Genomic DNA, 57,167 nt, shown 5'->3' with positions numbered 1-57,167 from the left:
CCGCACCCACGTGCTCCGGAGGACCCGATGACCCTCGCCACCCACGACGACTGGCTGCGCCGGGCCGAGGCGCTGGAACCGGCCGTCACGCACCTGATCGACGGCGCCGACGAACCCGGCGACGGCGCGTTCCCCGTGGTGTCGCCCCGCGACGGCCGGGTGCTGGCCGAGGCCGCCGACGCCGGCCCGGCCGAGGTCGACGCGGCCGTCGCCGCCGCCCGCCGCGCCTTCGACCACGGCCCCTGGCCGCGGCTCTCCCCGGCCGACCGCGGACGGATCCTGCTGAGGTTCGCCGACCTCCTGGAGGAGCGGCGGACCGAACTGGCGCTCACCATCAGTCTGGAGATGGGCAAACCGGTCACCGACGCCCACGACATCGAACTGCGGGCCGTCATCACCACCTTCCGCTGGTACGGCGGGCTCGCCGACAAGCTCACCGACGAGTCCCCGCACACCGCGCCTGACGCCCTCGCCCTCGTCACCCGGGAGCCCGCCGGGGTCGTCGGCGCGGTCGTCCCGTGGAACTTCCCGCTCACCCTGGCCGGCTGGAAGATCGCCCCGGCCCTGGCCGCCGGCTGCACGGTCGTTCTCAAGCCCTCGGAGCACTCCCCGCTGTCCGCCCTGCTGCTCGGACGGATCGGCCTCGCGGCCGGGCTGCCGCCGGGCGTGCTCAACGTCGTGGCCGGCGACGGACCGGTGGCCGGCCGCGCCCTCGGCCTCCACCCCGACGTGGACGTCCTCGCCTTCACCGGCTCCACCGCCGTCGGCCGCCACTTCCTGCGCTACTCCGCCGACTCCAACCTCAAGCGGGTCTGGCTGGAGCTGGGCGGCAAGTCGCCCAACATCGTCCTGCCCGACGCCCCCGACCTGGAGCGGGCCGCGGCCACCGCCGCCTGGGGCATCTTCTTCAACCAGGGCGAGATGTGCACCGCGCCCTCCCGGCTGCTGGTCCACCGCTCCGTCGCCGAGCAGGTCACCGAGGCCGTCGTGGCGCGCGCCCGCGCCCTGCGGGTGGGCGACCCCCTCGACCCGGCCACCGAGATGGGCGCCCTGGTCGGCGAGCACCACCTCGACCGGGTGCTCGGCCACGTCCGCACCGCCCTCGACGACGGCGCCCGCCTGCGCACGGGCGGCGGGCGCACCCTGACCGGCACCGGCGGCTCCTACCTCGAACCGACCGTCTTCGACCGGGTCGCCCCCGACAGCAGGCTGGCCCGCGAGGAGGTCTTCGGCCCGGTGCTCTCCGTCCTCGCCTTCGACGACCTCGACGAGGCCGTCGCCCTCGCCAACGCCACCGAGTACGGCCTCGCGGCCGGCCTGTGGACCTCCGACCTGTCCACCGCCCACCGGGTCTCCCGCGCCCTCAGGGCCGGTACGGTCTGGGTCAACTGCTACGAGGAGGGCGACCTCACCGTGCCCTTCGGCGGCATGAAGCAGTCCGGCAACGGACGCGACAAGTCCGCCCACGCGCTGGAGAAGTACACCGAACTCAAGACCACCTGGATCCAGCTGTGATCCGTCGCCCGCCCACGGCCCGTCGCCCGCTGATCGCGGTGCCGGCCCGCTTCGCCGCCACCACCTCCGCGCTGCGGTACGCCGCGGAGGTCAACGCCCGCGCGCTGGTCGAGGCCGTCTGGCGGGCCGGCGGCGAGCCCGCCACCCTGCACCCGCACGCGCCCGGCGGCACCGCCGACCCCGAGGAGGTCGCCGCCCGGCTCTCCCGCTTCGACGCGCTGCTGCTCCCCGGCGGCGGCGACCTGGCACCCCACCGCTACGGGGCGCCCGACGCCCACGAGGCCGTCTACGACGTGGACGAGGAGCAGGACGCGTTCGACCTGGAACTCGCCCGGCGGGCCCTCGCGAGCGGACTGCCGCTGCTGGCCGTCTGCCGCGGACTCCAGGTGGTCAACACGGTGCTGGGCGGCACCCTGCACCAGGACATGGGCGGCCCCGGACGGGACCACCGCCACCTGCGGCACCCCGTCCCGCTCGCGCCCGGCTCCGCGCTGGCCCGGATCACCGGCGCCGGGGAGGTCCGGGTGTCCTGCTACCACCACCAGCACGTGGACCGCCTCGGGGAGGGCCTGGCCGTCACCGCCCGGGCCGCCGACGGGACCGTCGAAGCCGTCGAACTCCCCGACTACGAGGGCTGGTTCGCCGCCGTGCAGTGGCACCCCGAGGACACCGCCCACGAGGACCCGGCCCAGCAGCGCCTCTTCGACGCCCTGGTGCGGGCCGCCGACTGAGTCCTACCGGCGGGCGCGCCGGCCGCTGCGGCGCGGGGCGGGCTCCTCGCCGTTCAGCAGCGCGCGGCGCCGCTCCTCGCCCGACTCCTCGACCTGGAGCACCACGCGCCGCAGCCCGTCGGCGAGGCCGACGCACTCCGCGTCGCTCAGCCGGCCGGTGACGAAGGACTCCTCCTCGTTGAACGCGGGGAACACCTCGCGCATGAACTCCTCGCCCTCCTCGGTGAGCGCGAGCAGCACCAGCCGTCCGTCGGTGGGGTGGTCGGTGCGCCGCAGCAGCCCGCGCGACTCCAGCGTGCGGGACACCCCGGTCAGCGTCCCCTTGGAGATCCCCGCCTCCTCGGCGACGTGCCGGGTCTCGGACTCGCCCCAGACCCACACCACCCACAGCACGACGAAGGCGGTCCAGGTCAGGTCCGAGCCGCGCAGCACGGAGTTCTCCAGGTGCTGCCGGACGGCGGACGCGGCCCGGTAGATGTTGGCCACCGCGGCCATCCGCTCCCGGCGGATCGGAATGCCGCCGAGCTTCGCCTGGACGAGCCGCTCCGCCTCGTTGATGGACCGCTGGCTGGGCACCGGTGCTCCCTCGTCTCGCCGTCACCGCTTCGGACATGGCCTGCGCCGCCGGCACGGAGGTTTGGGCCCGTACCAGTGACTCAGGCATCTTAGATGGCCGGATCCGCCCACCCGCGGCGCGACCGCCCGGGCGGGGCGGCGGGGCGGGGGTCAGGCGCGAGCGGCGGGGGCGGAGGCGTGGGCGAGGTCGTCCACGAGGGTGGGGGAGGGCTGGGGGATCTCGCCGTGGTCCTCGTCGTCGGTGGCGACGGGCAGCTGGTGGACGACGGCGGCCACGCGCGGTGGCAGGCGCAGGGTCAGGCCGTCGTGGCAGGCGGCGAGGGTGTCGGCCCACACGGCGGGGGGGAGCGGCCGGCCGGGCCAGGGCGCGGGCGGCGCGGCCGGGTTACGGGCTTCGGCGGCGAGCTGGTCGGCCTGGTTGCGCCAGTAGTCGGCGTCGCGGAACTCGCCGCGGGCGGCGTGCAGGAAGGAGAGGCAGCTGGCGGCGGTCGTGCTGCCGCCGCCGGCGGCGAACTGCAGCCAGAACTGGCAGCCGTCGTCGTGTCCGGCGAGGTGGAGCAGCGCGGCCAGGACGAGCGCGCCGCCGGGGTGGATGCGGCGCCGGTTGTTGGTGAGGGCCTCCAGGGAGTCGGCGGCCTCGGGCTGGGCGATGATCAGGGTCGCGGCGAGGTCGAGTTCGTGGCGGGCCTGGAGGTGCTCGGCGCCCAGGGGGGCGCGGGCGCGGACGAGTCGGCGCAGGTCGGGACCGGACACGCCGTCGGGCAGCTCGACCGGTCCGTCGGGTCCGTCGCCGTTCCCGTCGTACCGGTTCCGGGCGGTGGCTGCCCGGCGGTCGTGTCCCCGTGTCACTGCATGTCCCCCATGGTGGTGTCGGTGCCGAGGAGGCGGCGGAGCTTGGCCAGGCCGTGGCTGGTGGTGGTGCGGGCGTTGGTCTCGGTGATGCCGAGGTAGGTGGCGATCGTCGGGTAGTCGATGTCCAGCATGTAGCGGAGCACGATCATGTCGTACTGGCGCTCCGGCAGCCGCAGGATCGCCTTGTAGAGCTCCTCGTAGTCGTTGTCGAGGTTCTCCAGGCTGACGCGGGCCAGGGCGTGGGCGCCTCGGATGGCGACGATCCAGTCCGGGACGACCGCGCTGGGCGGGGCCTGGCCGGCGCTCATCTCCCGGTCGGCGATGCACCGCTTGGCGATCATCCAGGCGTGGGCCTCGATGTCGGGCTGGCTCAGCGCGCCGAGCCAGTCCTGCCCCAGTTCCCGGCGGGTGCTGCGGACCGCCTGGTCGACGAGTTCCTGGTCGTGCAACCGGGCCCAGGCGACTCCGCGCCAGGTCTCTTCGCGGCTGTCGCAGAAAGCCTGGTAGGACAGCCGATGAGTGGGGCGCACGGCTGCCCACTCGTCGTCGCTGGTCAAATGATCCTCCTCGTCGCCCGTGCGGACGACGTTCGGCCGACCCGGGGGTCGGGAACGGTGGAGTCAGGTGGAGAACGGCCGTCCTCCGTACGGACATCCAATCGTCCTGAAAAGCCTGATGTGAAGGGGATCCCAAAAAGGTTTGTATGAACTGGCATGTGATGACTTGTCAGATGGTGATCAGTCACATGCGATCAGATATCGTCACGTTGAGCTGAACGATGGCCCGCGCAAGGGTTCGCCACGCTGCGCCACGGGTTGTGGCGCGCCGGCCTGCGGGCACGACATGACGCCGACGCAGGGGGACAACGCACCATGGCAGCAGAGCAGCACGACGACATCGCCACTCCGCCGGGCGCCGAGGTCAACCTCGCCATCCACCGCCCGCACTCGGCGCGGATCTACGACTACTTCCTCGACGGCACGACCAACTTCCCCGCCGACCGGGAGGCCGCCGGGCACGCCCTCGCGGTCTTCCCCCAGGCCCGGTCGGCGGCCCGCGCCAACCGGACGTTCATGCACCGCGCCACCCGCGCGCTCGCCCGCGGCGGCGTGACCCAGTTCCTCGACATCGGCACCGGCATCCCGACCTCGCCCAACCTCCACGAGATCGCCCAGGGCATCGAACCGCGGGCCAGGATCGTCTACGCGGACAACGACCCCATCGTCCTCACCCACGCCCAGGCGCTCCTGCGCAGCAGCCCCGAAGGGCGGACCGCCTACGTCCAGGCCGACGTCCGGGACCCCGACGCCCTCCTGGACGCGGTCCGCGCGACCGGCGTCCTCGACTTCACCCGGCCGATCGCCCTGAGCCTCGTCGCCCTGCTCCACTTCGTCCCCGAGGGCGCCCACGAGATCGCCGAGACGCTCGGGAACGCGCTGCCGACCCGCGGTTCCGCCCTGGTGATCAGCCACTTCACCCCCGACTACGCCCCCCAGGACGCGGCCCGCATCGAGCAGGTCTACCGCGACAACGGCAACCCGGTCCGCGCCCGGGCCGCCGACGAGTTCGCCCGGTTCTTCACCGGCTGGGACATCCTCGCCCCCGGCATCACCTCCACCCCCCGCTGGCGCCCCGAACCGGACGCCCCGCACGTCAGCGACGCCGAGGCGTCCTGCCTCGCCGCCGTGGCCATCCGCCCCTGACCGGCCCCCGGCACCAGTCTGGCAGTCCGCCGCCCGCGATGTGAAAGCCCGTCACGACGAATCGGCCCCGCTCACCGCGCGACCGCCCGTCGGGGAGGAGCGGTACGGCGGCGGCCCGGCCGCCGCCGTACCGCTCCGGTGTCCCTACGTCCCCGGGGCGACCGGGCTGATGGTGTCGCCGATGTCGCCCAGGAGGAGGGTCGCCCGGTCCTCCGGGTCCACCGAGTAGAACCTCTCGTCGAGGACGCCCGACAGGTGGCCGACGTGGAGCGTCAACGCGACCTCCCGCCGCTCCGCGTACCGGGCCAGCGCGAGCGCCCCCTCGGCGGTCGCGTGGCAGGTGAAGACGTCGACGGCGGCGCCCGGCCGGGCCGTCAGGTGCATCACCGCCATGAGGGTCACTCCGCTGGCCACGACGCCGTCGACGACCACCAGCCGGTCGCTCCGGGCGGGAAGCCGGTGGTCGACGCCGACGAGCAGGCCGCCGGCCGCGGGCATGCGCTTGGCCTGCGGTGTCCAGCCCTGGTGGCGGGGCAGCACGCCGAGCAGTTCGGCCAGGATCCGCCCCTCGCGTTCCGGCGCGACGACGACCGCCCCTGGCACGGACGCGGCGTCCGCCACCCGGGCGGGCAGCATGCCGTAGATGTCGAGCAGGGCGCGGAGGTAGCGGCGGCGGTGCGCCGCCTGCTGCTCGGGGAGGTTGGCGACCGCCGTCACCACCGCCATCCGCTCGACCACGCCGGGGTGCTGGTCGGAGGCGACCCGTACGCTGTCCGGCAGTTCGCCCGGGGCGTGCAGGGACTCCAGCACCTGGGGGTCGAACCGCAACAGGTGGGTGAAGCGAGTGCCGTGGTTCCGCTCGTACGTCTCCACCGTGCGCCGGGCGTCGGGGAGGAGAGCGTCTCTTCGGACGGTACGGGGCACTGGTGACCGGCCTCCTCGGATCGGCTTCCGCTAGTGGTTGTCGAGGCTCGGGACGAACGCCACCGGGAGCGAGTCGAACCCCCAGAGGAGGTTCGAGCGCAGGCGACGGACCGGGCCGGTGACCTCCACCGTCCGGACCCGCCGGGTGAGTTCCTGGAACAGCACGGTCAGTTCGAGCCTGGCGAGCGCCGCGCCGATGCAGTAGTGGTTGCCCACGATGAAACCCAGGTGGCGGTTGGGGGAGCGCTCGATGTCGAAGCGCTCCGGGTCGGCGAAGACCTCCTCGTCGCGGTTGGCCGACGGCAGCCAGGCCACGACGTGGTCGCCGGCGCGGACGGGCCGCCCGCCGAGTTCCACGTCCTCCCTGGCCGTGCGGAGGGAGTGCATGACCGGGGACGTGTAGCGGATGATCTCCTGGATCGCGGAGGGCATCAGGCCGGGGTCCGCCCGGAGCATCCGCCACTGCTCCGGGTCGCGGGCGAGGGCCAGCAGCCCGCCCACGGTGGCGTGCCGGGTCGTCTCGTTCCCGCCGGATATCAGGGCGTCGCAGTTGTAGAAGACCTCCTGGTCGGTCAGCGGCACCCCGTCGATCTCGCCGCACACCAGGGCGCTCAGGAGGTCGTCCCGCGGTTTCTTCCTCCGCTCCTCGGCCAGCTCCTGGAAGTAGCAGAGGATCTCGGTGTGGGCCTGGACCTTCCTGGCCTCCTCCGCCGCGTCGAGCGCGGTGGAGCTCCAGGCGAAGCGGGTCCGGTCGACCATGAACTCCCAGTCGGCCTCCGGGACCCCCATCAGGTCGCAGATGACCGAGACCGGCAGCGTCTGTGCGACGCGGGTGAACTCGCAGCCGCCCTCGGCCACCGCCTCCTCGATGGCGCGCGCGGCCGTCCGCCGCATGGTGGCTTCCAGCCGGTCGACCGTCCTGGGCGTGAACGCCGAGCTGACGACCTTGCGGATCCTGTCGTGCCGGGGAGGGTCGGTGACGTTGAGCATCCGGCCCGCCGCCGCGGCCAGCACCCGCGGGTCGGAGTCCAGCCGCATGCCGTTCTCGGAGCTGAACACCCGGGGGTCCGTCAGCACGTCCGTGCACAGGCGGTGCGTCATGACCGCCCAGAAGAACTCGCCGTTGGCCCGCTCGTTCCGGTACACCGGCTGCTCGGCGCGCAGTCGCGCCCACACCGGCTCCGGATCCGAGGTCTGGTAGAGCAGCGGATCCGACAGGTCGATGGTCATCCATGGCTCCGGATGTCGGTGAAGGTGGAAGTGGAGGTGGAGGTGGAGGTGGGGTGTGAACGGTCGGCGGGAGCGCGGTCAGAGCAGGGCGTCCGACACGGCCGCGGCGAGCCCCTCGATGGTCGGGGACTCGAACAGCACGCGGACCGGAAGGCTGACGTTCAGCCGCGCACGGATCCGGGTGATCAGGCCGGCGGCGAGCAGGGAGTGGCCGCCGAGCTGGAAGAAGTCGGCGTCCACGCTGATGTCGCGCCGGTCGAGGAGCTCTTCCCAGATGGCCGCCAGCGCGGCCTCGACCGGTGTGCGCGGAGCGGTGTACGAGGCGCCGGTGTCGGCGGAGCCGGTGTCCGCGGGGGAGGTGAGGGCGGCGCGGTCGATCTTCCCGTGCGGTGTCAGGGGCAGTTCCGTGAGGAAGCGGACGCCGGGGGGAACCATGTACCACGGCAGTCTCCGGCGGAGGAATCCGATCAACTCCCGCTCCGTCAGGGCCATGTGCGCGTTCACGACCGCGTGAAGGCGCAGGGCCGGGTTGTCCGGGTCGCTGTCGTCCAGCACCACGGCGCACGCCCGGACGGCGGGGTGTTCGCCGGCCACCGCCTCGATCTCGCCCGGCTCGACCCGGTAGCCGCGGATCTTCACCTGGTGGTCCCGGCGGCCGACGAACTCGATGCAGCCGTCGGCGTCCGACCGTGCCAGGTCCCCGGTGCGGTAGAGGCGGCCTCCCGGCGCTCCGGGGAACGGGTCCGCCACGAAGCGCTCCGCGGTCAGGGCCGGCGCGTCGAGGTAGCCGATGGCCAGGCCCGCGCCGCCCAGGTACAGCTCGCCCACCGTGCCCGCCGGGACGGGGGCCAGGGACTCGTCGAGGATGTGGCACCGCACGTTCGCGACGGGGTGGCCGATGGGGACGGAGGAGAAGCGGTCCGGGCTCCAGTCGGCCCCCGGTTCGAAGACGGTCGAGGTGATGGTCGCCTCGGTCGGGCCGTAGACGTTGCACCAGCGGATCCGCTCGCCGACCCGTTCCCGCCAGGTCAGCAGGGCCCGGCGCGACGCCTGCTCGCCCGCCACGACCAGCAGACGGAGCGACGACTCCTCGGCCAGCCGGACCAGGCAGTCCTCCTCCCGCACCCAGCCGTGCCAGAAGGCGGTGGGGACACTGAGGAAGGTGGTCCCGGTGTCGATCACCTGCCGGGTGAGGGCGCGGTACGTCTGCCGGAGCGGGTCGCCGTCGAGGACCAGGGCGGCGCCGTGCAGGAGCGGCGGGAAGATCTCCTCGGCGGCGGCGTCGAAGCCGAGGGGCCGGCACTGCAGGACCCGGTCGCCCGGCCCGAACCGGAAGTGACGGTTCACCGCGGAGCTGTGGTTCGCGAGCGAGCGGTGACCGACCAGGACGCCTTTGGGCCTGCCGGTGGAGCCGGAGCTGTAGATGACGTAGGCGGGGTCCGCTCCGGAGCCGGCTGAAGTGGAGCCGGCCGGTGGTTCGGTGGGCAGCGTGTCGAGGTGGGGCCGGACGTCGTCGAGGTCGACGATCCCGCCCCGGTAGTCGGCGAAGAGCGGGGTGAGGCCCTTCCGCGTCAGCAGGGTGGTGGCGCCGCTGTGCTCCAGGACGTACCGCAACCGCTCGACGGGGTAGTCGGGGTCGAGCGGGACGTAGGCGGCGCCGGCCCGGAGGATGCCGAACAGCGCGCTGATCAGGTGCGGCCCCCGCTCCAGGCAGATCCCGACGCGGTCCCCCGCGCCGGTCCCGCGGGCGAGCAGGAACCGGGCGAGCTGGTGGGACCTGTCGAGGAGCCGGCGGTAGGAGATCCGCCGGCCCTGCCAGAGCAGGGCCGGCGCCTCCGGTGTGCGCGCCACCTGTTCGGCGAACAGCCGGTGGAGGCGCGCCCCGGCGTCGGCCCGGGTCCCGGCGTCGGCCCGTGCTCCGTCGAGGTCGTGCGGGGAACCGCTCACGGCGCTACGGCCGTTCCGTTGCTGCCCGGACGATGTCGATCATCAGCCGGGTGTCCAGGAGCGCCTCGTGCGCGTTGGTGAGGGGCTGCGCTCCCGGCGCGCCGACGCACTCGTGGAAGTGCGCGAGCTGGGCCTTGAACGCCTCCTCGTAGGACCCCGTGACGGTCTCCTCCACGGCGGCCCCCCTGGCGGCGCCCGGCCCCGCCGGTGCCTCGTCACGCCAGATCCGTACGGTCGACGGCGCGTTGGGCAGGAAGGGGTTGGAGATGTCCAGCATCACCGTGCGGTCCTCGCCCCAGACGGTGAGGCTCTCCTCGAACCGGCGGACCGAGGTGGACGAGCCCTGGAAGACGCACTGGAACCCGTCGGAGTACAGGAGCGAGGCGGTGAGCGTCGTGCCGTCCGGCGAGCAGTGCGCCTTGATGGAGGCCGGCGGCGCGGGGAAGGCGGCCCGGTAGACGTTCACGTCGTGGCTCCACACCCCGAACATGTCCATGTACGCTTCCAGCGCTTCGGGCGAGGCGGCGCCGAACTCCCGGGCGACCCGGCCGCGCCGCTCGTCCGGCCCCGCCGCCCCGTCGGGATCGCCGGGGCGGGTGATCCGGGACAGCTCGGGGATGATCCAGTTCCCGTACTCGGGGCCCACCACGATGTGGATCCTCGCCATGACGGGCCGGGTGATCCGCGCGATCTCCTCCAGTCCCCGCCGGACGCCGCTGTCGTACCGCTTCATGTAGCCCACCATGACCTTGGAGCCGGTGCGGTCGGCGGCGGCGATCACCTCCTCGGTCTCCGCGATCGTGTGGCCGAGGGGCTTCTCGGTGAACACGTGCTTGCCGTGCTCCAGGGCGGTGAGCACCGGTTCCCGGTGGTCGGTGGTGAGGACGAGGACCGCGTCCAGTTCGGGTGTCTTCGCCAGCATGTCCTCGACGGCCGCGTAGGCGTTCGGGACGTGGAAGCGCTCGGCCACCGACCGGGCCAGGTCGTAGGACCGGTCGCAGAGCGCCACGATGTCGAAGCGGTCGCGCAGCGCCGCCAGATACGGGAGGTGCACCAGCTGCGCGATCATCCCGCAGCCCACGACCCCCACACGGACACGTACCATATCGGCCTCCTCAGAAACGGGCTGGTCCTGGTGCCGGCGGCTGTCGTCGGAGCACGTGCCCCAGGACGTCGACGACCCCCTCCAGGTCGGCCGCCGGCGAGACGTACCAGGCCGCGTCCCGTACGTGCCGGGGCACGGCGGGGTCCGCCACGAACGCGCACCTGACGCCCGGCACCCCGGGGACCCAGTCGGCGGGCGAGTTCCCGACGAGGAGGGTGCTCCTCGGGTCGCGCGCGGCCAGTCCGGCCAGGGCCACGCGCTTTCCGGACTCCGTGCGCGGATAGGGGTGGATCCCGGCGTACGAGCCGCCCGGACCGAGCTCGACGGAGACGGCGACGCGGCTCCCGGTGCTCCAGCCGGTCAGCCGGTGCCGTACGTCGTGGATGAAGTCCGGGGGCCCGAAGACGCTGGCGGACGCCAGGCGGTTCGCCCCGAAGGCCCAGGTGCGGCCGGTCGGCGGCCGGCCCCCGAACTCGGGGGCCACCGCGTCGCCGACCCGGGTCAGTCCGTGGGTGGCGGCCGCCTCCGCCACCTCGGCGCGAAGGCTCCGCAGCGCCGGGAACGGGGTGGTGACGCGCACGGTCCCGTCGACCGCGACCACGTTGCCGTTCTCGGCGATCACCGGGAACCCGGGCGCCGTGCCCAGGCCGATCCGGGTGCCGAACTCCCGCAGTTGCCGGAGCGGCGAGTCCGAGCAGAGGCCCACGGCGACGCCCGCGGAGGTCAGGTGCCGCACCAGCCGCCGGAAGCGCTGCAGGGCGAGGGCGTCCGGAGGGCCGCTGGGGACCGAGGGCACCAGGGTGCCGTTGACGTCGAGGAGCACCACGGCGAAGGGCTCGTGGCCGGGCCCGGTCACCGGGCGGCCGATCCGGCCGGCACGTCCGTGCCCCGCTCCTCGACCTCCGCGATCAGTTCGGACCAACTCTCCATCCCCGTCTGGAGTTTGCGAAGGACGGACCGGACCGGCTCGCCCGGCTCCGCCATCCCCAGCGACAACAGCGGCCGGCGCGCGTCGGGTCGCAGGTCGGCCACCCGGAGGGTGCGCCGCAGCAGGTGGTCGACGCGGGCGACGAAGCGCGCGTTGGCCTCCAGCATGAGGACGGCGAACTCCCGGTCGGCCCCGACGGGGCTGCCGAGCCGGGCCGAGGTCCGGACGAAGGGGAGCCAGTACGGTGTGCGGCCCCACGTTCCGTCCGGCAGCCGGACGACGAGCCCCGAGAGGCCGAGCAGGAAGTTCCTCGGGTCGAGCAGTTCCAGGGCGGGCCCGTCCGGCCCGGTGGCGGCGGTCCGGTAGTGGAGCACGGGGTCGACGGCGGCGCCCAGGATGGGGGAATGTGCCGAACCGCCCAGCCGGATACCGGGGATGACGTGCCGGACCCGCCGTCCCGTGTCCTGGAACAGGCGGATGACGGCGGCGACGGTCCCGCCGGTGGCGATGTCGTCCTCGATGAGGGTGTAGCCCCGCCCGGCCGGGTCCGGTGGCAGCGAGGCGATCTGGTCGCGGATGGGGGCGGCGCCGGGCCGCGGCACCAGCCCGACCTGCCGACGGCCGCCGAGCAGGAAGCCCCGGGACACCCGCAGCGGCCGGACCGCCCGGTCGAGGAGCGGATCGAGGCTCACCGGCGGCCCGCCGGTGACCCGGCGGCGGACCGCCAGTTCGAGCCGGTGCGCGTCGACCAGGTGGAACCGGAGGCCGCCCGGCCGTGGCACTACCGTGCGCAGCGCGTCCCTCAGGTCCCGCTGGAAGGCGCGGTAGGCCTCCGCGACGGCGGGAGCCGAGCCGCCCGGCGACACGGTGCCGCCCCCGGCCGGTGCGCGGCCCAGGGTCCGTACGCAGTAGGAGGTGTCGTCGCGCATGACGATGGTGAACGCGCCCGTGGCGGGGGCCTCGATGCGGGTCGTGACGTCGGAGCCCGGGTCGGGGCGTACGAGGTGGTGGTCGGGGTGCGCGAGGTGGTGGCCGGGGACGGCGCGGATCACCGCGGGCTCCGCTCGCGGCCCAGGACGTACCTGCCGCGGGCGACCTCCCGTTCCCCGTCGAGCACCACCTCCAGCGGCATGGGGTGGCAGTGGAACAGGGCCAGCCCCGCGTGCAGGCCGTAGGCGCCGACGTTCGGCACCGTCAGCAGGTCTCCGACGGCCACGTCCGGAAGGCGCGCGTCCCTGGTCCAGACGTCCAGCGGGTGGCAGAGCGGACCGGCGACGATGGTCCCGTCGGGGACGGCGGACGCGTGGGGATCGTCACCGCACTGGAACCGCGGCTCGATCCGGTCCTCCTTGCGGAGCCCCGACATCCCGCCCAGGTGGTTGACGCCGGTGTCCAGGACGACGACGCGCCGCCCCTGCGAGCGCTTGACGTCCAGCACTCTGGTCAGCAGCCGGCCGCAGCCCGCCGTCAGGTAGCGGCCCGACTCGAAGACGACCCGCCGCTCCCCGTCCGGCCAGCCGGGGAGCCCCTCCTCGAGCAGGGCGTCGAGCCGGCTCCTGAGCGCGTCGAACCGCGGCAGTGCGCCGGGGACGGCGTACGGTGCGCCGAAGCCTCCGCCGAGGTCGATCACGGGGAGCCGGCGGTCGAGCGCCGTCTCGATCCGTCGCACGACGTCGAGCCCGTAGCGGAACACCGCGAGCAGCGCGTCCACCCGGGTCAGGTTGCTGCCCATGTAGAGGTGCAGGCCGGCCAGTTCCGCGTGCTCCCGGTCCGCGAAGAGCTCGGGCCGCTCCAGCACCCAGGCCAGGTCGGCGCCGAACTGGGAGGGGCCGCCGGTCATCGCGAGACCGGCCCCGGCCGGGGGGACGGGCGGGTTGACCCGCAGCAGCGCGCGCACCCGCGTGCCCGCGGCGCGGCCCAGCCGGTCGAGCTGGTCCAGGGCGTGCGGGGAGTCGACGGAGAACTGCCGGACGCCCGCCGCGAGGGCCCCGGCCACGTCCTCGTCGCGTTTGCCGGGGCCGGTGTAGAGCGCCCCGTCGGCCGGGAAGCCGGCCTGGAGGGCGGCGCGCAGTTCGCCGGGCGAGCTGACCTCGGCGTGGCAGCCGAGCGCCGCCAGCCGGCCGAGGACGGCGGGGTGCGGGTTGGCCTTGAGGGAGTAGAGCAGGGTGGCCGGGCCGGGCAGTGAGCCCACCAGCCGGCGGTGGGCGTCGCTCACGGCGGCCAGGTCGTAGAGGTAGGCCGGTGTCTCCCACCGGGTTTCCGGTAACGCCGTTCTCGTCGTCGTTTCCCCGACCTCGACGTCCATAGAACCGAGGGCTCCTCATGAGTCGTGCGGGCGCACCTTCTGACGGGCTTCAGGAGACCCCGCCGGGCCGGGGAGGACAAGGCCCCCTGGAGCCCGGTGGCTGCTTTCGGTCATGTCATGCCACTTCCGGATGACGGGGTTCCGGTTTCCCCGGCCGGTCGGCGGACGCCGGGAGACGGCTGGTCAGGCGTCGGTCCGGCGGGTCGGCGGATCCGTCTCCCGGGGCGCCGCGCCGTGCACGGGTGGGCCCAACTCAGGTTGGCTCATTACGAGTTGGGGTGATGGTGGTCCGTTGCTGTCCGTTGGGCGCGCCTCTAGAGTCTCGGCATCGGCCGTGGTCTGACGACGTTCGATACCCGCAGATTCTCGGTCACGCGAAACACGCCACCAGCAGCGGCTCACGGGACAGATCGGGGTACGCACATGCAGGAGCACATCGAGCAGGTCGGTACCAAACTCGTCTACTCCGACGACCGCGTCAGGGTGTGGGTCCTGGAGCTGGACCCGGGGGAGGAGACGATCATCCACCAGCACCCCTGCGACTACGTCTACGTCGCCACCGAGAGCGGCCGGGCGGAGACCGTGCACAAGGACGGCACCGGCTACGTCGGGGAGGACAAGCTCGGCGACGCCGTCTACCACGAGGCCGGACAGCCGCACCTGCTGCGGAACATCGGGGACGGCCACTACTCGAACATCATCGTCGAGTTGCTGGCCACCACCAGGTGAGGCTGCCCCATGTCGGCTGTCGCGGCGTACGAGGCGCTCGTCGAGGCGGGTGTGGAGATCGTCTACGCGGTGCCCGACTCGCTCCTGGCACCGCTGTGCCGGGAGGCGTCGGCACGGCGTGAGATCCGGTACGTGCAGGTCAACGACGAGGCCACGGCGGTCGGCCTGGCGGCCGGCGCCCGACTGGCCGGCGCCCGTCCGCTGGTCGTGATGGAGAACTCGGGGCTGCGCCGGGCCTGCGAGACCCTGGCCCGCCTGACCATGAGCCACCGGCTGCACACCGCGCTGCTGATCTCCCGGCGCGGGGCCTTCGGCGAACCGAACTGGTGGGGAATTCCGCACGAGGAGACGATGCACCGGCACACGGCGATGCTCTCCCTGGTGACCGCGGACGTCCATTCCTGCGCGGAGTTGGCGGAAAGCCTCCGCAAGGCCTACGCCACGCTCGACACCGGGCAGCGGAGCGTGGCACTCGTGGCGAACGCCGGAATGACGGCGGAACTGAGGGGTGCGCCATAGAAACCGCCGAATTCCTCGAAGCCCTGTACGCCAGGCTCCCCGCGGACTCGGTGTCGGTCGCGCCGCTCGGTCGGACGAGCGAGGTGATGTACGCGCTCCGTCCCGCCGACACCCTCTTCACCGACACCATGGGCGACGTCACCGCGATCTCCCTGGGAATGGCCATGGCGGCGGCCCCGCTGTCCGTGGTCGGCATCGACACCGACGGCGGTTTCCTGATGAACCTGTCCGTACTCACCGCACTGGGCGACCAGTTGCCGAGGCTCGGCAACTACACACTGGCCGTCATCGACAACCACCTGTACGAGTCCGGCGGCGGGCTGCCCAGTCGTGGGACGGCCCTGGACTGGAGCGCGCTCTTCGGCGCCGTCGGACTGAAGTCGGTCCTCGTCGAAGCACCGCACCAGGTGCCGGAGGTGCTGCCGCTGTCCGGCACGGTGCTGATCGCCTCCGTGCACAACCGGGCACCCGCACCGGACGCGCTGAAGACGGTCGACGGCGTCGAGTCCTCGTACCAGGTGGAGCGGGTGCTGGCCGAACGCACCGGGCGAACGCCGAGGCGGCCCGCGCTCAAACCGTGACCCTACCCGTGGAGTTGGTGGATCATCCGGTGAAGTACCTCCTGCACAGCGACGACGCGGCCTGCTACGGCCTGGACCCCGCCGGCTCCCCGACCAGGGTCCTCGTCTGCTCGACCGCGGCCTCGCGCACCCTCCTCACCGACCCGGCCGTCTCGGGCCACCGGTACCGTTCGCTGCTCGGCACCGCGGTGTCGACCGCGCTCGACCTGGTGGCGGAGGCCGATCCGGCGGTGGCCGGAGCCCTGGCGACCGAGGCGACGACGGTCGTCACCATCCTGCGCGGGGGCCTCAGTTTCGGCGTCGACAGCGCGCTGTCGCACCGCTTCGGCTACCCCGAGGCGGTGAGCTTCGTCGGCACCGACCGGGGAGCCGCCCACCCGCTCGACATCTCCTACGAGCGCTGGGAGTTCGCCGGGCGGCAGCTGCTGGTGCTCGGGGACATCATCGGCACCGGGGCGACGGTGGAGAAGGTGCTCCGGGCCGCCCGGCAGGCGGCGCACGGCCGCGGCGCGGAGATCGCCGGCTACCTGGTGCTGACCGTCGGATCCCGGCAGGGCGTGCGGCGCCTGCGGGACTACTTCGCCGAACTGGCCCACCGGGGCGAGCGGTTCAGCGCCGTCATCGTGGCCCTGGAGGCACTGTTCGAGCTGCCCGACCGCACCCGGCTCGGGCAGTCCTTCCCCCAACTGCCCTTCGACTTCCTGCGGTCCCCCCGCTGGTCGACCCCGGACTTCGAACTGCACCGGCTGGGCCACCGGGACAGCCTCTTCGAGAAGTGCGCCGTCTACGACGGCGGCGTGCGCGCCTTCACGCCCGGCGAGCACCGGCGGTTCCGGGCGGACTGGTGGACGGAGGTGCGACGGCGGGGGAGCGACGCCGGGCTCTCGCTGGCCGACCTGGGCCGGAGCACCGCCGGACTCGACCGGTACGCCCGCCCCCTGGACGACTGGCTGGAGGGGATCGGCTGGGCGGCGCCGGAGAACGTCCGGCACCTCGGCGTCGACCACGCCGAACTCCACGCGCTGGGACGCCGGGCCCACGAGTACGCGGCGGCGGCCTCCCTCGACGCCTACGCCGACGCCCGCCTGGCACCCGGGGAGCCGCCGCGCTGAGCACCGCCGACGGTCTTCAACCTCCCACCCCACCAGAAGACTTCGCCGGAGCCCCGGCGAGGCCGGCGGCGGAGTCCGCCGGACGGACCGAGAACGGAGACCACATGACGATCGCCGAGTGGCTACGGGACAACGTCACCACGGACAAACGGGCCCTGGACTGGTACACCGAGCCCGAGTGCGAGCCCCGCATCGTCCGCGCGTACCGGGAGCTGCTGAGCGGCTACGAGACCGACACCTCCAAGATCCTCAAGACGACCGTCCTGGTCGAGGGCGACCACCAGGGCGTCGTCCGGGTGCACGACATCAACTACTACTCGATCTGCGCCCACCACTTCCTGCCCTTCTACGGCAAGGTCGACATCACCTACGTCCCCGGCAACCGGATCCTGGGGCTCGGCAAGTTCCCGCGCCTGGTCCAGGCCTTCAGCAAGCGGTTCCAGATCCAGGAGCACCTGGTGAAGGACATCGCCGAGGAGATCATGGCCTCCGGCGGGGCCCGCGCCGTCCGCGTGGAGTCCAGCGGCCGGCACATGTGCATGTGCAGCCGCGGCCCGTCCGACCAGACCGTCATCACCGACACGACGTACGTGACCGGTGACGTCGAACTGCTGACGGCCTACGGCCCGCAGCACTGACGCGTCGTGTGATGGGAGGGTGCCGACTCCTCCTCCCCTCTCATCACACGACCGGCCGGTGCCGGCCCGCCCGTCAGCCCGTCCACTTCCCTGGAGAGCGAACCATGCGCAAGAACGGTGTCGCGCGCCGCGAGAGCACCGGGTCACCGTGGCCGGCCGTCGTGACCACCTGGCTCTCCGGGGTCTTCGCCGCCTTCGGGCTGGGCGCGCTCTCCCCGCTCGGGTCCGAGATCCGAGGGGACCTGCACCTCTCCCTCGGCCAGTTCGCCTGGGCGACCTCCAGCATCACCGCGGTGAGCGCCGTCCTCGGCGTCCCCGCCGGGTGGTGGATCAGCCGGCTCGACGCCCGGAAGGCGCTGGCCGGCGGGCTCGTCCTCACCACCCTGTCCGTGGCGGCGACGGCCTTCGCGGGCAGCTGGTCGCCGCTGCTGGCGGCGCGCACCGCGCAGGGCTTCGGCTACCTCCTGGTCTTCGTGGGCGGGCCGATCATGCTGACCCGGCTGGCCGAGGGGCGGGCGCAGGCCACGGCGCTGGCGCTGTGGGGCACCTGCGTCCCCACCGGGCTCGCCCTGGCCACCGCCCTGGGGGGAGCGGTCAGCGGCGCGATCGGCTGGCGCGGCTGGATGGGCGCGACCGCGCTCCTCCCGCTCGTGCTGGCGGTCGCGGTCGGCGCCACCCGCCCCGCCGCCGCCCGCGTGCCGACGGCGGACCCGGCCGCCGAGGGCACCGGAGCGCCGCCCCCGCGGACCGGCTGGATCCCCCCGGTGCTCTTCGCGCTGAGCTTCGCCTGCGTCTGCCTGGCCGGGGTCGCGATCGTCGTGCTGCTGCCCACGTTCCTGACGGAGGAACGCGGCGCGTCCGCGGCCACCGCCGGCGTCGTCGCCGCGGTGGTCTCCCTCGGCAGCGTGCTCGGCAGCGCGCTCAGCGGGCTGCTGCTGCGCCGGGGCGTCGGGCTGCTCGCGATGACTCCGGTGCTGGCCCTGCTGCCCGTCTCGGCGCTCCTGGTCTTCGCCCTGCGCCTCCCCGTGGTGGCCGTGATGGTCCTGGCCTGCGTCGGCCTGGTGGTCGACGGGGTGATGATCTCCGCGATGTTCGCGGCGGTGCCGCGGATCGCCGGCAGCCCCCGGCGCGCCGACGTCACCAACGGGCTGGTCGCCCAGCTCGGCAGCCTCGGCACGCTGGTCGGGCCGCCGGCCTTCAGCCTGGCCGTGGACGGTGCCGGATGGGCCGGTGCCGGGCTGGCCGCGCTGGCCTTCACGGTGGTCGGCGTCGCGCTGCTCCTGGCGGTCTCCCTGCCCGCGCCGCGCGGTCCCGCCCGACCCCGGTCACGCGGCGGGCAGGCGGAGGCGGCGGGGGACCGGGCGACGGTACCGTACGGAGGACCCGGCGGAAGGGATCTCACGTCATGACGTCCGGAACGCGTGCGGGCCGCGGGCCCCGCGTCGTCCTCTTCGACCTGGACGACACCCTGGTGGTGACCGCAGAGGTCAAGTGGGCCCACCACAAGGCGGTCGCCCGGCGGTTCTACGGGATCGACCTGACGGACGCCGAGCTGGCGCTGCACTGGGGCAAGCCCTTCGACGCGATGATCCGCGCCCTCTACCGCGACAGCGACACCCTGGAACGGATGCGCGAGGCGAACCTCTCGCTGGAGGAGGAGTTCCTCAAACGGCCCCTCCCCGGCGCTGTCGAAGTCGTCCACGAGCTCTGGCGCCGGAGCGTCGGCGTCGGCGTCGTCACGTCCACCAACCGCCTCTCGGCCCTCCGGGACGTCGAACGGATCGGCGTGCGGACGGACCGGCTCGTCCTGCTCCAGGGAGCGGACGACAGCCCCCACCACAAGCCGGACCCCCGGGTGTTCGACGCCGCGCTGGCGACGCTGAGCGGAAGGGGGGTCGGCGTGGACGACGTCTGGTACGTGGGCGACGCCCTCATCGACCTCGCGGCGGCCACCGGGGCCGGGCTGCGCTTCGTCGGCGTCGCCACCGGCTTCCACACGCGCGAGGACTTCGAACGGGCCGGTGCCGAGCACGTCCTCGACGACGTACGGCAGCTGCCCGACCTGCTGCCCTGACCGGGGCGGCGCACCCCGTCCACCGGCGTCCGTGGGCGGCCGTGGGCGTCTACCAGCGCGGAAGGCCAGGATGAACATCGAGACGCTACGCCCGGCCCCGGACACCTACGCGGAGTACTGCGTGCTCTGCCGGGGCGGCCCCGTCACCTGGACCACGGCCGGGGGCAGGCGGGAGGTCCGCTGCGGCAACTGCGGTGGGCGCAGCGCCCGGGCCATCGTCATCGACCCCGGCATCTCCTGGTGGTCCGCCGAGGACGGCGAGTACTGGCACGAGACCGCGGCGGTCTTCGTCCGCGATCCGGCGGACAGGTTCCTGCTCTTCCAACGCGTCGCGTTCCCCTACGCGTTGACGGTCCCGGCCGGCCATGTGGACCGGGACGAGGACCCGGCCGACGCCGCGGCCCGCGAACTGCGCGAGGAGGTCGGCCTGACCGCCGGCGACCGGCTCCGGTTCGTCGCCACGTTCCCGATCCCGGGCGACTCCTGCCGACGCGGATCCGACGCCCACGTCTGGCACGTGTACCTGCTGACGGTGCCGGACGGGGGCCGCGTCACCGTCAACGAGGAGGGCGAGGCGCCCCGTTGGATCACGCTGGACGAAGCGCTGGCGGCTGACCTGACCCACGCCGTGCGGCAGGTCGTCACCACCTGTACGGAGCAACTGCTGGACGGCTGAGGGCCGGTGGGGGCGGTATCCTCGGGGACCGGTCGGAGCAACCGGTCGGAGCAACAGGAGGACTGGTCCATGGCGGCGCTCATCGACAAGGTGGCGTGGATCCACCTGGAGAACGGCCTGGTGCTGAGCACGCGTTCCCACGGCAAGGACGCCTACTACCTGCCCGGGGGGAAGCGCGAGCCGGGGGAGAGCGACCTCGACACGCTGTGCCGGGAGATCGAGGAGGAGCTGTCCGTCGCCGTCGTACGGGACTCGGCCGCCCTGCTGGGCGTCTTCGAGGCCCAGGCCCACGGGCACGGCCAGGGCGTGGTCGTCCGCATGACCTGCTACACCGCCGCGTACGAGGGGGTGCTCGCGCCGGCCAGTGAGATCGCCGAGCTGGTGTGGCTCACCCACGCCGACCGGCACCGGACGTCCCCCGTGGACCGGATCATCTTCGACCGGCTGCGGGCCGACGGGCTGCTGCGCTGACCTACGTCCTTTCCAACGCCTCCTCCAGGAGGCCGAGTTGGTCGCCCAGTGCGTCCCCCAGCCCGTCCAGCGGGGCGAGCAGGGAGCGGTCCCCCACCAGGCCCAGGTTCAACCGGCCGCCCGCCGAGCGGGCCGCGATGAACAGGCCGACCCCGTGGCAGACGCTGCCCAGCGGGTGGACCGTCTCCAACGGGCAGCCGGCGAAGTACATCCGCTGCGCGGAGCCGGGGATGTTCGACACCACGACGTTGTACGGGGGGCGGGTCGCGCCGCCCAGGCCCAGCACGTTCTGCGCGACGAACGGCCAGGTGAACAGGGCCCCGTAGAGCCCGGTGGAGCCCTTCGGCAGCTCGCCCAGCTCCCGTTTGGCCAGCGCGCTGGACCGGGCCACGGCGCGCAGCCGCTCCAGCGGGTCGGCCACGTCGGTGCCGAGGCTCATGACCGTCATGGCGAAGGAGTTGGCGGTGGACGCGTCGCCCGCCTCCCTCGTCGAGACGGGGGTGCCCGCGGTCAGGGACCGCGCCGGAAGCGCCCCGGTCGCGGCCAGGCACTGCCGGAGGGCGCCCCCGCACACCGCCAGCAGGACGTCGTTGACGGTCGTGCCGGCGTCCTTCGCCACCGCCCGGAACCGGTCGAACTCGTAGCTGCGGGTGATCACTTTGCGCTGCCGACCGACGGCGGCGTTCAGCGGGGAGCGCGGGACCAGGAACGGCACCGCGCGGGTGCGGTCGGCCCTGGCCCGCACGCCCCGCGCCATGGTCCTGGCGGCCCGGCCGAGGCCCAGCGCGGTGGCCGCGAGCCCGCGGGCCGTCGGTCCTTCCGCCCCGGTGCTGTGGTCGGCGGGGGCGGCGATGCTCCACAGCGGGCGCAGCCCCTCGTCCCGCGGATCGGTGCTCAGCATGCGCCGCAGGCGCTGTTGGACGCCGAGCCCGTCCGTGAGCGCGTGGTGCACCTTGACGTACAGGGCGAACCGGCCGTCCGCCAGGCCCTCGATCAGATGGCACTCCCACAGCGGCCGCGTGGTGTCGAGCGGCCGGGCGTGCAACCGGGAGACCAGGTCGGTCAGTTCGCGCTCGCCGCCGGGCGCGGGCAGCGCGGAGCGGCGCAGGTGGTACGACCGGTCGACGTCCTGGCCGGCGAGCACCTCCCAGGTGCCGTCGAAGGCCCCCCAGCGTGCGTGGCACGGCCGGAAGGTGAAGGGGGCCGCGACGGGCGCGGCGACGAGCCGCTCGAACAGGCGCTGTACGTACGGCCCGGGCTCGGCACCGGCGGGCGGCCCGAAGGTGGCCAGGAGCGCCACGTGCTGGGGAGTGGTGGCGGACTCCAAGGCGAGAAAGACCCGGTCGGGCATCCTGATCCTGGCCACAGCACCCCTCCTGTCCGCGTCCGGTCACCAGTCTGGTGGCGGCGGCACCGCCGGACAAGAGCGCGCCGTCGGACAGGGACGCGCGGCCGGACAGGGACGCACGGCCGACGACCCGACGCTCCGGGAACGCACCAGTCTCCGCGCCCGGCCCCGCCGCTGTCAGTCCGTATGGTTCCGGATTCCGCGCCCCCCGGCGGGTGGCTACCGTCCGAACCGTCCGAACGACGGACATCCGGCGGTCGCGGACCGGCCGCCGACACGCACCCTCAGGAGGTCACGGTGACCGCGAACCACCCCACCCGCAGGAGCATCCTCAAGTCCGCCGGCGGGCTCGGCGCCGCGCTGGCGCTCGGCGGCGCGAGCGTCCTCGCGACGGCCTCGACCGCCCACGCCGCCGACGACGGCTTCGGCCTGCACATCACCGACCGCGGCGAGGCCGACGCCCGGATGTGGTACTACCGCTTCCACACCGCCGAGATCGGCTGGGACCCGGCCGTCAACGTGCTGCTCCCCGACGACTACCACACCAGCGGGCGCACCTACCCCGTCCTCTACCTCCTGCACGGCGGCCTCCAGGACTTCATCGAGTTCGACCGCCAGGGCGTCCGCGACTGGACCATCGGCAAGCCCCTGATCGTGGTGATGCCCGACGGCGGGCAGGCCGGCTGGTACTCCAACCCGGTCAGCACCAACGTCGGCCCCCGCAACTGGGAGTCCTTCCACATCAACCAGCTGATCCCGTGGGTCGACGCCAACTTCCGCACCTTCGCCGAGCCCGAGGGCCGCGCCGTCTCCGGCTTCTCCATGGGCGGCTTCGGCGCGCTGAAGTACGCCGCCAAGTACTGGGGCCACTTCGCCTCGGTCAGCGCCCACTCCGGCCCGGCCAGCCTGCGCCGCGACAACGGCGCGGTCGTCCACTGGGCCAACGTCTCCGCCGCCGTCAAGGACCTGGCCGGCGGCACCATCTACGGCGCGCCGCTGTGGGACCAGGCCAGGGTGACCGCCGACAACCCGGTCGAGCGCCTGGAGAGCTACCGCAACAAGCGGATCTTCCTGGTCGCCGGCACCAGCCCCGACCCGACCAACCCCTTCGACACCTTCAACGAGACCGCGGTGCTGGCCGGGCAGCGGGAGTTCCGCGCCCTGCTCGACGGCGCCGGCATCCCGTACGAGGCCCACGAGGAGCCGGGCGGCCACTTCATCCGGCCCGACATGATGCGGCGCGACATCGACGGCATCATCGGCCGCCTCCGCAAGGCGTGAGGGGGCCGCACCGATGATCTCCCGCACCTCGCGGCGGGCCCTGGCCGTGGTGGCCCTGCTGCTGCCGGTCGCCGTCCCGGCCGCCCCCGCTGCCGCCGTTCCCGCCGCTACCGCTGCTCCCGCCGTTGCCGCCGGGTTCGCGGCGGCCTGCCCGACCGACGGCGCCATCACCCAGCACTACACCGCGGAGCACAACGGCATCGACATCGCCAACAACCGCGGCACCCCGATCTACGCGGTCGGCGACGGCAAGGTCGTCATCTCCGGCCCGGTGTCCGACTACGGCCAGTGGATCCGCATCCTGCACCCGGACGGGACCATCACCGAGTACGGGCACATGCAGCGGCGGGACGTGTTCGAGGGCGACGACGTGAGGGCCGGCCAGCAGATCGCGCTGATGGGCAGCGAGGGCAACTCCACGGGCCCGCACCTGCACCTGCGGGTCTGGGCCGACCCGAACGCGTCCCAGCGCACCGACCCGGAGCCGTACCTCACGGAGCGCGGCGTCACCGTGCCCTGCGTCCCCGGGAGCGGTCCCCGGCCCGCGCCGCTGGTGTATCCGGCCGAGTCCGGCCGGGTGGTGTCGGCCCGGTCCGCGGACGGGCGCCTGGAGGTCTTCGCCGCCGGGGCGAGCGGTGTCTCGCACGCCTGGCAGACCGTGGTCAACGGCGCCTGGTCGGAGTGGGAGAGCCTCGGCGGCCCGGGCGGCGCCGAACTCGCCATCGGTCCGAACGCGGACGGCCGGCTGGAGGTGTTCGCCCTCAACGGCACCACCCTCCAGCACCGTTACCAGCTCCAGCCCTCGGGCGCCTGGTCCGGCTGGGAGGACTTCGGCGGCGGGGGCCACGACCTCGCCGTCGGCGCCAACCAGGACGGGCGGCTCGAAGTCTTCGCCTCGGGACCGGCCGCCGTCTTCCACCGCTACCAGACCGCGCCCAACGGCGGCTGGTCCGGTTGGGAGGGCACCGGCGGCGGCCCGGCCAACAGTGAGATCGAGCTCGGGAAGGCCCCCGACGGCCGCCTCGAAGTCTTCGCCCTCAACGGCGACACCTTCCAGCACCAGTGGCAGACGGACGTCAACGGCGGCTGGTCCGCCTGGGACACGACCTTCGGCGGCGGGGGACACGACCTCACCGTCAGCCACAACCGGGACGGCCGCCTGGAGGTCTTCGCCTCGGGGCCGGTCGGCGTCTACCACAAGTACCAGACGAACCCCACCAGTTGGTCCGGCTGGGAAGCCACCGGCGGCCCCGCCGACTCCCGGCTCACCAGCGAACTGACCGCGGACGGCCGGGTCGAGATGTTCGCCATCAACGGCAGTACGGCGCAGCACATCTGGCAGACCGCCCTGAACGCCCCGTACGGCCAGTGGGAGACCTTCGGAGGAGGCGGCACCGAGATCGGCGCCGCCGCCAACGCCGACGGCCGGATCGAGGTGTTCGGTTCCAACACCGACGGCGTCCACCACCGGTGGCAGACCGGCTTCTCCACCTGGTCCGAGTGGGCCTGGCTGAACACCACCCCCGGACCCGCCGTCAGTCTGAACACCACCCCCGGACCCGCCGTCAGTCGAGGAGCCACCCCGTGACCGGCCAGCAGCGCGCCCGCCGGGCGCCCCACCGTGCCCTGCTGTCCGCGATCGCCGCCCTGGGAGTCACGGCGGGCCTGACGGTCGCCGCCCCCTCCGCTCCGGCCGCCACCGGCAGCGACCTGTGTGCCGAGGTCGCCTACCAGGCGGGCTTCCGGGGCGAGGCCCTGGTGACCGCGATCGCCGTCGGCCTCGCCGAGTCCAGCTGCAACCCGCTGGCCTCCAACCGCGAGGGCAACACCCCGGACTACTCCGTCGACCGTGGCCTGTGGGAGATCAACGACCACTTTCACGGTGAGGTCTCCGACGCGTGCGCCTACGACGCCCAGTGCAACGCCGACCAGACCTACCGGATCTCCAACGGCGGCCTCGACTGGCACCAGTGGTCGACCTACAGCGCGCGCGCCCACGTGCGGCACATGGAGGAGGCCCAGGCCGCCGTCGACAGGCTCGGCCACCACGAGCCCGGCCCCGCACCGCTGGAGTACCCGGCGGAGTCCGGCCGGGTGGTCTCGGCCCGGTCCGCCGACGGACGCCTCGAAGTCTTCGCGGCCGGGAAGAACGGCGTCTCGCACGCCTGGCAGACCGCGATCAACGGCGGCTGGTCGGAGTGGGAGGACCTCGGCGGCCCGGCCGGCGCCGAACTCGCCATCGGCCTGAACGCGGACGGCCGGCTGGAGGTCTTCGCCCTCAACGGCAGTACCCTCCAGCACCGTTACCAGCTCCAGCCGTCGGGCGCCTGGTCCGGTTGGGAGGAGTTCGGCACCGGTGGCCACGACCTCGCCGTCGGCTCCAACCAGGACGGGCGGCTCGAAGTCTTCGCCTCGGGACCGGTCGGCGTCTTCCACCGGTACCAGACGGCGCCCAACAGCGGCTGGTCCGGCTGGGAGGGCACCGGTGGCGGCCCCGCCGACAGCGAGATCGAACTCGGCAAGGCCCCCGACGGGCGGCTGGAGGTCTTCGCCCTCAACGGCAGCGTCTTCCAGCACCAGTGGCAGACCGCCGTCAACGGCGGCTGGTCCGCCTGGGACTCCACCTTCGGCACCGGCGGCCACGACCTCACCGTCAGCCACAACCAGGACGGCCGGCTCGAGGTCTTCGCCTCCGGCCCGGCCGGCGTCTACCACAAGTACCAGACGGACCCGACCAGTTGGTCCGGCTGGGAGGCCACCGGCGGCCCCGCCGACGCGCAGCTGACCAGCGGGCGTTCGCCGGACGGCCGGGTGGAGGTGTTCGCCATCAACGGCAGTACGGCGCAGCACATCTGGCAGACCGGCCTGAACGCCCCGTACGGCCAGTGGGACACCTTCGGCACCGGCGGCACCGAGATCGGCTCGGCGAACAACGCCGACGGCCGGATCGAGGTCTTCGGCGCCAACACCGACGGCGTCCACCACAAGTGGCAGACCGGCTTCTCCACCTGGTCCGAGTGGGCCTGGCTGAACACCACCCACGGACCCGCCGCCGGCTGACCACGCCGGAGACCCCGCCGGAAGCCCTCTGGAGCGCAGTGATGCACCCGATCAGCAGGCGCGGCCTGCTGCGGGCGGCCGGAGCGGGAGCCCTCGTGCTCCCGCTCGCGGGCCGTACCGCCCCGGCGGCCTCCGCCGTCCCCGCCGTCCCCGCCGTCCCCGCCGGCGCCGTCTGGGTCGGCGCCGGCCCGTTCGACCACGTCTACGACCCGTCCACCGCGCGCCGCCGCTACCTCAACGACCACACCCTGGTCCAGGCCGGCGGGCGCTGGCACCTGTTCAGCATCGTCGGCGACAGCGCGCCGCCCGGGCAGGCGCCCGACAGCGCGGCCGAGGTCTCGCTCGCGCACGCCTCGGCGCCCTCCCCGTCCGGGCCGTGGCGGAGCCACCCGGACGCGCTGACCGTCGACGCCTCGTACTTCGGCGAGGAGCACCTGTGGGCCCCGCACGTCGTCGAGTCGGGCGGCGTGCACTGGATGTTCTACGCGGCGGGCGGACGCGCCGGGGCGGCGGTCAACGCCGCCACCTCCACCGACCTGTCCACCTGGACGAGGCTGCCGTCCGGTCCGCTGTTCCGCGGGACCGCCGCCCGCGACCCGATGGTGCTGCGGATCGGCGCCGAGTGGGTGATGTACTACACCGAGCTGTCCGCCCCCGGCGGCCGCCACCAGGTCTGCTACCGGCGCTCCGCCGACCTGCTGACCTGGGGCGAGCCCGGCGTGGCCTTCGCCGACGCGGCCACCGCCGCGGACGGCGTCTCGGTCACCGAGTCGCCCTTCGTGGTGGCCCGGGACGGCTGGTGCCACCTGTTCATCGGACCGCGCAACGGGTACGAGGGCACCGACGTCCTCGCCTCCCAGGACCCGTTCCGCTTCTCCCTCGACGGCTACGCCGGCCATGTGCCCGGCCACGCGGTGGAGGTGGTCACCGACGGCCGGCAGTGGTGGGCCAGCGCCGCCGGCTGGTTCCGGCGCGGCCTCTACCTGGCCCCGCTGGACTGGCGGTCCACCCCGCCGCCCTGGCAGAGCCCGGACAACCCCGTCGCCGCCCAGGACGTCCACGGCCGGCTGACCGTGTTCGCCCTCGACGCCGCCGACCGGTCGGTGCTGCGCCGGGTCCAGACCGGCCCGGACACCGACAGCTGGTCGGACTGGGAGGTGTTCGGGACACCCGCCGGCGCGGTGCCCGTCCTGGGCCGCAACGCCGACGGCCGGCTGGAGGTGTTCTCCCTCGCCCCCGACGGCGCCGCCCTGCACCACCGCGTCCAGCGGAGCGACGGCGACTGGTCGGACTGGGAGGTCTTCGGCGGCCCGGCCGGCGCCGCCCCCGCCGTCGCCCGGAACGCCGACGACCGGCTGGAGGTGTTCGCGCTCGCCCCCGGCGGCGCCCTGATCGCCCGCCGCCGCCAGTCCTCGCCCGGCTCGACCGGCTGGGACGACTGGGACCCGGGCTTCGGCGGCCCGGCGGGCGCGCCGCCGGCCGTCGCCGCCAACGCCGACGGCCGGCTGGAGGTGTTCGCGCTCGCGCCCGGCGGCGCCGCGCTGCTGCACCGCTGGCAGACCTCGCCCGGCGGCGCCTGGTCCGCCTGGGAGCGCTTCGGGACGCCCGCCGGGGCCGCGCCGCGGGTGGCCCGCGACGGCACCGGGCGGCTGAACGTCACCGCGATCGCCCCGTCCGGCACGGCCGCCTTCCACCGCCGCCAGTCGGTGCCCAGCGGGGGCTGGGACGCCTGGCAGCCGCTGCTCGGCTGGTCCACCGCCGCGCCGCCGGTGATCGCCGGCTCGGACGGCCGGCTGGAGGCCTTCACCCTCTCCCCGGGCGGCGAACGCCTCGCCCACCGCTGGCAGTCGGCGCCCGCCGGAGCCTGGGCACCGACGGACGTGCTCGGCGAGGACTTCGGCGAGCCCGGCCTGGTGCTCGCGGCGCCGCCCTCGGCCGCGGCCGACTCCACCGGGCGGCTGCACGTCTTCGCGGTGGCCGAGGACGGCCGGGTCCGCACCCGCGTCCAGGACCGGCCCGGTGGCGGCTGGCGGCCGTGGGCCGCCTTCGGCGACCGGCCGGTGGCGCCGCTGCGTTCGGGGGCGCCGGCACCCGTGCGTTCGGGGGCGCCGATGCGCTGACCGAACGCCTGTACCCTCCGCTCCCGCTTTGTCAAGTAGCCTGCGGCATCCGGTTTATTGTCGTACGCGAAGAGGTACCGTTCGTCCGTCCGGCAAGAGCCGGCGCGCGAAACGGGGGAGCGGTGCGCGGGACGGAGGAACGGTGAGCGGGATTGTCGTCCACCTGCCGGAGGGGAACGGCGACGACACGGTGACCTTACGGCTCGGTCCGGGAGAACGGGCGCGCTTCGGCCGGGGCTCCGCCCGAACCCCCGTGGAGCTGCGCCTCGGCGACGAGACGGTCTCCCGACTGGCCGGTGAGATCCACGCGACCGACGACCACTGGCAGTTGAGCAACCTCAGCAACACCCACGCCTACCTGGTGGAGAACCCGGAGGGCGCCGGCGAGTACCTGCGGGTGCCGCCACGGCGGATCGGCGCGCCGATCCCCTTCGAGTTCTCCCGGGTGGTGCTGCCCTCCCGGCGGGAAACCCCGCTCTCCTTCCAGGTGTTCGCGCCCGACCACGTCTACCTGGACCCGGACGCCCACGGCGGCTCCCGGGAGAGCCGCACCATGACGGCGTACTCGCTGGACGAGACCGCCACCTACTTCCTGGTCCTGGTCGCACTCTGCGAACCGTGGCTGCGCGACCGCTCCCCGGCCGCCGTCCCCACCACCCCGCAGGTGGTCGCCCGGCTGCACGGCCACCCCGCCTGCGCCCGCCTCACCGCCCGCGCCGTCAGCTCGCACCTCGACTACCTCGCCGACGAGAAGCTCCGCATCGACCTGCCCGACGGCGACCGCGCGGACCGCCGCAGCGGCAAACGCGAGGCCGTGGTGGGGCTCGCCCTGAAGTTCGGCATCGTCCGCGAGGAACACCTCGCGCTCCTGCCGGCCCCCGAACCCGCCCGCACCGGACGGTAGGGAGGGGCGGAGATGCCGCAAGACCCGGCCCTTCCCGGGGAGGCCGTCCCGAGGGAGGGCGTCCCCAGCGAGGCCGTCCCCAGGGAGGGCGTCCCCGAGCAGGACTTCCCCGGGGACGGCGAGGAACTGCTGCCGGCCGGCCACCGGGTCGGCGAGTGGACCGTCACGGGGCTGCTCGGCGAGGGCGGCTGGGCGACGGTCTACGCCGCCCGCCGGGCCGACGGCGGGGCCGGCCGCGCGGACGACGCGGACGGCACGGTCGCCCTCAAGGTGCTGCCGACCGCCGGACTCGCCCCCCGCCAGGCCCGCCAGGTCGCCGAAGCCGCCCGCCGCGAAACCGAGTTGGGCCGCACCGCCCCGCACCCCCGACTGGTCCGGCTGCTCGACACCCTCGTCCTGGCCGCCCCCGACCAGCCCACCCTCGACGGCGCGATCGTCCTCGTCATGGAACGCGCCCGCTGCACCCTGCGCGACCTGCTCGCCCTCGGCGTCGACGAGGCCGAGGGCGCCCGGATCGTCACCGGCATCTGCGAAGGCCTGGCCCACCTGCACCGCTCCGGCTGGGTCCACACCGACCTCAAACCGGAGAACGTCCTCATCGGCGCCGACGGCGAGGTCCGCCTCTCCGACTTCGGCCTCGCCATCGAACTCACCGGCACCCACGGCCACTGCTCCCCGATGGGCACCCCCGACTACCTCCCGCCGGAACGCTGGACGGAACCGCTCGGCGAACACGGCGTCAAAGTCCGTACCACAGCGGACATCTGGGCGCTCGGCATCGTCATCCACGAGGTCTTCGCCGCCGGCGGCCGCCCCTTCCCCGGCGTCACCCCCACCGCCCGCAGCGCCGCGGCCCAACAGTACGCGGAAGGCCGCGCCGCCCTGCGACTGGCCGCCGCCGTCCCCCCGTTCTGGCGCGCCCTCGCCGCCGACTGCCTCGCCCCCACCCACGCCGCCCGCGCCCCGCACACGGCGGAGAGCCTGCTCGCGCGCATCCGCGCCGACCGGGGCCCGCGCCGCCCGCGCCGTCCGAGCACCGCATTGCTCGCCCTGGCCTCCTGCGCCACGGCCGCCGTCACCGCCACCGCCCTCTGGCCACACCCGGAACCGCCGCCCGGACAGCCCGCCCACGTCCGCGTCTTCAACGCCGAACGCGGCTGCCAGGACCGCACCGACCACGACCCCCAGTGCAGCCTCGGCCTCGCCGTCGACCCCCTGCGCCCCTACACCGCCGACAACGTCGGCCCCGTCCGGGTCTGGCACAACGACACCCTCGACGCCGACTGCCAACTCCCCACCGGCCTCCCCGTCATCAACGAGGAAGACCTCACCTCCACCCTCTGGTATCGCATCCGCCTCCCAGGCCACACCCCCGCCTGGCTCCCCGCCGTTCGCACCCGCGACCGCCCTGCCCTGCTCCGCTGCCCCTGACCGAACAGCCAGAACGGCCCTGCGCGCCAATGGCCTTCCCGACCCCGGCCGCGTGGTCGCCACCGTCCTACGGCCGCACCGCCGCCGACCAGGCCCGTCGCGACCGCGCCCGTCCCGTCCGCGCAGTGGGTGTGCGGACGGAACGGGCGGGACATGCCCTGGCAGCGAGCTACCAGGTGATCAGGACGTACCCGTCACCGCCGGTGCTCACAGCGGTGTTCCCGGCGCTGCCGCTACCGGTACCCGACTGGTCGTCCGGGCCGGGCGGTGGTGCGCCGCCGTTCCCGCCCCTGCCCCGCCGCTGCTGTCGCCGGTGCCGCCGCCACCGCCCCGGCCCGCGCCGCCGCTCACGCCTCCGTCCCCGCCCCGGAGGATCCGGCGATCGCAGAACCGTTGTGAACGCGGACGAAGGTGTCCCCGCCATTGCGGGGCCTCGCGCCGACGGACCCCGCCGTCCCCGCGCCACCGGGTTCGGCTGGGCGCAGAGTGGCGCCCGCCGCACCGCCTCCACCGCCTGCACCGCCACCGCCACTCCGGCCTCCGGAGACGCCGCCCTGGCCGACGATGACCACGAGGCGGATGCCCGGGGTCACCGGCACGGCGGTGCAGGCCAGGGCCGCTCCGCCGCCCCGGCCGCCGCCACCGGCCCCTCCGGCGCCGCCGCCGCCCGTGGCGCTACCGAGGAAGGTCCAGTTACCGCCTCCTCCTCCGCCCCCACCCCACCTCCGCCACCGGGCGCGCCCCCGCCCCCCGGGCCGAGCGCGTACAGGTTCAGCGAGGTGACGCCCTCGGTCACCTTGAAGAGGTAGATGTCGGCCTTGCCGTACGCCTGCTGGCCGTGGGGCTGGTCGGCCAGGGCGGGGAGCCCGCCGTCCTCGGGACGCGGGGTGGGCGGGAGCCGCCGCGAGCTGGCAGCACAACGCCATGGGCACCCCGAGCAGCGCGCCCGGCCGCCCGAGCGGAAGCACCCGGTGCGCACGGGAGCGCCGCACCGGAGGCACGACGGACGACGACGAAGTGGAACCACGGACGGGCCCGCACGATCCACGGAGTCTCCTGGTCCCCTTGCGGCCGGACCTCCGGGGCCGGTACCCGCCGATCGCCCCTGGCGGTGCATCAGAGGAGGCAGAGCGCGGGCGTGCGAACGAGGCCGCACGCCCGGGGTTTCCCAGGGGGGACGTGGAGCATGCCGCCCCGGCACGGAAGTCGTGTGCTCCGGGTCGGCTGGAGCCGTCGGCGCACACTCCCGTGTAACCCGTCGGTGGGCGGGCTGGAGGCCACTCTGTACCCTGGCAGCCCGCTACGGCGTTGCAACCGGCTCTACGGAACGCCCGGCATCCAGTTCCGGGCGCACCGGCCGATCGTGTCCGCCGTCAAGAGGCACGCCTGCCGGGACGGCGGCGCTGCCCGGGCCGGCGCAGCCGGGCACTGTTCCGGCCACCCCCCTTCGGCCGCAGCTTCGGGGCACGGTCGAACCGAGCCCTCGACCGCTTCAACTCGGCCACCCGACGCGGCGATCGCCGGGTACGGCGCGGACGCCGTACGGATGGCTCCACCGTTGTGCCAGGCGACAGATCCGCCCGCCGCCTGGCGCGGCCCTTGATGAACTGAAGGGACCACTCCAACACGATGCTCAGGACTACTCCTGCGGCCTTGACCGCAGTTTCGTCCTGCCACAGCAACTCCATGAACCGCACTTCCATCCTCCAGTGAATCGACAAGCTGGAGGGGTGTAGATCACGCGGCCGGGCCGACACCCAGCCTGTGGGCGCCCACCCCGGAACGACCGGCCGCGTCGGCCCTCCCGGGAGCCCGGGGAACCAGAGGCACCCGGAGCCGGGCGACTCCACAGGCGATGGCCAGCGGCTCCGGCGCACCCTCGGTCCCCGACCTCAGGACGCACGCGGCAGCTGGCGGAGGATCTATTCGGGCTTCCAGCCGCCGCCGGCGGGCGCACAGCGGGGTGAGGGGTTGCAGTCCCTGAACGCGCCGCTCGCGGTGCCAACCCGGACGCATCGCTGCGGATGGCGCTACGCGGGCAACCGCAGCGCCCGGCACGACGGCGGCCAGCAGCGCGTCGACGAGCATGAGAACGGATTCCGAGACGTTCACCTGGTCATCCCCCCACGGAACAGAGGCCTTGGCGACAAGCCGCGCGTAGTGCTGGGGTCTTCGCGCTCAAGGCAGCACCAGTATTGGTTGCTCCTTCATGGATCGGCCCAAGGCTTGCTGGCCGCTGGGCTTGGCTGCTGCATCCGACAGTTGATAAAGACGCAGGTGAGAGGCTAAATGTCGGATGATGAGTGTGGGTTGGGAGCAGTCCGGCCCGGGGCTGATATCACCCGATCGTGGGACGCCTCTCTTGATAGATGAGCCCTCGCGATGCCGGTGAGCTCATCGACCAACTAGATAACACGCTCCGATAAAATCAACCTGCAAGCAAGGTCGGGAGCAGCGGCACCCGGAGTGGACTGGCACCGCTCATGGGTGATTACGTCGACCCTGAGCGTTGGTCGCGGAGCTGTCGGGACTGGTTCGGATGAGCGTGTTGGCCAGCGGCGGTGTCCGCCCGAGGGCTTCACCGCCGCCAGCCTCTCGACCAACTCTATGGCGCGCTCATTGCAAGCCCTCCAGGGCTGATGAGAACGAACCTGACCAGCGCCACGACGGCACCGTACGAGTGTCGGCCCGCCAAGGCTAGCGGCCTTTGTTGGAGCCCACCAACGTCGTGTCCTGCGAGGCTGATCGCCGCCCCGGTGGGGAGAGCCCCGTGAGCCCGCTCGCCCCGTTGCGAACCCTCCAGGACCTATCTCTACAACCCCGATGGCCCACTTCGGCCTTGTGGTCATCGGGTTGTGAACTATCCAGGGCTGATCACCACCGGCTCTGGAGGCGGAGCCCGGCGAGTACAACATGACAATGCGAGCCCTCCAGGGCTGGTTACGACCGGGGGGAGGCCTTCGGGCCTGCGCCACCACACGTGTTGCAAGCCCTCCAGGGCTGGTTACGACGCCGGAGCGGCTGACGGCGCTCGCCGTGGCCGGCACGTTGCAAGCCCTCCAGGGCTGGTTGCGACGTGGGCCTTGTTCATTGACCCCGCCTACCTCCACGGGTTGCAAGCCCTCCAAGGCTGGTTATGAGCTTCCCCCGTTGTGCGGGAGGTGTTGATTACCTGGTCAGGACGGGTGTGGGTGGTTCGAGGGTCACTGGTTCGGCCGTCGCCTGGTCGGCGTAGTACTTCGCCTCGTACTCGTCGGGGCTGAGCCAGTCGAGGCGCTTTTGGATACGGCGGGTGTTGTAGAAGCCGTCGATGTAGGCGAACAGGGCCAGGTCGGCGTCAGTGCGGGTCGCGAAGGTCGTGCGGCGCACGCACTCGGTCTTCAGGACGCTCCAGAAGTTCTCTGCCAGCGCATTGTCGAACGAGTCGCCGATGGTGCCCATGCTCGGCTCGATTCCCGCCTTCAGCAGGCGGGTTGTGAGCTTGATGGACGTGTACTGACACCCGTGGTCGCTGTGATGGATCAGCGTTCCGGGCTCGACGGGCCGGCCGTGCAGGGCATATTCCAGGGCGGTGAGGACCAGGTCGGCGTCCGCCCGTTCCGAGGCGTGCCAGCCGACAATCCTTCGGGAGAAGGCGTCACGGATCGTGGCCAGCCAGCAGGGGCCCTCCTCGGTGGGGATCAGCGAGATGTCGGCGACCCACAGCCGGTTCGGGGCGCCGGCGGTGAAGTCGCGCTGGACCAGGTCGGGAGCGAGGCCCGCGGCAGAGTCGCGCCGGGTGAAGGAGCGGGGCCGGCGCGGGCTCACACCTTGGAGGCCGGCCTGGCGCATCAGGCGTTCGACCCGCTTGCGGCCCACGTGGGTGCCCTCGCGCCGTAGGACGGCGTGGACGCGTGGGGAGCCGTAGGTGTTGTCGGAGTCCGCGTGGATGCGGCGGATGTGTTCGGTCAGTTCGGCGTCGTGGCGTCTGCGCTCGCACGGCTCGTCGACGTCGCGGCGCCAGCGGTAGTAGGTGGAGGCAGGGATGCGCAGTTCCCGGAGGACGGGCTCGGCCCCGAAGCGGTCCTGGTGCTCGTCGATGAGCTTCAGTACCGTCGCCGGGTCGGGTCGAGCTCCTGGGCGAAAAAAGCCGAGGCGGCCTTGAGGATCTCGCAGGACCGGCGGAGCTCGGCGTTCTCCTTGCGCAGAGCGGCCAGTTCCTCCTTCTCGACAGTGGTCAGCCGGTCGTCGCGCTCACCCCGATCCGCCTCGTCCTGGCGGATCCAGTTGCGCAGGGCCTCATGGTGAACCCCGAGTTCGCGGGCCATCTGACGGATCACGGGCTTCGGATCGGCCGCCCGGTATGCGGCAACAGCCCGCTGCCGCAACTCGGGCGGGTACTTCATCGGTGCAGCCATGGCAGAGGCTCCCTTCTCATGGCCAATCAGGCCATGTCCGGCAACCTTCCGCACCTCGGGGGAACCTCATTACGACAGGCATTCGGCTACCTGGCCCGCGGCTACCGGGCAGGTTGCAAGCCCTCCAGGGCTGGTTACGACGGCGGGTGGTGGTGGAGCCGCAGTAGGCGGGGACCTGTTGCAAGCCCTCCAGGGCTGGTTACGACCCGAGGGTAAAGCACCAGGTCCAGCGGTGTGCCCGATTTGCCTCGGGCGATGCCGTTGCGGCGACTCGGCGGTAGTGCATCGTCGCAGGTCAGGGCGTTTTGGGTCTGCTGCCTCTGAGGGTGGACGCTGTTCCCGTCGCGGGGCTGGCGGCGGTGACGCCGGGGCCTCTAGCACATATGGCTGGCTATTGCTCCAAATCGTGAGGAATGCGGTGTCGATCGTTTACGCCCAACTACGTTGCGGCGTGTTCGGGTTGCGGCACGCGGGTCGGGAGAGTCTGGTGCGGGTGAGGGTGGATGTGACGCCGGATGCGTCGAGTGTGCGGTGGGAGGACGTGCACGGGGCGGCGCGGGGCGTGGTGTACGGGTTGCTCGGTGGGCAGGACGAGGCCTTGGCGCAGGCCTTGCACGACGGCGGGTGGCGGGGGAAGCCGTTGAAGCCGGTGGGGGTGGCCGGGCCGCTGTTTCTGGGGGCGCCGCGGAAGAGGGGCGTGTACTCCACGTCGCGGGACGGTTCGGTGTGGTTCGGGTCGCCGGTGCCGGAGATCGCGTCCGTGCTGGTGCGCGCGCTGGCCGCGGCCGATGAGCTGGTGTGGGGCGCAACGCGGTTGCGGGTGCGCGGGGTCGCGGTGGACATGGATGCGCTGCTGCCGCCGGGGGAGGGGTCGGTGGAGCTGGAGACGATGACGCCGGTCGTGCTCAAGCACGAGAGCTGGAACCTGCTCCCGGGCGACGAGCACTACCTCGACCGCCTCCAGCACAACCTGGCGCACAAGGCGGACGTGTTGGGCCTGCCGGCCCCGCACGGCCTGCGGGTGCTGGAGGCGGGCCCCCGGCGGCGGTTCACGGTGCGTGGGGCGCCGCGGATCGGGGCGCGGGTGCGGGTGGCGATGGAGGCTGACGGCCGGTTCGTGAACGCGATCCGTTCCTGGGGGCTGGGCCTGGACACGATCCAGGGCTTCGGGTGGGTACGGTGACGGCCCTCGTCGCGTCCGGCCATCCCTTGCAGCGGGCGGGTGCCTGGGCCGTGGCCGTCATCGCCGAGCGCGACGTCCCGGGCCGGGTGAGCGCCGCAGACCTCGACGCCATGGCGTCCGTCCTGGTGGCGGACGTGCTGGCGGCCGCGACGGCACCCAAGGACAGCGGCGGCCGCTACGACTGGTGGAAGGTCCTGTTCGCGCTGTACCCGAACTCGAAGGCCACACACAGCAAGCGGCCCTCCGACCCGAACGTGCTGAGGCCGGACATCGAAAGGCTCTTCGCCCCGGACGCCCCGCAGTCCGGGCCGGTGCGGCCGTGCACGTTCTGCGGCGCCGGTACGGCGGTGGTCTGGGCGAAGTCGAATCTCCCCCTGTTCGACACCAGCAAGGCCCTGAACACCCTGCCGCCCGGCGTCCCCGGCTGGCCGGTCTGCCGGGGGTGCCGGATCGCGATGTGGGCGCTGCCCTACGGCGCCTGGGTGACGGCCGGCTCGGCCACCGTCCTGTCCTGCCAGGAACCGGGCACCGAGCGGGAGTTCGCCCGCCGTAACGTACGGCGTGCCCGTCGCGTCATGCAGGCCGGTTTCGCCGGGATGCCCGCCGGGGCCAGGCCCGAGCTCGTCGTCCTCGCCGGGCTGCGGGACGCCACCGACGGCCTGTGCGCGACCACCTTGTGGAGCTTCAAGAACGACAACCAGGAGCCCTGGCTGCGCGTCACCCGCACCCGGCGCGCTGTCCCGGCCTTCCTTGCCACCGTCGACGGCAACGCGCCGCTGCGCCGTGGCTGGCACCTGCTGCGTCGTGCCCTGGCCCGGCCGGACGCCGGGAAGAGCGGCGCGAGCGAGGCGGCGCGGCTGCTGTTCGAGGCGGAGGACGGCCGGAGCCGCCCGCTGCTCGGGCAGCTGCACCGCCTCCTCGCGGATCCCGACGGCGCGTGGGGCGTCGACGACCGCGAGGCCCTGGTCCGGCTCGCCTTCACCTACGCCGAGGAGGTCTTCGGAATGGAAACCGATCTTGAACCGGTGGCGACGCTGATCGCCGACTGGATCGCCCAGGACGGCTCGCGCGGGCGCCTGGCCGAGTACCGCAGGGCCGCGCTCAACGACTACCAGCTCGGCGCGCTCATGGTGAAGGCCTACACGCGTCTGCAACTGGACGGGAACAAGACGCCGTTGGCGGGCCCCGAGCTGTGGAAGCCGCTGATCGGGCGCCGGCCGCGCGCCTGGGAGCAGCGGATGCTCCTGTTCGCGCTGGTGTCGGTGATGCTCCAGCGCCGAGGGGTCGAGATCAGCGGCAAGGAGCCCGACCCGCAGCAGGAACGCGAGATCGAGGAGCTGGCGGAGCAACCGGCGTTCGGCGTGGACGCCGAGGACGAGTACGACGCATACGAGATGGAGCAGGCGTAGATGGCTTACCTGGCAGGGATGATGGTGCTCTCCGTGCAGGCCGGGGCACCCAACAACGGGCGGAGCGAGGAGACCGTGTCCCGCGTCAAGTTCGCGCGGATCAGGGGCCGTAAGTACCCGTACGTGTCCGCGCAGGCGGCGCGTCGCTGGATCCGGGAGACCATGGTCGAGCGCGGCTCGGTACCGTCCCCCGTCACCCGGGTCGGCAAGGCGCAGGGTAAGGCGCAGAAGGCCAACACCCAGGCGGATCCCGTTCGTTACCCGGACGACGACCTGTTCGGCTACATGCGGGCGGGTTCGAGGAAGGACGACGCGGCGACCACCCTGCGCGACAGCCCGTTCATGCTCGGCACCCTGATGTCCGTCGAACCCGCCTACCCGACCGAGGACTTCGGCGTCATGTCCCGGGGGGTGACCGAACCCGTCCTGCACGGCCACGAGTTCTACACCGCCGACCTCGCCGCGCCCTTCCTGCTCGACCTCCCGAGGATCGGCACGTTCACCCTGCCCGGCGCGGACGGGGTGGGCCGGCCCAACTACCTCACCCAGGAGCAGGCCCTCCAGGTGGCGGAGGCCGCCGCGCTCGGCGCCACCACCGGCCCGTTCCGCGACCAGCCGGCTGTCCGGCTGCCGTTGGAGGAGCGGCGCCGCCGGGCCGCGCTGCTGCCCGAGGCGATCGCGCACCTGAGCGGCGGGGCGAAGCAGGCCCTGCACTACGGCGACCGGGTGCCCGCGCTGATCGTCCTGGTCGCCTTCAATGGCGGCATCAACCCGCTGGGCCACGTGATCGACAGCGACCCCGACACGGGGGTGCGGGTGCGCGGGGACGTCCTGGTCCAGGAGCTCGAAGCGTGGGCGGGGGAGTGGGAGGGGCCGGTACGGATCGGTTGGCGGCCCGGCTTCCGCGACCAGGCGCGCGAGGACTTCGAGAAGCAGTGCGAGCGGCAGCTGGCCGAGGGCACCATCGTCGTCGACCACCCCCGGACTGTTCTGCTCAAGCTGGCGGAGGAACTGCGCGCGGGCGAGCTGGACGGCTGGTTCGACGACCCGGAGCCGCGATGACCCCGGCGCCACCGGGCGGGCCGGTACGGGCCCTGCGTGCGACGTTCCACGCGCCCGTGGCCTCCTTCCGGGACCCGCTGTTCCCCGGTGTCACCCGCGTTCTCCCGGTGCCGCCGCCGTCCACCGTCCGCGGGCTGCTGGCGGCCGCCACCGGCGCGTACGCCGAACCCTTCGTCCTCGGCATGGCGGCCTGGTCGGAAGGCCACGGTACCGACACCGAGACCTACCATCCGATCGCCGCCGACGGCAGCAACCCGTCAGCCGGCGGCCGCATCCGGGCCGGAAAGGGCGGTACGACGGCCAAGGACCGGCCCTTCCTCGCCGACGTCCACCTGACCCTGTGGCTGCCCGAACCGGGAGCGGACGGCGACCGGTTCGCCCGGGCGCTGCGCCGGCCTCGTCACGCCCTGCGCCTGGGCCGCTCCCAGGACCTGGTCCACCTCACCGGACTGGCCCACGTCGTCCTCGAACCCGCCGAGCGGGCGGTCGTCGGCCACGCCCTCGCCCCCGCCGACGGCCACGCCGTGCCCTCCGCCCACGAGCACCGCCTCGCCGACACCGTCTCCGCCGACCGCCTCACCACCCGCTGGTCGCCGTACCTGTGGTGCGACGAACCCGCCGGGGCGGCACCGGTCCGCGGCGCCTACCGAGAAGCACCCACCAGTAACGAGGACACCCAGGCCGTATGGCTGCTGACCCCCTGACCCCACCCTTGGCCCCACCACGAAGGCGCGCCCTCACCGACCTGCGGGCCAAGTCGCTGCCCCGGGAAGACCCCGAACGCCTCACCACCCACCTGCGCACCGTCCACGACGCGGTCGCCCAGCTGGAGGCGCGCATCGGGGCCGCCGGCGTCATCGCCACCGAACCGCAGTTCTGGAGCCTCGTACGCGTCGCGGCGCTGCTGCACGACGCGGGCAAGATCGCCGAACTGTTCCAACGGCAGGTCGAACCCGGCGGCAAACCCTGGGGCGAGCGCCACGAGGTCCTCTCCCTCGCCTACGTCGACCTGCTGGCCCCGGCAGCGGGGTGGGGCAGCGAGGAGCGCCTGCTGATCGCCACGCTCGTCGCCGGCCACCACCGGCCGCTCCACGCGGCGTCCTCCCTCGGCGGCGGCAAGCCCGCCCTGTCCCGCCTCTACAACGAACGGACCCGCTGGGACGAGGCCTTCGGCCACGTGCCCGGCCCGGACGGCCCACGGCCGCAGGTCCCGCGCGGCCTGCACCAGGAACTCCTGGCCTGGCTGGCCGGCTCCCTCGGCACCGAACCCGCGCCACCGGGGCCGAACGACCCGGTGCTCGCCGACCGGGCCCGCCTGCTCCTCCAGGACGTCCTCACCGCCTGGAGGCTCCCGGTGAAGGCCCACCAGGGCCTGCTCGCCGTCCTGGCCCAGGGCGCCCTCACCCTGGCCGACCACGCCGGCTCCGCCCACGTGGACCTCCAGACCCACATGCCGCTGCCCACCGACTACCTCGCGCGGCTCCCGTACCCGCCGCACCGGCACCAGCACGACGCCGGTACGACCGTGGGCCACCTCGTCCTCATCGCCCCCACGGGCAGCGGCAAGACCGAAGCCGGACTCGCCTGGTCAGACCGGCAGTTGGCGACGATGGCGGGCAGGCCCAGGGTCGTGTGGACCCTGCCCTACCGGGCCTCCCTCAACGCCGCCCGACGCCGCTTCCAGCACACCCTCCACCCGGCCGCGGGGGAGAAGCAGCCCGACATCGGCCTCCTCCACGGCGCCCTCGCCCGTACCCTCCTCACGGAGGCGTCGGAGGACGACTGCTGTAGCGGCCCCACCAAGGACGACGCCCGCAAAGCCCGCGCCCGTGCCAACGCCATGCGCCTGTTCACCCAACGCCTGCGCGTCGCCACGCCCCACCAACTCCTCGCCGCCGCCATCGCCGGGCCCACCCATTCCTCCGTCCTCCTCGAACAGGCCAACTCCCTGTTCGTCCTGGACGAACTCCACGCCTACGACCCCGAGACCTTCGGCCGGCTCTGCGCCGCGATGCGGCTGTGGGAACAACTCGGCAGCAGGATCGCCGTGTTGTCCGCGACCCTCGCCCCGCCGCTGCTGACCATCGTCGACGAGAGCCTGCACCAGCCCGTCACCTGCCACCGGGCCGAGCCCGGGACGGCGCCGGTGCGGCACCGACTGGTCGTCGACGAGCTCGCGCTGACGGACCCGGAGAGCATCGCGCGGCTGGAAGGGTGGATCGACGAGGGGCACAGCGTGCTGGCGGTCGTCAACAGGGTTGCCGCGGGGCAGGCCCTCTTCGCCGCCCTCGCCGACCACGCCCGCGAGCAGCACCCCGACGACCCGGACGCCGCGCTGCTCCTCCACTCGCGCTTCAAGAACAAGGACCGCGACGAGATCGAACGCCGACTCCTGAAACGCCACCGCGAGCGCCGGCCCGACGACGCGCCGCGTCGAGGAGGGCTGGTCGTGGCCACGCAGACGGTGGAGGTCTCGCTGCAACTCGACTTCGACCGGGGCGCGGTGGAGAACGCCCCTATCGAGGCCGTCGCCCAGCGCGCCGGACGCGTCAACCGCCGAGGCCTCCACCCGGACGGGGCGGTCGAGTTCCGGGTCCACCGGACGGACGGCCACCGCCCGTACGACCAGGGCGCGGTGGAGGCCGCCTGGTCGGCGCTCACCACCCTGGCAGCGGAAGGCGCCACCGACCTCAGCGAACAGGACATCGACCGCCTCCTCGCCCTCGCCTACGACACCGACTGGGGCCACAAGTGGGCTGAGAGGGCTCGGGAGGCCCGCGACGGGTTCACCGCCGAGTTCCTCACCTTCGCCGACCCCTTCCACGACCGCACCGAGTACGCGAACTCCCTCGGCGAACGCTTCGACACCGTGGAGGTGCTCCTGGAGGAGGACACCGAGGAGTACCGCCGACTCGCGGTCGGCAGGAAGGCGGACCCGCTCCTCGCCGCCGGACTGCTCATCCCGCTGGGCTACGGGCAGTTGAAGACCTACAGCCACGCGTTCGACCGGTCGCTAGGCGTCCATCTCGTCAAGGGCGAGTACGACCCCGTCCTGGGCCTCCGCCCGCCCGCCGAAACGGAGACGATCCTGTGAAACCCATCCCTGCGAGTCCACTCGGCGACGACCAGGGCCTCGGTGGCGTCCACATCAAGTACCTGCGCCACTGCCCGCGCCAACTCTGGCTCTACACACGCGGTTACCGGCCCGAAGGCGGCAGCGACCTCGTCGCCTTCGGGGAGGTCGTGAGCGAGACCACGTTCACGCGACGGCGGGACGTCGACCTCGGCGAAGCCCGCATCGACTGGGTCACCGCCGGGGCCGTCATCCACGAGACCAAGTCCTCCCGCAGCCCATCACCCGCCCACGACGCCCAAGTCCGGCACTACTGCCTGCTGTTGGAGCGCCGAGGCGTCAACGTGCGCGGCGGCACCGTCCACTACCCCCTCATCCGCCGAACCACCGATGTCCCCTGGAACGAAGAGGCGCGGGAAGCGGCCGAGACCGCCGAGGACGAGGCCCGCGCCGTCATCGCCTCGGCCGAACCCCCCGACCGCCGGACCCGTGCCGCCTGCCGCGGCTGCTCCTACCTCGGCTACTGCTGGGGAGACTGATGCCCGCCGTCGGCCGTACCTACTGGCTCACCGGACCCTGCCGCATCCGCCGCGAGGACGACAGCATCCGCATCGAGCGTGCCGACGGCAGCCCCGTCCGCATCCCCATCACGGACATCCGCGACCTCGTCGCCTTCGAGCACGTCGACCTCAACACCTCCGTGATGTCCCTCCTCAGCCGACACGGCGTCACCGTCCACATCCTCGACCACTACGGCAACTACGCCGGACACTTCGCGCCCGCCGAGGCCATGTCCTCCGCCACCGTCCTCCGCCGACAGGTCGAGATCACCGGTGACCCCGCGCAACGCCTCCCGGTCGCGCGCGGACTCCTCCTCGCCACCGCCGAGAACCTCCGCTGGGCCCTCGACACCGACCTCCTCGACCCGGCACTCGAAACCCTGCGCACCGCCCTGCCCGACTGCCACGACACCGACGAACTCATGGGCCAGGAAGGCAACTTCCGCCGCACCGCCTGGGCCGTCCTCGACACCCGCCTCCCCGCCTGGCTCCGCCTCAACGGACGCACCCGCCGGCCACCCACCAACGCCGGCAACGCCTTCATCAGCTACCTCAACGCCCTCACCTACGCCCGCGTCCTCACCGCCCTGCGCAGCACCCCGCTCCACCCCGCCATCGGCTTCCTGCACAGCGACACCGACCGCCGCCGCAACACCCTCGCCCTCGACCTCGCCGAACCCTTCAAACCCCTGCTCGCCGAACGGCTACTGCGACGGGCCGCCGGCCAGAAGCACCTCAAACCCAGCGACTTCGAGACGGAAGTCGGCCGCGCCGCACTCAGCGCGGACGGCCGCAAGAAGATCGCCGCCCTGGTTCGGGAGGAACTCGCGACGACGGTGTACCACCGGACGCTGAAGCGGAAGGTCAGCTACGAGGAGCTCATCCACCTCGAAGCACTCAAGCTCGTCCGGCTGTGTCTGGAAGGCACGCCGTACAAGCCCTTCCGGCCCTGGTGGTAGCCGCCGATGTTCGTCATCCTGGTCTACGACACCGCAGCCGAACGCAACCCGAAAGTATTGAAAACCTGCCGCAAGTACCTCCACTGGACCCAGCGCAGCGTCTTCCACGGCGAACTCACCGCCGCCCAGTACCGCGCCCTCACCCACACCCTCAATAGCGTGATCGACCCCAGCTACGACAGCATCGTCACCTACACCGCCCGCTCCCCGGACATGATCGACAGGGCAACACTCGGCGCCACCCTCGGCGGGCCGGGCGAGATCCTGTGACCAGTGCCGCTGCAGTACCGGCCGGTCGCCGCGCTTCCGCTGCCTACGGCGACGCCCGTAGGTGCGCTGACCTTGGGCTTTACCCTCGGGTCGTGATCAGCCCTGGAGGGCTTGCAACGCGGCACCGCGACCGCGCTGTGGGTGAGCCTGCACGGTCGTGATCAGCCCTGGAGGGCTTGCAACCCCCGGCCGCAGCCGCCGCGCTGCGCCTGCTCGCCGACGTCGTGATCAGCCCTGGAGGGCTTGCAACCGGACCAGTGTGGTGAATGCCGACAGGGTGCGGACGTCGTGATCAGCCCTGGAGGGCTTGCAACCCGAGGTCGAGCCGATCGGCGGCGGCTGGCGGTTCACCGGTCGTGATCAGCCCTGGAGGGCTTGCAACGGCATGGGGGTTCCGATCTGTAGTGCCGCGACTAGTCGTGATCAGCCCTGGAGGGCTTGCAACCCGGGCGTCCAGACCACGACGGTGCGGTCGGCGAGCAGTCGTGATCAGCCCTGGAGGGCTTGCAACAGGGTGGGGCAGCTGATGCCGGTACCGACGCGCCCGGGTCGTGATCAGCCCTGGAGGGCTTGCAACGTCTTCCCGGACCCGGCGTAGCCGCCGACCAGGCCCAGTTGTGATCGGTCCTGGGCTTGTGGCAGGCCCAGGACCGACCGGCGCCGGGTCAGATGCGGATGGCCGTGAGGACGTGGTAGTCGAGGAGGCCGTCGCGCCAGGCGGGGAGGAAGTGGCGGGTCCAGTGGGCGGCGGGGACGGCGTCGGTGAGGTAGCGGTCGAGGCCGGGCCAGACGTCGGCGCCGATGGATTCGGTGGTGATGTCGGTGAAGCCGGTGCGGGTGAGGGAGGTGGTGAAGTCGTCGAGGGGGTGGGCGATGTCGAGGCCGTCGGCGAAGCTGGCGAGGAGGATCTTGAGGCGTTCGGCGACGTCGGGGCCGGGGGCGGTGAAGAAGGTGGCGACGACGAGCCGGCCGCCGGGGCGCAGGACGCGGGCGGACTCGCGGGCGAAGCCGGTCAGTTCGCGGAAGTGCTGGGCGGCCTCGACGGAGAAGACGCCGTCCAGATAGCCGTCGGAGAAGGGGAGTTCGTCCGCCGAGCCGAGGGTGTACGCCAGCCGATCGGGGTACGTTGCCAGGGCTCTCGCGTTGACGGCGCGGGCCCGTTCGATCTGGTCGGGGTGGATGTCCACGCCCGTCACGCCCGCGAACCGGAACTCCCGCAGGGCGAGGGCGGCACCCAGCCCCCGGCCGCAGCCCACCTCCGCCAGCCGCAGCCGCTCCCGCGGCTCCGGGAACTCCCGCAGCACCCGCCGGTACATCTGCTCCTGGCTGCGCACCCGGTCCTCGGAGGTCGGGTCGGCGAGGTCGATCCCTTGCCAGTAGCCGAAGTTGATGAAGCCTCCGGCGAACGACGGGGCGGTGCTGAGGTCGTCGACGCCGTACGTCCGGCGTACGGTCGGGGGGATGCGGTTGTGGTCCATGGGCCGCTGGGTCTCCTGCTCGGTGGGCGCCCGGCCGTCGGGCGCGCCGAGGTACGTACCCAAACCTGTGGTGGTCCGAACACGGTACGTGATGGCGGAGCGTCCAGGGAGCGGTGGGGAGCGTGGTGGTGCTCCGAGCGGGCTCGGGGCACCACCACGCGAACGGGGAGAGGCTACCGGGTGAGGTCGGCCGGTGTGTCGAGGCGGGTCAGTTTCCGCGGGTTGCGCACGATGTAGACCCGGGTGACCCGGCCGTTCTCCACCGCGAGGCTCACCACCGAGGGTTCGCCGCCGATGTCGATCCGGCCGGCCGGGGCGCCGTTGAGCCACACCGCGGTGGTGTCGAACGGGACCGGCAGCCGCCCGGTGCGCGCGAGCAGCGCGGCCACGGCCTCGGCCCCGTGCACGGGGGCCGGTACGGCGGCCGCGATCCCGCCGCCGTCGGCGATCAGGACGACGTCCGGTGCCAGCACCTCCATCAGGTCCTGCAGCCGCCCGGTGCGCAGGGTCGCCAGGAACCGTTCCACCACCCGTTGTTGCTCGGATCGGCTGACCCGTACCCGGGGCCGGCGGGCCGCGACGTGCGAGCGGGCGCGCCGGGCGATCTGCCGGACGGTGGGCGGGGTCTTGCCGAGGGCCTCGGCGATCTCCTCGTAGGGCAGCTCGAAGACCTCGCGCAGCACGAACACGGCCCGCTCGGTCGGCCCGAGCGTCTCCAGCACGGTCAGCATCGCGAAGGAGACGCTCTCCGCGAGTTCGACGTCCTCGGCGACGTCGGGGCTGGTGAGCAGCGGCTCCGGCAGCCACTCGCCGACGTACTGCTCGCGCCGGCGGGTGAGTGTCCGCAGCCGGTTGAGGCCCTGGCGGGTGACGATCCGGATGAGGTACGAGCGCGGGTCGTGCACCTGGGCGCGGTCGACCCCGGCCCACCGCAGCCAGGACTCCTGCAGTACGTCCTCGGCGTCGGCGGCGGAGCCGAGCAGCTCGTAGGCGACGGTGAAGAGCAGGCTGCGGTGGGCGACGAAGGGGTCCTCGGTCATGCCGGCTTCACTCCGGCCGACACGTCAGCGGCGGTGTCGGCGGCATCGTCGGCGGTGACGGTGGGCCGGGCCGGCGGGATCCCGCAGGAGTCGGAGAAGCCCTGCGACCGGACGCCGTTCGCGGTGTTGTTCCTGGTGGCCATGTTGACGAAGGCGACGTAGGCGGTGAGTTCGACCATGGCCGCCGGGCCGAGCTCGCCCAGCAGGTGCTCGTACTGCTCGTCGGTGACGGCCGGCGGGGTCACGGTCATGGCCTCGGCGTACGCCATCACCTCGCGCTCCAGCGCCGTGAACACCTCCGCCGCCCGCCAGTTCGGCACCTGGCTCGCCTTGGCCGGGTCCAGGCCCTGGTTCCGGGCCTGGAAGTAGCCGACGTCCAGGCACCAGCCGCAGCCGACCTGGGCGGCCACCGCCATGTGCGCGAAGGACTTGAGGCCCTCGTCGAGCGCGTCCCACTCGGCGATCCCGCGGGAGAAGTCCAGGTTCGCGGTGGCGACGGCGGGGTTGTGCCAGACGGCCTCGACGGGTTCGAGGGCGGTCCCGAACGTCCTGATCATGTTCTCGCTCAGCTCGGCGGGCAGCTGGGCCTTCGGCAGTCGCAGTGCCATGGTGTCCTCCGGGTTCGGTGGTTCGGCGGGTTGCCGGACATGAAGACACCGGAGGGCGCCCGGATGTGACAGCGGATGGCGAAGCCGGGAAGCCAGCCAGGTGGGCGGCCGGGAGAAAAGGCGTTTCGGACCGGCCGGGCGGTTCGCTACAGTCCGCCGGGAGTCCGACCACCGCGAGGAGACCGACCACCGTGACCGTCCCCGACGACCGCCCCGCCCCGCCGCTGACCGGCGGCGAGCGCGAGATGCTGCGCGGCTTCCTCGACTTCCACCGGGCGACCCTGGCCCTGAAGTGCGAGGGCCTGACCGACGAGCAGCTCCGGCTGCGCTCCAGCCCGCCGTCCACGCTCAGCCTGCTCGGGCTGGTCCGGCACATGGCGGAGGTCGAGCGGGTCTGGTTCCGCCGGGTGATCGACGGTGAGGAGCTGCCGCTGGTCTGGTCCGAGGACGGCGACTACCAGGCCGCCTACGACCCCGCCGGCGCCACCCGCGCCGAGGCCTTCACCGCGTGGCAGGCCGAGGTCGAGCACTCCCGCCGGATCGAGCTGGCCGCCGACTCCCTCGACGTCACCGGCTACCAGGCCCGGTGGGACGCCGAGGTGTCGCTGCGGCTGGTGATGCTCCACCTGATCCACGAGTACGCCCGGCACAACGGGCACGCGGACTTCCTGCGGGAGGCGATCGACGGCACGGTGGGCGCCTGAGCGCCGAGGGGAGCTACCGGGCTACCAGCCGAGCAGGTGGGTGCGCCGGGTGAGGGCGGTGAGGACGGAGCCGGTGGCGGCCTCGGGGGTGAGGGCCGCGGTGTCGAGGGTGTGGGCGGTGTGGACGGTGTCCTCGGGCGCCGGGCCGGGGTGGAGGACGACGTAGTGGAGGGCGGCGCCGGTGGCGCGGCTCTCGCGGCGGAAGGTGTCGAGGGCGGCCGGGGCGGCGGGGGCCTCCACCACGACCTGGTAGCCGCGGGTGGCGTAGGCGAAGGCGGCCTGGGCGGCGGCCGCGAGGGCGGTGGCGTTCTGGCGCCCGGCCTCGGGCAGGTGGGGCGGGAGCTGGCCGCTGCGTATGACCCGCAGGAAGTCGTCCGTCCGCAGGTGGACGCTCGGGTTCAGTTCCCGGGCGAGCAGCTCCGCGACCGGGCTGTTCCCGGCCCCGGCCGGGTCGACGAGGACGAGGACGCCCCCGGCGCCCCCGCCGCCCCCGAGCTCCGGCCCACCTACGGTCGTACGGTTCACAGCTGCTGATCCCTTCGCGGGCCGGGGACGGTCGGGTAGCCGGGGCGGGGCGGTCGGAGTGCGAAGGGGCTGGTCGGCCCATATCCGGACATCCGACCGCCTCGTCCCTACGACTGATGCGTTTCGGGGATCAACCTAGTCCAAACGGGTGGTCCGAGTCGTCCCCAGCCCGCTTCCTGGGCGGGTCGGAGTGGTCGGTCGGCGGGGCCGGCCGGGGTGGTCAGCCCGCTTCGGTGCGCAGCACGATCGGGTTGGTGAGCGCCGCCATCGGGCCCCAGGGCAGGTCCGGGCCCATCGAGTTGCCCCTGCCGGGGGTGCCGTCCGCCTTCGGGTGGCGCACCTCGGCCCGGACGTAGGCGGCGAGCGAGGCGGTGGTGCGCCAGATCACGGTGCCGGAGCCGTCGGCGGGCAGGGACTCCTGGTGCATCTGGCCCTCGTCGGTGAGCAGGCGGACCGTCCCGCCGGGTACGCCGGAGACGGTGAGCCGGACGTCCAGCGGGGCGTCGGCCGGGACGGTCAGCTCCTCGCCGATGCCCGCCCGGCGGCCGTGCCCGGTGACGGTGAGGTCCAGCGTGACGGCGGAGGACTCGGCCAGCCAGCTGCGCCCGGCGCGCAGCCCGTCGAGGACCGCGTCCCGGGTGAGGTCCTCGGCCAGGACGACGTTGTGCGGGGAGCCGATGGCCTGCGGCTCGCTGTGCGCGTCGCTGTTGCCCAGGGCGGGCAGCCAGGAGCGGCCCTCGCGCAGGGCGACGGCGAGCCGGCCGTCCCAGGTGTCCACCGCCGACTCGTCGTCGTACGTCCAGGGGCCGTTCCACACCTCGACGCCGTCGGCCTGCTCGTAGCCGAACTTCCACTGGCAGGCGACGTACGGGCAGTACGGGTGCGCGGGCACGACCAGGCCGCCGGACCGGTGGACCTGGCGGACGAAGCGCGGGAACTCCTCGTCGCGGGAGCGGTAGCGCCAGTCGACGAACTGACCGGGCTCCAGGCCGAGGGCCAGCCAGTGGCCGTTGCGGGTGGTGATCTCCTCGCCCGGCAGGATCAGCAGGTCGGGGCCGGCCAGCGGGCCCCAGACGGCGTGCGAGGAGCTGGTGTTGTGGTCGGTGGAGACGATGAAGTCCAGGCCGGCCGCGCGGGCCCCGGCGGCCACCTCCTCCGGCTTGCGCCGCCCGTCGGAGTGGACGGTGTGCAGGTGGCAGTCGCCCCGGTACCAGGCCCGGCCGCGGCCGCGGGCCCGCTCCGCCGGGTACTGCGGGGTGAACCGCGGCCCGGGGGCGCCGAAGCGGAGGGTGACCTCGACGTGGTACTCCAGGCCCTGCGGGGCGACCTGGTAGGGGCCGAGGACCACGTGCCAGGTGCCCGGGTTGACCGGGCCGGGGAGGTAGCCGGGGGTCGCGGCGGCGCGGGAGAGGCTGAACTCGGTGCGGAAGCCGCCGGACCAGCCGCGGAAGCCGGGGCCGCCGAGGTCGGTGCCGCGCTCGTCGAAGATGCCGATGTCGCAGGAGTTGCCGGGGGTGCCGGCCGGGACGGGCGGCTTGTCGTAGCCGTAGGAGACGGCGATCTCGCGGACGCCCTCGGGGACCTCGACCGGGAGGTAGACGAAGTCGGGGGAGCCGGTGGGCAGGTGGCCGGTGAGGGTGAGGGTGCGGTCGGGGGGTGTGGCGCCGGGGGCGGCGGCGGGGCCGTCGGCGGGGGCGGCGTCCGCCCGGCCGGTGGTGGCGGCGAGGCCGAGCGCGGTGGCGGCGCCGGTGGCGAGGCCGGTGCGGAGCAGGTCGCGGCGGGCGGGCTGCGGAGTCGGCGGGTGGGTCGGCTGGTCGGCCGGTTGGTCGGCGGGTCGGTTCGGGCGCGGGGTGCTGGGCTCGGTCGGCATCGAGGTCTCCGGATCGGGGCGGGCGGGTCGCTCGCGGGCTTACCCGGGCGGGTGAACCGGGGGTGAGTCGTGGCCCACGGCGGCGGGGCGGGTCGGTGAAGAGGCGCCGGGCGGGGGCGGGGGCGAGTTGCGGGGAGTGACGAATGGTCGGTTCATAGTCATGTCATCGGTTTACATGCCATCGGGTTGTATGAGGCATGGCGTGTGCGAGACATGGCGCGGATGGGAGACGGGCGTGTCGGTGAGTCGGCGGGCACTGCTCATGGGGGTGGCCGGAGGAGCGCTGGTGGGGTGCCGGAGCAGGGCGGCGGGCACCGGTCCGGCCTCGCCCTCGGCCTCGGCGCCACCGTCCACCGAACCGTCCGCCGAACCGCTCGCGACGCCGTCCGGCGGGCCCACCGAGGCCGTCGCGCCGACACCCGCGCCGGACCCCGCGAAGCAGCCCCCGCACCCGGCGACCCGGGCCGAGGTGGTCGAGCGGTACGGCGCGCTGGCCCCGGCCGAGTGGGGGCTGGACGTGTCCGGGGTGATCACCGAGCTGCCGGAGGGCGAGAGCGCCATGGCGCTCACCTTCGACGCCTGCGGCGGCCCCGGCGGCAGCGGCTACGACGCCGACCTGATCGACGCCCTGCGGGCGCACGGGGTGCCGGCCACGCTCTTCCTGAACGCCCGCTGGATCGACGCCAACCCGGACGAGTTCGAGCAGCTCGCCGCCGACCCGCTGTTCGAGATCGGCAACCACGGCACCGTCCACCGTCCGCTCTCGGTGACCGGCCGCTCCGCCTACGGCATCGCCGGCACGCGCGGCGTCGGCGAGGTGTACGACGAGGTGGCGGGCAACGCCGAGAAGCTCACCGGGCTGCTCGGGCACCCGCCCCGGTTCTTCCGCTCCGGCACCGCGCACTACGACGACGTCGCCACCCGGGTGGTCGCCGACCTGGGCCAGCGGGTGGCCGGATTCACCGTCAACGGGGACGACGGGGCGACGCTCCGGTCCGCCGAGGTGCGGCGGGAGGTCGCCTCCGCCCCGCCCGGCGCGATCGTGATCGGGCACATGAACCGCCCAGGCGGCGGCACCGCCCCCGGGGTGGCGGCGGCGGTGCCGGGGCTGCTGGCGGCGGGGCGGCGCTTCGTCCGGCTCTCGGACGTGCTGTAGCGGGGCACGCCCCCGCGACGGGGCCCCGGGCGGTCAGGCGGGGTGAAGGGCGGTCAGGCCAGGCGCAGGCCGCCCGGGTGCTCCTCCTCGATGATCCGGACCAGCCAGTCGAAGACCGTCGGCCCCCTGCCCGCCCGGGCGGCGTCCAGCTGGGCGGTGATCCGCGCGCGGTTGGTCGGGTGGGCGCGCGCCAGCCGCAGCTCCAGCTGCCGGACCGTCTCCGGGTAGCCGAGGTTGCGGCGGGAGACCTCGTGGTGGCGCCACTCGATGACCCAGTCGCCGTCCTCGGGGGTGCCGTAGCCGCCGCGCAGGCAGTCGGCGAAGGCGTCGAGGTTGCGGCCGAAGTAGCCGTCCACGCCGATGGTCCGCCCGACCACGTCCCAGAAGTCCTCCAGGGTCTTGATCTCGTCGCCGTCGATCACATAGGTCACCGTCACGGGGTCGAGGATATGCCGCCCCGATCGCGGGTCGGTCGGTGACGGTCCGGGGGCTGGTCGGTGACGGCCCGGGGCCTGGTCGCCGGTCAGGGGGCGACGGCGATCGCGGTGGCGAGCAGCCCGTCCCGGACCGCCCAGCGGCCGTCGAAGCCGTCGAGCCGGCGGCCGTTGACCACCGGGCCCGGGACGAGCAGCCGGGCGGTGAAGGTGCCGTCGGGGGAGAGGTCCAGTTCGGCCTCCTCGAAGTCCAGGAAGACCTGCGTCAGCGGGAACCAGGCCTTGTACACCGACTCCTTGGCGCTGAACAGGATGCGGTCCCACGGGACGTCCGGGTGCTCGGCGGCCAGCTTGGCGAGCCGCTGCCGCTCGACCGGCAGCGCGACGGCCTCCTGGACGCCCTCCGGCAGCGGCAGCGCGGGCTCGGCGTCGATGCCGACGGAGGCGAGGGCGCCGGCCCGGGCCACGGCCGCCGCGCGGAAGCCGTCGCAGTGGGTGAGGCTGCCGACCACGCCGTCCGGCCAGCTCGGCGCGCCGCGCAGGCCCGGGACGAGCGGGCGGTACGGGACGCCGAGCCGGGCGAGGGCGGCCCGGGCGCAGTGCCGGACGGTGGTGAACTCGCGGCGCCGCTTGTCGACGGCGCGGGCGACGGCGGGCTCTTCCTCGGGCTCCAGCCGGGCCTCCGGCGGGTCCTCGTAGGCCACCTCGGTCACCACGACGTCCGGCAGCAGGTCCCCGATCATCCGTTCCCCCCTCGGTCGGCCGCGCGGCCGGGCTGCCGCGCGGGACGAGGGTAACCCGGGTGGGGGGATCTTGGCGGGTGATCGGGGATCATGGCCGACCGGCCCGGCCCGACTGGCGCGGACCGGCCGGTCCGAGTCCGGTCCGGGGCCGGTCCGGCCCGGCTTGGGCGCGGCTACTCGAAGGCGGCCGCCGCCTCGCGCAGCGCCCGGGCCACCGTCTCCGGGTCGTACGGCGCGGGCTCGCCGGGCCGGTAGGTGACGGAGTGCAGGGCGCCGGTGTAGCGGAAGGAGCGGTGCCGCTCGTACAGCGGCCAGGAGACCGGGGACTTGCGGTCGATGCCGACGCTGATGCCCTGGAACGGGGCCATGCCGATCAGCTGGTGGACCGGGCCGAGCAGGGCGGGCTCCGCCCCGGCCGCGGCGCCGTCCCCGGTGTCGCCCACCGGCAGGCCGTCCACGAGCAGCCGGAACTCCCATCTGAGGTCGGCGACGGCGGTGACCTCCAGGGTGATCAGCCGGGCGCCGGCCGGCAGCGGTCCTCCGTCGGCCTCCAGCAGGTCGCCGTACTGGTTGTAGGCGAGGCGCAGCCGGCCCTCCTCGACGTAGAGGCTGTAGCCGCCGCCCTGGTCGCCGTGCGAGACCAGGACGCCCTGGTCGCCCGGCCGGTAGCCGTCGAGCGCGGCCTCGACGGTGAAGGAGCGGAAGGCGATCAGCCGGGAGGAGCGGTAGCGCTCCAGTTCGGGGGTGCCGGCCAGCAGGGTGACGGGGCGGCGCAGCCGCTCGGCCTCGGGGCCGCGCAGGGCGAGGGCGCCGCTGCCGTCGGCGAGCGGGAAGACCCCGTCGCGCCAGGCGGCGGCCTCCCAGGCGGCGGACAACTCCTTGACGAGGTCGGGGTGTTCGGCGGCGAGGTCGTGGATCTCGGTGGGGTCGGTGCGCAGGTCGTACAGCGCCCACTCGCCGTCGTCGTACGGGGTGCCCGGGCGGTGCAGGGTGACCAGCTTCCAGCCGTCGCGGTAGTAGCTGCGGTTGCCGGTCATCTCGCAGTACTGCTCGTGGTGGGTACCGGGCGCGGCGCCGTCGCGCAGCACGGAGGTGAAGCCGGTGCCGTCGAGCTCCTGGACGGGGTGGCCCAGGCGCTCCGACGGCCGTTCCACGCCCGCGAGTTCGAGCAGGGTGGGCAGGATGTCGGTGACGTACTGGTACTGGGTGCGGACGCCGGTGTCGCCCTCGGCGCGGGGCAGGCCGGCCGGCCAGGAGAGCACGAAGGGGACGCGGACGCCGCCCGCGTAGGTCTGGCCCTTGTAGAGGCGGAAGGGGGTGTTGGAGGCCATGCCCCAGCCGCGCGGGTAGTGCACCAGGCTCCGCGGGCCGCCGATCAGGTCGATCTCGCGCCGGACGTCCGGGTTCCAGTCCGCCGGCAGGTTCGGGTGGTGGACGAAGCGGCTGAAGTAGCTGCGGGTGCCCTCGGCGCCGCCCTCGCCGGTGCCGCCGTTGTCGCTGGTGAACACGATGATGGTGTTGTCGAGTTCGCCGAGGGCGGCCAGGGTGTCGGTGAGCCGGCCGAGGTTCTGGTCGACGTTGTCGACCATCGCCGCGTACACCTCCATGTAGCGGGCGTACAACGTCTGCTGGACGTCGGTGAGTTCGTCCCACGGGCCGACCTCGTACCCGGCCTCGGAGTTGCGCTCGGGCAGCTCGGTGCCGGGCGGGAAGTGGCCGGCGGCCAGCTGGCGGGCGAAGCGGGTGCGGCGCAGCTCGTCCCAGCCGCCGTCGTAGCGGCCGCGGTGGCGGGCGAGGTCCTCGGGCTTGGCCTGGAGCGGGCCGTGCACGGCGTTGTGGGCGAGGTAGAGGAAGAAGGGCTTGTCGGCGTCGTGGGCGCGCAGTGAGGTGACCATCTTGACGGCCTGGTCGGTGATGTCGTCGGTGTAGTAGTAGCCGTCGGGGAACTCGTCGATGTCCAGCGGGCTGTTGTCGCGGACGAGTTGGTGCGGGTGGAAGAGGCTGGTCAGGCCCTCCAGGACGCCGTAGTACTGGTCGAAGCCCTTCTGGAGCGGCCAGTTGGCGCGGTCGTCGGCGGCGTTGGAGGCGGAGTCCCGGGTGAGGTGCCACTTGCCGACCGCGTAGGTGGCGTAGCCGGCGTCGTGCAGTAGTTCGGCCAGGGTGGGGATGTCCCCGGCGACCTCCATGCCGTAGCCGGGGAAGCCCGGGTCGGCGTTGGCGACGAAGGAGTAGCCGACCCGGTGCGGGTTGAGGCCGGTGAGCAGGGCCGCCCGGGCGGGGGAGCAGAGCGGCATGGTGTGGTAGTTGGCGAGCCGGACGCCGGTGGCGGCGAGGCGGTCCAGGGTGGGGGTGGGGATCTCGGCGCCGAACGGGCCGATGTCGCTGTAGCCCATGTCGTCGATCAGCACGACGACGATGTTGGGCGCGCCCTCGCGCGGGCGGACCCGCCGCGGCCAGGCGGGGACGGACTCGGCGAAGGTGCGGCCGACGGTGCCGGGGAAGCCCGCGTACGGGTCGCGGCGGTGCGGGTCGGGCTGCGGCGTCGGCCGGAGGTGCGGGTCGGGCGGGGTGCTCATACGGTGCTCCGGGGGTGGCTCGGGCGGGTGGCGGCTCGGCGGGCGCCGGCTCAGCGGCTGGCGGCCGGAGCGGGCTCCAGGCCCGGCACGGCGGCCAACAGCTCGGCGGTGTAGGGGTGTTCGGGCGCGGTGACGACCCGGTCGGCCGGACCGGTCTCGACGATCCGGCCGCGGTGCATCACCGCGATCCGGTGGCTGACCCGGCGGACCACCGCCAGGTCGTGGGCGATGAACAGGACGGCCAGGCCGAGTTCGCGCTGGAGCCGGGCGAGCAGCTCGATCACCTGGGCCTGGACCGAGACGTCCAGCGCGGAGACCGGCTCGTCGCAGACCAGCACGCTCGGTTCGGGCGCCAGGGCCCGGGCGATGCCGATGCGTTGGCGCTGGCCGCCGGAGAAGGCGCGCGGGTGGCGGTCGGCCACGGTCGGGTCCAGCCCGACCTGCTCCAGCAGTTCGGCGACCCGGGCGGCGCGCTGCTCCCGGTCGCCGAGGCGGTGGGCGATCAGCGGTTCGGCGATGATCTGCCCGGCGGTCATCCGGGGGTTGAGCGAGGAGTACGGGTCCTGGAAGACGAGTTGGACCTCGCGGTGCGGCCCGTCGCGCCGTGCCCCGCGGCCGAGTTCCTCGCCGCGGAAGCGGATGCTGCCGCCGGACGGCGGGTGCGCCTGGGCCAGCGCCCGGGCCAGGGTGGACTTGCCGGAGCCGGACTCCCCGACCAGGCCCAGCGTCTCGCCGGGGTGCAGGTCGAGGTCGACGCCGTGCAGCGCGGTGACGGCGCGCCGCCCGGAGCCGTACGTCTTGGTCAGGCCGCGGACGGTGAGCAGCGGCCGGGTGCCCGGGGTGCTGTTGGCGGCCGCCCGGGAGGGCTCCTCCAGGCGCGGAACGGCGGCCAACAGCTCCAGGGTGTACGGGTGTTCGGGCCGGGCGAGGACCTCGGCGGTGGCGCCGCTTTCGACCACCCGGCCGTGCCGCATGACCAGCAGTCGGCGGCAGGTCCGGGCGATCACCCCGAGGTCGTGGCTGATCACCACCAGGGCGGTGCCGGTCTCCCGGTTGATCCGGGTCAGCAGCCGCAGGATCTGCTGCTGGACGGTGGGGTCGAGGGCGGTGGTCGGCTCGTCGGCGACCAGCACCTCGGCGTCGTGGGCGAGCGCGAGGGCGATCATGATGCGCTGGCGCTGGCCGCCGGAGAACCGGTGCGGGTGGTCGCGCAGCCGGCCGACGGCGTCGGGGATGCCGACCAGGTCGAGCAACTCGGCGGCCCGGGCCCGTCGTTCGGCCTTCCGCAGGGGGTCGCCGTGGGCGCGCAGCGCCTCGTCCAGCTGGCGGCCGACGGTGAGCACGGGGTTGAGCGAGGACATCGGGTCCTGGAAGACCATGGCGATCCGCCGCCCGCGCAGGGCGCGTAGCGCGGTCTCGGGGAGGGCGGCGAGGTCCTGCCCGGCGAGGTGGACCGAGCCGGCGGTGATCCGGCCGCCGGGCGGCAGCATCCGCAGCAGCGCCAGCGCGGTGGTGGACTTGCCGGAGCCGGACTCGCCGACGATGCCCAGGGTGTCGCCCGCTCCGAGGTCGAAGGAGACGCCGTCGACGGCCGTGGTGCCTTGGGGGTCGGACTCGCCGAACCGTACGGTGAGGTCGGTGACGCGGAGCACGGTGGTCATCGGCGGATCCCCCGGTTCAGGGCCTCGGCGATCAGCGTGAAGCCGAGCACCAGCGCGGTGGTGGCGGCCAGCGGGGCGGCCGCGAAGGTCGGGTGGGTGGCCAGGTAGGCGACGGACTGGCTGAGGATGCTGCCCAGGGTGGGATCCGGCGGGCGGACCCCGAGGCCGAGGAAGCTCATCGCGCCCTCGATGAACACGCCGAGCGAGAGTGCCACGGCGGTCTGGACGATCAGCGGGTCGACGGCGTTGGGCAGTACGTGCCGCAGCAGCACCCGGGCCCGGGAGGCGCCGCCGACCCGGGCCGCCAGGGCGTACTCGCGCTCCCGCTGGACGAGGATGCCGGCTCGCAACTGCCGTCCGTAGCCGGGGATCTCGGCCAGCGCGATGACGATCACCACCGGCCAGCGGCCCGGGCCGAGGACGGCGGTGACGGCCAGGGCGAGGATGAGCCCGGGGAAGGCGAGCAGCAGGTCGAAGGCGCGCTGGGCGGCGAGGTCGGACCACCGGGAGGTGGCCGCGAGCAGGGCGGCGGAGCAGCCGAGCAGGGCGCCGACCGGGACGGCGGTGACGATCAGCGCGAGGTCGGTGCCGATGCCGTGCAGCACCCGGCTGTACAGGTCGCGGCCGAGGTCGTCGGTGCCGAAGGGGTGCGCGGCGCCGGGGCCGGCCAGGGCGAGCGCGCTCTGGGCGTTCGGGTCG

51 protein-coding genes and 1 CRISPR repeat array (1 of these 52 only partly in view) are annotated in these 57,167 nt (G+C 73.5%); of the genes, 28 read left to right on the top strand and 23 right to left on the bottom strand.

What is annotated here, in order from left to right; genetic code table 11:
* Positions 1–27: 27 nt before the first annotated feature.
* Positions 28–1,515, top strand: a complete 1,488-nt coding sequence (locus tag ACFVXH_RS31705) for an aldehyde dehydrogenase (protein WP_117486938.1) — start codon at positions 28–30, stop codon at positions 1,513–1,515.
* Entirely contained in the window at positions 1,512–2,246 is a 735-nt protein-coding gene (locus ACFVXH_RS31700) for a gamma-glutamyl-gamma-aminobutyrate hydrolase family protein (RefSeq protein WP_387829332.1), read from the top strand. Before ACFVXH_RS31705 ends, ACFVXH_RS31700 begins: the two co-directional genes overlap by 4 nt.
* Positions 2,247–2,249: 3 nt before the next feature.
* Here the strand turns inward: ACFVXH_RS31700 and ACFVXH_RS31695 are convergent, their stop codons facing one another.
* The 3 genes from ACFVXH_RS31695 to ACFVXH_RS31685 all read right to left on the bottom strand — a co-directional run bounded on the left by ACFVXH_RS31695 (position 2,250) and on the right by ACFVXH_RS31685 (position 4,231).
* A complete protein-coding gene (locus ACFVXH_RS31695) occupies positions 2,250–2,822 on the bottom strand; it encodes a MarR family winged helix-turn-helix transcriptional regulator (RefSeq protein ID WP_049650724.1) in 573 nt (190 codons plus the stop codon).
* A 150-nt stretch (positions 2,823–2,972) separates the two neighbouring features.
* The gene (locus tag ACFVXH_RS31690) at positions 2,973–3,671 is read right to left on the bottom strand and encodes a hypothetical protein (protein WP_387829330.1); all 699 of its coding nucleotides are present in this window, start codon (positions 3,669–3,671) and stop codon (positions 2,973–2,975) included.
* Positions 3,668–4,231 (bottom strand): RNA polymerase sigma factor, encoded by a 564-nt coding sequence (locus ACFVXH_RS31685; protein ID WP_074005214.1) that lies wholly within the window; start codon positions 4,229–4,231, stop codon positions 3,668–3,670. Before ACFVXH_RS31685 ends, ACFVXH_RS31690 begins: the two co-directional genes overlap by 4 nt.
* Before the next feature lie 315 nt (positions 4,232–4,546).
* On the opposite strand from ACFVXH_RS31685, the gene ACFVXH_RS31680 reads away from it, so the two are divergent.
* On the top strand, positions 4,547–5,377 hold the full coding sequence (locus ACFVXH_RS31680; RefSeq protein WP_117486936.1) for an SAM-dependent methyltransferase: 831 nt from the start codon (positions 4,547–4,549) through the stop codon (positions 5,375–5,377).
* Positions 5,378–5,521: 144 nt separating this feature from the next.
* On the opposite strand, the gene ACFVXH_RS31675 is transcribed toward ACFVXH_RS31680, so the two are convergent.
* The 7 genes from ACFVXH_RS31675 to ACFVXH_RS31645 all read right to left on the bottom strand — a co-directional run bounded on the left by ACFVXH_RS31675 (position 5,522) and on the right by ACFVXH_RS31645 (position 13,816).
* Entirely contained in the window at positions 5,522–6,301 is a 780-nt protein-coding gene (locus ACFVXH_RS31675; protein WP_387829328.1) for a hypothetical protein, read from the bottom strand.
* A 30-nt stretch (positions 6,302–6,331) separates the two neighbouring features.
* Positions 6,332–7,531 carry a cytochrome P450 gene (locus ACFVXH_RS31670; protein ID WP_387829326.1) on the bottom strand — a complete coding sequence of 400 codons (1,200 nt, stop codon included), beginning with the start codon at positions 7,529–7,531 and terminating at the stop codon, positions 6,332–6,334.
* A gap of 78 nt (positions 7,532–7,609) precedes the next feature.
* Positions 7,610–9,478, bottom strand: coding sequence for an amino acid adenylation domain-containing protein (locus tag ACFVXH_RS31665; RefSeq protein ID WP_387829324.1), 1,869 nt, complete (start codon positions 9,476–9,478; stop codon positions 7,610–7,612).
* A gap of 4 nt (positions 9,479–9,482) precedes the next feature.
* Positions 9,483–10,583: a Gfo/Idh/MocA family protein gene (locus tag ACFVXH_RS31660; protein WP_387829322.1), complete on the bottom strand. Its 1,101-nt coding sequence runs from the start codon at positions 10,581–10,583 to the stop codon at positions 9,483–9,485.
* 10 nt (positions 10,584–10,593) lie between these two features.
* The gene (locus tag ACFVXH_RS31655; protein WP_387829320.1) at positions 10,594–11,439 is read right to left on the bottom strand and encodes a hypothetical protein; all 846 of its coding nucleotides are present in this window, start codon (positions 11,437–11,439) and stop codon (positions 10,594–10,596) included.
* Positions 11,436–12,563, bottom strand: a complete 1,128-nt coding sequence (locus ACFVXH_RS31650; RefSeq protein WP_387829318.1) for a hypothetical protein — start codon at positions 12,561–12,563, stop codon at positions 11,436–11,438. The genes ACFVXH_RS31655 and ACFVXH_RS31650 overlap by 4 nt, the downstream gene beginning before the upstream one ends.
* The gene (locus tag ACFVXH_RS31645; protein ID WP_387829316.1) at positions 12,560–13,816 is read right to left on the bottom strand and encodes a type III PLP-dependent enzyme; all 1,257 of its coding nucleotides are present in this window, start codon (positions 13,814–13,816) and stop codon (positions 12,560–12,562) included. The genes ACFVXH_RS31650 and ACFVXH_RS31645 overlap by 4 nt, the downstream gene beginning before the upstream one ends.
* 423 nt (positions 13,817–14,239) lie before the next feature.
* On the opposite strand from ACFVXH_RS31645, the gene ACFVXH_RS31640 reads away from it, so the two are divergent.
* From ACFVXH_RS31640 to ACFVXH_RS31600, 9 genes are all read left to right on the top strand, one after another.
* Positions 14,240–14,545 carry a hypothetical protein gene (locus ACFVXH_RS31640; protein ID WP_198959481.1) on the top strand — a complete coding sequence of 102 codons (306 nt, stop codon included), beginning with the start codon at positions 14,240–14,242 and terminating at the stop codon, positions 14,543–14,545.
* Positions 14,546–14,554: 9 nt separating this feature from the next.
* On the top strand, positions 14,555–15,064 hold the full coding sequence (locus ACFVXH_RS31635) for a thiamine pyrophosphate-binding protein (protein ID WP_387829314.1): 510 nt from the start codon (positions 14,555–14,557) through the stop codon (positions 15,062–15,064).
* 86 nt (positions 15,065–15,150) lie between these two features.
* Positions 15,151–15,645, top strand: a complete 495-nt coding sequence (locus ACFVXH_RS31630) for a thiamine pyrophosphate-dependent enzyme (RefSeq protein WP_198959482.1) — start codon at positions 15,151–15,153, stop codon at positions 15,643–15,645.
* 29 nt (positions 15,646–15,674) lie between these two features.
* The gene (locus ACFVXH_RS31625; protein ID WP_387829312.1) at positions 15,675–16,757 is read left to right on the top strand and encodes a phosphoribosyltransferase; all 1,083 of its coding nucleotides are present in this window, start codon (positions 15,675–15,677) and stop codon (positions 16,755–16,757) included.
* 104 nt (positions 16,758–16,861) lie between these two features.
* On the top strand, positions 16,862–17,395 hold the full coding sequence (gene folE / locus ACFVXH_RS31620) for a GTP cyclohydrolase I (RefSeq protein ID WP_049650735.1): 534 nt from the start codon (positions 16,862–16,864) through the stop codon (positions 17,393–17,395).
* A 104-nt stretch (positions 17,396–17,499) separates the two neighbouring features.
* Positions 17,500–18,804 carry an MFS transporter gene (locus ACFVXH_RS31615; protein ID WP_387829310.1) on the top strand — a complete coding sequence of 435 codons (1,305 nt, stop codon included), beginning with the start codon at positions 17,500–17,502 and terminating at the stop codon, positions 18,802–18,804.
* Positions 18,801–19,469, top strand: coding sequence for an HAD family hydrolase (locus ACFVXH_RS31610; protein ID WP_049655842.1), 669 nt, complete (start codon positions 18,801–18,803; stop codon positions 19,467–19,469). The genes ACFVXH_RS31615 and ACFVXH_RS31610 overlap by 4 nt, the downstream gene beginning before the upstream one ends.
* A 70-nt stretch (positions 19,470–19,539) precedes the next feature.
* The gene (locus ACFVXH_RS31605) at positions 19,540–20,145 is read left to right on the top strand and encodes an NUDIX hydrolase (RefSeq protein ID WP_387829307.1); all 606 of its coding nucleotides are present in this window, start codon (positions 19,540–19,542) and stop codon (positions 20,143–20,145) included.
* A gap of 69 nt (positions 20,146–20,214) precedes the next feature.
* Positions 20,215–20,616 (top strand): NUDIX domain-containing protein, encoded by a 402-nt coding sequence (locus tag ACFVXH_RS31600; RefSeq protein ID WP_117486925.1) that lies wholly within the window; start codon positions 20,215–20,217, stop codon positions 20,614–20,616.
* A gap of 1 nt (position 20,617) precedes the next feature.
* Here ACFVXH_RS31600 and ACFVXH_RS31595 read toward each other — a convergent pair whose 3' ends face one another.
* Positions 20,618–21,982 carry a wax ester/triacylglycerol synthase family O-acyltransferase gene (locus ACFVXH_RS31595; RefSeq protein WP_387829305.1) on the bottom strand — a complete coding sequence of 455 codons (1,365 nt, stop codon included), beginning with the start codon at positions 21,980–21,982 and terminating at the stop codon, positions 20,618–20,620.
* 279 nt (positions 21,983–22,261) lie between these two features.
* Between ACFVXH_RS31595 and ACFVXH_RS31590 the strand changes: the two genes are divergently transcribed.
* The 6 genes from ACFVXH_RS31590 (at position 22,262) to ACFVXH_RS31565 (ending at position 30,760) form a co-directional block, all read left to right on the top strand.
* On the top strand, positions 22,262–23,245 hold the full coding sequence (locus ACFVXH_RS31590; RefSeq protein WP_380739505.1) for an alpha/beta hydrolase: 984 nt from the start codon (positions 22,262–22,264) through the stop codon (positions 23,243–23,245).
* Positions 23,246–23,258: 13 nt separating this feature from the next.
* Positions 23,259–24,833, top strand: coding sequence for a peptidoglycan DD-metalloendopeptidase family protein (locus ACFVXH_RS31585; RefSeq protein WP_387829303.1), 1,575 nt, complete (start codon positions 23,259–23,261; stop codon positions 24,831–24,833).
* Positions 24,830–26,305 carry a hypothetical protein gene (locus ACFVXH_RS31580; protein ID WP_387829301.1) on the top strand — a complete coding sequence of 492 codons (1,476 nt, stop codon included), beginning with the start codon at positions 24,830–24,832 and terminating at the stop codon, positions 26,303–26,305. The genes ACFVXH_RS31585 and ACFVXH_RS31580 overlap by 4 nt, the downstream gene beginning before the upstream one ends.
* Before the next feature lie 41 nt (positions 26,306–26,346).
* A complete protein-coding gene (locus ACFVXH_RS31575; protein ID WP_387829299.1) occupies positions 26,347–28,425 on the top strand; it encodes a glycosyl hydrolase family 32 in 2,079 nt (692 codons plus the stop codon).
* A 142-nt stretch (positions 28,426–28,567) separates the two neighbouring features.
* A complete protein-coding gene (locus ACFVXH_RS31570) occupies positions 28,568–29,329 on the top strand; it encodes a serine/threonine protein kinase (RefSeq protein ID WP_380661166.1) in 762 nt (253 codons plus the stop codon).
* Positions 29,330–29,341: 12 nt separating this feature from the next.
* Positions 29,342–30,760, top strand: a complete 1,419-nt coding sequence (locus tag ACFVXH_RS31565) for a serine/threonine-protein kinase (RefSeq protein WP_387829297.1) — start codon at positions 29,342–29,344, stop codon at positions 30,758–30,760.
* Positions 30,761–33,928: 3,168 nt separating this feature from the next.
* Here the strand turns inward: ACFVXH_RS31565 and ACFVXH_RS31560 are convergent.
* Both ACFVXH_RS31560 and ACFVXH_RS31555 read right to left on the bottom strand, forming a co-directional pair.
* Positions 33,929–34,840, bottom strand: coding sequence for an IS3 family transposase (locus tag ACFVXH_RS31560; RefSeq protein WP_387829370.1), 912 nt, complete (start codon positions 34,838–34,840; stop codon positions 33,929–33,931).
* 5 nt (positions 34,841–34,845) lie between these two features.
* A complete protein-coding gene (locus ACFVXH_RS31555) occupies positions 34,846–35,157 on the bottom strand; it encodes a transposase (protein WP_375877717.1) in 312 nt (103 codons plus the stop codon).
* Between the two features lie 418 nt (positions 35,158–35,575).
* Here ACFVXH_RS31555 and cas6 point away from each other — a divergent pair, with 418 nt between their 5' ends.
* Genes cas6 through cas2 form a run of 8 tightly spaced genes read left to right on the top strand, consistent with a single transcriptional unit; the run spans position 35,576 to position 43,673 of the window.
* Positions 35,576–36,340: a CRISPR-associated endoribonuclease Cas6 gene (cas6, locus tag ACFVXH_RS31550; protein ID WP_387829295.1), complete on the top strand. Its 765-nt coding sequence runs from the start codon at positions 35,576–35,578 to the stop codon at positions 36,338–36,340.
* The gene (locus ACFVXH_RS31545) at positions 36,337–37,749 is read left to right on the top strand and encodes a hypothetical protein (RefSeq protein ID WP_387829293.1); all 1,413 of its coding nucleotides are present in this window, start codon (positions 36,337–36,339) and stop codon (positions 37,747–37,749) included. The genes cas6 and ACFVXH_RS31545 overlap by 4 nt, the downstream gene beginning before the upstream one ends.
* The gene (gene cas7i, locus ACFVXH_RS31540) at positions 37,750–38,811 is read left to right on the top strand and encodes a type I-B CRISPR-associated protein Cas7/Cst2/DevR (protein WP_387829291.1); all 1,062 of its coding nucleotides are present in this window, start codon (positions 37,750–37,752) and stop codon (positions 38,809–38,811) included.
* Positions 38,808–39,515, top strand: coding sequence for a CRISPR-associated protein Cas5 (gene cas5, locus ACFVXH_RS31535; RefSeq protein WP_387829289.1), 708 nt, complete (start codon positions 38,808–38,810; stop codon positions 39,513–39,515). The genes cas7i and cas5 overlap by 4 nt, the downstream gene beginning before the upstream one ends.
* Positions 39,497–41,905 (top strand): CRISPR-associated helicase Cas3', encoded by a 2,409-nt coding sequence (gene cas3, locus ACFVXH_RS31530; protein ID WP_387829287.1) that lies wholly within the window; start codon positions 39,497–39,499, stop codon positions 41,903–41,905. The genes cas5 and cas3 overlap by 19 nt, the downstream gene beginning before the upstream one ends.
* Positions 41,902–42,423 carry a CRISPR-associated protein Cas4 gene (locus ACFVXH_RS31525; RefSeq protein ID WP_387829285.1) on the top strand — a complete coding sequence of 174 codons (522 nt, stop codon included), beginning with the start codon at positions 41,902–41,904 and terminating at the stop codon, positions 42,421–42,423. Before cas3 ends, ACFVXH_RS31525 begins: the two co-directional genes overlap by 4 nt.
* Positions 42,423–43,403, top strand: a complete 981-nt coding sequence (gene cas1b, locus ACFVXH_RS31520; protein WP_049652020.1) for a type I-B CRISPR-associated endonuclease Cas1b — start codon at positions 42,423–42,425, stop codon at positions 43,401–43,403. The genes ACFVXH_RS31525 and cas1b overlap by 1 nt, the downstream gene beginning before the upstream one ends.
* A gap of 6 nt (positions 43,404–43,409) precedes the next feature.
* Complete coding sequence (gene cas2 / locus ACFVXH_RS31515; protein WP_049652019.1) at positions 43,410–43,673, top strand: CRISPR-associated endonuclease Cas2; 264 nt, start codon at positions 43,410–43,412, stop codon at positions 43,671–43,673.
* Between the two features lie 89 nt (positions 43,674–43,762).
* Positions 43,763–44,250: a CRISPR direct-repeat array (repeat unit 29 nt; unit sequence GTCGTGATCAGCCCTGGAGGGCTTGCAAC).
* An 88-nt stretch (positions 44,251–44,338) separates the two neighbouring features.
* Here the strand turns inward: cas2 and ACFVXH_RS31510 are convergent.
* From ACFVXH_RS31510 to ACFVXH_RS31500, 3 genes are all read right to left on the bottom strand, one after another.
* Complete coding sequence (locus ACFVXH_RS31510; RefSeq protein WP_234348398.1) at positions 44,339–45,214, bottom strand: class I SAM-dependent methyltransferase; 876 nt, start codon at positions 45,212–45,214, stop codon at positions 44,339–44,341.
* Positions 45,215–45,324: 110 nt separating this feature from the next.
* Positions 45,325–46,191, bottom strand: a complete 867-nt coding sequence (locus ACFVXH_RS31505; protein ID WP_387829282.1) for an RNA polymerase sigma-70 factor — start codon at positions 46,189–46,191, stop codon at positions 45,325–45,327.
* Positions 46,188–46,799, bottom strand: coding sequence for a carboxymuconolactone decarboxylase family protein (locus ACFVXH_RS31500; RefSeq protein WP_387829280.1), 612 nt, complete (start codon positions 46,797–46,799; stop codon positions 46,188–46,190). Before ACFVXH_RS31500 ends, ACFVXH_RS31505 begins: the two co-directional genes overlap by 4 nt.
* Before the next feature lie 245 nt (positions 46,800–47,044).
* On the opposite strand from ACFVXH_RS31500, the gene ACFVXH_RS31495 reads away from it, so the two are divergent.
* Positions 47,045–47,503 carry a DinB family protein gene (locus ACFVXH_RS31495; RefSeq protein ID WP_049652026.1) on the top strand — a complete coding sequence of 153 codons (459 nt, stop codon included), beginning with the start codon at positions 47,045–47,047 and terminating at the stop codon, positions 47,501–47,503.
* 21 nt (positions 47,504–47,524) lie between these two features.
* Here the strand turns inward: ACFVXH_RS31495 and ACFVXH_RS31490 are convergent, their stop codons facing one another.
* Both ACFVXH_RS31490 and ACFVXH_RS31485 read right to left on the bottom strand, forming a co-directional pair.
* The gene (locus ACFVXH_RS31490; RefSeq protein WP_049652015.1) at positions 47,525–48,028 is read right to left on the bottom strand and encodes a hypothetical protein; all 504 of its coding nucleotides are present in this window, start codon (positions 48,026–48,028) and stop codon (positions 47,525–47,527) included.
* A 220-nt stretch (positions 48,029–48,248) separates the two neighbouring features.
* On the bottom strand, positions 48,249–49,898 hold the full coding sequence (locus ACFVXH_RS31485; RefSeq protein ID WP_387829278.1) for a CehA/McbA family metallohydrolase: 1,650 nt from the start codon (positions 49,896–49,898) through the stop codon (positions 48,249–48,251).
* Between the two features lie 235 nt (positions 49,899–50,133).
* On the opposite strand from ACFVXH_RS31485, the gene ACFVXH_RS31480 reads away from it, so the two are divergent.
* Positions 50,134–51,054: a polysaccharide deacetylase family protein gene (locus ACFVXH_RS31480; RefSeq protein ID WP_387829276.1), complete on the top strand. Its 921-nt coding sequence runs from the start codon at positions 50,134–50,136 to the stop codon at positions 51,052–51,054.
* Positions 51,055–51,107: 53 nt separating this feature from the next.
* On the opposite strand, the gene ACFVXH_RS31475 is transcribed toward ACFVXH_RS31480, so the two are convergent.
* The 5 genes from ACFVXH_RS31475 to ACFVXH_RS31455 all read right to left on the bottom strand — a co-directional run.
* Positions 51,108–51,491, bottom strand: coding sequence for a barstar family protein (locus tag ACFVXH_RS31475; protein WP_380777709.1), 384 nt, complete (start codon positions 51,489–51,491; stop codon positions 51,108–51,110).
* 86 nt (positions 51,492–51,577) lie between these two features.
* Positions 51,578–52,231, bottom strand: a complete 654-nt coding sequence (locus tag ACFVXH_RS31470; protein WP_387829274.1) for a 4'-phosphopantetheinyl transferase — start codon at positions 52,229–52,231, stop codon at positions 51,578–51,580.
* Positions 52,232–52,404: 173 nt separating this feature from the next.
* Positions 52,405–54,807: an arylsulfatase gene (locus tag ACFVXH_RS31465; protein ID WP_387829272.1), complete on the bottom strand. Its 2,403-nt coding sequence runs from the start codon at positions 54,805–54,807 to the stop codon at positions 52,405–52,407.
* 50 nt (positions 54,808–54,857) lie between these two features.
* The gene (locus tag ACFVXH_RS31460) at positions 54,858–56,468 is read right to left on the bottom strand and encodes a dipeptide ABC transporter ATP-binding protein (RefSeq protein ID WP_387829270.1); all 1,611 of its coding nucleotides are present in this window, start codon (positions 56,466–56,468) and stop codon (positions 54,858–54,860) included.
* On the bottom strand, positions 56,465–57,167 hold the 3' portion of the coding sequence (locus tag ACFVXH_RS31455; protein WP_387829268.1) for an ABC transporter permease. The gene runs 146 nt beyond the window's last position; the window shows 703 of its 849 coding nt (coding positions 147–849); the start codon falls outside the window, past its right edge; the stop codon is at positions 56,465–56,467. Before ACFVXH_RS31455 ends, ACFVXH_RS31460 begins: the two co-directional genes overlap by 4 nt.

This window comes from Kitasatospora sp. NPDC058184, from assembly GCF_042883725.1.
GTDB lineage: Bacteria > Actinomycetota > Actinomycetes > Streptomycetales > Streptomycetaceae > Kitasatospora.
The sequence above is the reverse complement of the archived record's forward strand: the minus strand, read 5'-3'. Positions and strand labels throughout refer to the sequence as shown.

Coding starts and splice junctions, on each gene's coding strand:
- ACFVXH_RS31630 (WP_198959482.1), top strand. CDS start 15,151: ATGTACGCGCTCCGTCCCGCCGACACCCTCTTCACCGACACCATGGGC.
- ACFVXH_RS31495 (WP_049652026.1), top strand. CDS start 47,045: ATGCTGCGCGGCTTCCTCGACTTCCACCGGGCGACCCTGGCCCTGAAG.
- cas5 (WP_387829289.1), top strand. CDS start 38,808: ATGACCCCGGCGCCACCGGGCGGGCCGGTACGGGCCCTGCGTGCGACG.
- ACFVXH_RS31605 (WP_387829307.1), top strand. CDS start 19,540: ATGAACATCGAGACGCTACGCCCGGCCCCGGACACCTACGCGGAGTAC.
- cas1b (WP_049652020.1), top strand. CDS start 42,423: ATGCCCGCCGTCGGCCGTACCTACTGGCTCACCGGACCCTGCCGCATC.
- ACFVXH_RS31600 (WP_117486925.1), top strand. CDS start 20,215: ATGGCGGCGCTCATCGACAAGGTGGCGTGGATCCACCTGGAGAACGGC.
- ACFVXH_RS31645 (WP_387829316.1), bottom strand. CDS start 13,816: ATGGACGTCGAGGTCGGGGAAACGACGACGAGAACGGCGTTACCGGAA.
- ACFVXH_RS31610 (WP_049655842.1), top strand. CDS start 18,801: ATGACGTCCGGAACGCGTGCGGGCCGCGGGCCCCGCGTCGTCCTCTTC.
- folE (WP_049650735.1), top strand. CDS start 16,862: ATGACGATCGCCGAGTGGCTACGGGACAACGTCACCACGGACAAACGG.
- ACFVXH_RS31565 (WP_387829297.1), top strand. CDS start 29,342: ATGCCGCAAGACCCGGCCCTTCCCGGGGAGGCCGTCCCGAGGGAGGGC.
- ACFVXH_RS31680 (WP_117486936.1), top strand. CDS start 4,547: ATGGCAGCAGAGCAGCACGACGACATCGCCACTCCGCCGGGCGCCGAG.
- ACFVXH_RS31585 (WP_387829303.1), top strand. CDS start 23,259: ATGATCTCCCGCACCTCGCGGCGGGCCCTGGCCGTGGTGGCCCTGCTG.
- ACFVXH_RS31505 (WP_387829282.1), bottom strand. CDS start 46,191: ATGACCGAGGACCCCTTCGTCGCCCACCGCAGCCTGCTCTTCACCGTC.
- cas2 (WP_049652019.1), top strand. CDS start 43,410: ATGTTCGTCATCCTGGTCTACGACACCGCAGCCGAACGCAACCCGAAA.
- ACFVXH_RS31670 (WP_387829326.1), bottom strand. CDS start 7,531: ATGACCATCGACCTGTCGGATCCGCTGCTCTACCAGACCTCGGATCCG.
- ACFVXH_RS31500 (WP_387829280.1), bottom strand. CDS start 46,799: ATGGCACTGCGACTGCCGAAGGCCCAGCTGCCCGCCGAGCTGAGCGAG.
- ACFVXH_RS31615 (WP_387829310.1), top strand. CDS start 17,500: ATGCGCAAGAACGGTGTCGCGCGCCGCGAGAGCACCGGGTCACCGTGG.
- ACFVXH_RS31640 (WP_198959481.1), top strand. CDS start 14,240: ATGCAGGAGCACATCGAGCAGGTCGGTACCAAACTCGTCTACTCCGAC.
- ACFVXH_RS31485 (WP_387829278.1), bottom strand. CDS start 49,898: ATGCCGACCGAGCCCAGCACCCCGCGCCCGAACCGACCCGCCGACCAA.
- ACFVXH_RS31635 (WP_387829314.1), top strand. CDS start 14,555: ATGTCGGCTGTCGCGGCGTACGAGGCGCTCGTCGAGGCGGGTGTGGAG.
- ACFVXH_RS31575 (WP_387829299.1), top strand. CDS start 26,347: ATGCACCCGATCAGCAGGCGCGGCCTGCTGCGGGCGGCCGGAGCGGGA.
- ACFVXH_RS31465 (WP_387829272.1), bottom strand. CDS start 54,807: ATGAGCACCCCGCCCGACCCGCACCTCCGGCCGACGCCGCAGCCCGAC.
- ACFVXH_RS31470 (WP_387829274.1), bottom strand. CDS start 52,231: ATGATCGGGGACCTGCTGCCGGACGTCGTGGTGACCGAGGTGGCCTAC.
- cas7i (WP_387829291.1), top strand. CDS start 37,750: ATGGCTTACCTGGCAGGGATGATGGTGCTCTCCGTGCAGGCCGGGGCA.
- ACFVXH_RS31660 (WP_387829322.1), bottom strand. CDS start 10,583: ATGGTACGTGTCCGTGTGGGGGTCGTGGGCTGCGGGATGATCGCGCAG.
- ACFVXH_RS31555 (WP_375877717.1), bottom strand. CDS start 35,157: ATGGCTGCACCGATGAAGTACCCGCCCGAGTTGCGGCAGCGGGCTGTT.
- ACFVXH_RS31460 (WP_387829270.1), bottom strand. CDS start 56,468: ATGACCACCGTGCTCCGCGTCACCGACCTCACCGTACGGTTCGGCGAG.
- cas3 (WP_387829287.1), top strand. CDS start 39,497: ATGGCTGCTGACCCCCTGACCCCACCCTTGGCCCCACCACGAAGGCGC.
- ACFVXH_RS31705 (WP_117486938.1), top strand. CDS start 28: ATGACCCTCGCCACCCACGACGACTGGCTGCGCCGGGCCGAGGCGCTG.